Source organism: Pseudomonas sp. MF6396, from assembly GCF_002018915.1.
In the GTDB taxonomy this organism is placed as follows: Bacteria; Pseudomonadota; Gammaproteobacteria; order Pseudomonadales; family Pseudomonadaceae; genus Aquipseudomonas; species Aquipseudomonas palmensis.
The window spans coordinates 1-57,671 of sequence record NZ_MVOK01000005.1 but is presented as its reverse complement, the minus strand read 5'-3'; the positions used below and the strand labels follow the sequence as shown (position 1 = coordinate 57,671).

Sequence of the window (57,671 nt, the reverse complement as noted above, 5' to 3'; positions counted from 1 at the left end):
AAGATGATCATGATCACACCGTGAGCGGTGAAGATCTGGTCATAGTGTTCAGGAGGCAGATAGCCCTCGGCGCCGCCAGTGGCCATGGCCAGCTGGGTACGCATCATGATGGCGTCGGCAAAGCCGCGCAGCAGCATGACCATCGCGACGATGATGTACATCACCCCGATCTTCTTGTGGTCGACCGACGTCAGCCACTCGGTCCACAAGTAGGTCCACTTGCGGAAATAGGTGATTGCAGCAACCAACGCGAGACCGCCGAGCGCGATCATGGCGAGGGTCACCATGACTATCGGCTCGTGATACGGGATCGCGTCCAGACTAAGTTTACCGAACATCTTTTACTCCTCTGCCCCAGCAGCTGAATGCATACTCACGTCCATCGCTTCGGCCGCTTCTTTGTGCTCTTTCTTCTCGTGCACCACCGGCTTGCCACGGTTCATGCCCTCGTACTTGTCGACGATGGACTGGAACATGTTTTCCGGGGCCACGCTGTAGAGCGCAACCGGGTTGTTTTCGCTAGGTTTGGCCAGAGCCTCGTAGGTGGCCTTGTCCAGTTGTTGCGGCGACTGCTTGACCTCGTTGACCCACGCCTCGAAATCTTCCTGGGACGTGGCGATCGCCTTGAACTTCATGCCGGTGAAGCCGGCACCGCTGTAGTTGGCGGAGATCCCGTCGAACTCGGCGTTCTGGTTGGCAATCAGGTGCAGCTTGGTGGTCATGCCCGCCATCGCGTAGATCTGGCCGCCCAGGCCCGGGATGAAGAACGAGTTCATCACGGCGTCGGAGGTCACGCGGAAATTGACCGGGGTGTTGGCCGGGAAGACGATCTTGTTGACCGTGGCAATGCCCTGTTCCGGGTAGATGAACAGCCATTTCCAGTCCAGCGCGACCACGTCGATCTGCACCGGCTTCACGTCGGAATCCAGTGGACGGTACGGGTCCAGCTTATGGGTGGAGAGGTAGGTGACATAACCCAGGGCGATGATGATCAGCACCGGGATGGACCATACGGCCACTTCGATCTTGGTCGAGTGCGACCAGTCAGGGGTGTAGGTGGCAGCCTTGTTGGAGGCGCGATACTTCCACGCGAACGCGATCGTCATGAAAATGACAGGAATCACCACCAGCAACATCAGGCCGGTAGCGATCAGGATCAGGTTCCTTTGCTCAATGCCGACCTGGCCCTTCGGGTCGAGCAGGGTCCAGTTGCACCCACTGAGTAAAAGCATGCCTAAAAAGGGCAGAATGCCAAACAGTCTGGGGTAACGCTTTTTACTCATCTCACGACCTCTAGAGCAGCTTGCTTCAATGCAATTTGTGTTTTGGTCGCCAACACTTCGTCCTGCCAAGCGTCAGCATTTATGGGATCGAATACGGTCACGCCGGAATTCAGCTGCGGCTGCTCGGCAGAACCGGTGTGCAACGGTGCTTATTGTTTTGACTTCGTAGGCAATCAGGCCTGTTTACAGACCAATTCCATTTGGTGCGGAAAATCACGGGAGGGGGGTCAGCCCGGCATCGCCGCAGGCGATGCTCGTCAGAGTCACGAAAGGGGCCGGAGCTCCTTTAATCCTGCAACTCGCAAGCGGTGCCGAACGGAAATTGGGGGCGATTGTAGTGACGTAACATGGCCATGACTATGACTTATTGAGCAACAGTCCTTTACAGAAAACGTAACAATAGCGCAGCAAAAATCAATTTCGCGACAGTTTGTCGCACCCCTGGCTGTAGCCCTGAAATGCCCGTACCGCAAGGGTTGGGACTTGATCCAGGTCAACCTGGAGGCGACTTCTTCGGAAAATTCTCAAGCCCTGCGCACTTGCCTCGACACGGGACTTTTGTCTAACGCTGGCGACGGTTGCGGTAGATGCCCAGCGGCACCAGCACGGCGGTCAGCACGAAGGCCAGCAGCGCCCATTGCGCCAGCGACAGCCCCAGCACCGGCGGGTACGGCGTCGAGCAGAAACCATCCACCTGGAACACCAGCGGCAGCACCGAGGCCAGCGGCAGGCCGTCGACGATCGGCTGCAGTGTGTCGATGCCGCAGCTGACGGCCGGGTTGGCCAGGATGTAGGCGTGGTTGCCCGCTGCAGCAATGCCGCCGATGGCGCTCAGCACCACCAGGGCCTCGAACAGCGTGAGGCTGCGCCGCCCGGGCATGGCCGCACCGATGAAGGCGAACAGGGCGATGAACAGCAATGCATAGCGCTGCAGGATGCACAGTGGGCACGGTGCCTCGCCCAGCACGATCTGCATGTACAGGGCACCGCCGATCAGCGCCAGGCAGATGGCGCCCAGCAGTACCAGAAAGCGCCGTTCCCGATTCAGGCGCTGCGTTAGATCGTTCATTCCCGTTCCCTTCACTAGATAGGTGGCTCAAGCCTGGGCGCAATTCTACACGCCGACCATGACCACAGGGAGTGAAGGTTAAACCGATTAAAAGAAGATTAAGGTCGGCAGCTTAGCCGGCGCCTGCAGCACATACGCGCAGCTGCAGGCGCCGGCATTGTCGGCGAACAGGCCCCGGCCCTTACTCGAGTGCTGCCGCCGGCCCGAAGAACTCGTAGCGGCTCTGCTGCTCCGGCACCCCCAGGGCCTTGAGCTGACGCCTGATCGCCGCCATGAAGCCCTTGGGCCCCAGGAAGTACGCGTCCAGGTCACGCTCGACCGGCAGCCACTGCGCCAGTTGATCCTGGCTCAGCAGCCCCACGGCGTCGGCCGGCAGGCTCACCCCATCATCCTCGGCGTAGCAATAGAAGCGCTTGAGCTGCGGATGACGCGCCGCGCGTTCGTCCACCCAGTCGCGAAACGCATGCACCGCACCGTTGCGCGCGCAATGAATGAAGTGCACCAGGCGACCGCTGGCCAGGGCCGCGTCGAGCATCGCCAGGGTCGGGGTGATCCCTACCCCGCCGCTGATCAGCACCAGCGGCTTGTCGCTGGCGCTCAGGGTGAACTCGCCCGCCGGCGGGAACAGCTCCAGGGTATCGCCCACCTGCAGTTGCTCATGCAGGTAGTTGGACACCTTGCCGCCCGCCTCGCGCTTGACGCTGATGCGGTACTCGCGGCCGTCACCCAGCGCCGACAATGAATAGTTGCGCCGGTGCTCCTGGCCATCGATCTGCACCTTCAGGCCCAGGTACTGGCCGGGCTCGCCCTTGAGGACCGGGCCGCCATCGAGCGGGGCGAAGTGGAACGAGACGATCTCGCTGCTCTCCTGCACCCGCGCCGCCAGCCGGAACGCCCGCGCACCGCGCCAGCCACCCGGCGCCTGGGCCTTCTGCTGGTACAGGCCCTCTTCGGCGCCGATCAGGATATCGGCCAGTTGCTGGTAGGCCGCGCCCCAGGCCGCGATCACCTCGGGGGTGGCGATCTCCTTGCCGAGCACCTCTTCGATGGCACGCAACAGGCAGGCGCCGACGATCGGGTAGTGCTCGGGCAGGATCTGCAGCGCCACGTGCTTGTTGATGATCTGGTTCACCAGGCCGCCCAGTTGCTCGAGCTGGTCGATATGGCGTGCATACATCAGTACGCCATTGGCCAGCGCCCGCGGCTGGTCGCCGCTGGCCTGGTTGGCCTGGTTGAACAACGGACGCACCTCGGGGTATTCGCTGAGCATCAGTTTGTAGAAGTGCGTGGTCAGCGCCTCGCCGCCGCTTTCAAGCAGCGGAACGGTGGCTTTGACGATGGCACGATCTTGGGCATTGAGCATGGGTAACTCCCGGGCTTTATGGCTTCTGGATAATCTGCCCGGGTTGTTTCAGCTTTCGTGCCAACTATTAAATCCATATAAATCAATAGCTTGAATATTTTTGAGTCAAATTGACCACAGCCCTGCTAGAGTCATAAAGACTCGAAGGAGTCATCATGACCGCAAAATCCCTGCTTACCGCACTGCTGCCCCTGGTCAGCGACCTGTCTCGCGAGCTGCCCGAACGCGAACGCTACCGTCGCCTGCTCGAAGCCATGCGCGCCCTGTTGCCATGCGACGCCGCCGCGCTGCTGCGCCTGGATGGCGAATGGCTGGTCCCCCTGGCGGTGGACGGCCTGAGCCCCGACACCCTGGGCCGACGCTTCAAGGTCAGCGAACACCCGCGCTTCGCCGCCCTGCTCAGCCGCAGCGAGCCGACCCGCTTTGCCAGCGACAGCCAACTGCCCGACCCCTACGACGGCCTGGTCGAGGGCCTGCACCAGCACCTGGAGGTACACGACTGCATGGGCTGCCCGCTGTTCGTCGACGAACGGCCCTGGGGCCTGATCACCCTCGATGCGCTGGCCCCGGAGCGCTTCCAGCAGGTCGAGCTGGACGCCCTGCAGGCCTTCGCCAGCCTGGCCGCCGCCACGGTCAACGTGGCGCAACGTATCGAACGCCTGGCCCTGCGCGCCGAAGACGAACACCAGCGCGCCGAGATCTACCGCCAGGCCAGCGGCCAGCAGCACCAGGAACTGATCGGCCAGAGCAAGGCCCACAAGCACCTGCTCGAAGAGATCCGCCTGGTCGCCGGCAGCGACCTGACCGTACTGGTCACCGGTGAAACCGGGGTCGGCAAGGAGCTGGTGGCCCAGGCCATCCACCAGCAGTCGGCGCGTGCCGACAAGCCGATGATCAGCCTCAACTGCGCCGCCTTGCCCGACACCCTGGTCGAGAGCGAGCTGTTCGGCCATGTGCGCGGCGCCTTCACCGGCGCGGTGGGCGAGCGACGCGGCAAGTTCGAGCTGGCCAACGGCGGCACACTGTTTCTCGACGAAGTGGGCGAACTGTCGCTGGCCGTGCAGGCCAAGCTGCTGCGCGTGCTGCAAAGCGGACAGCTGCAGCGCCTGGGCTCGGACCAGGAGCACCAGGTGGATGTGCGCCTGATTGCCGCCACCAACCGCGACCTGGCCGAGGAAGTGCGTGCCGGGCGCTACCGCGCCGACTTCTACCACCGCCTGAGCGTGTACCCGCTGCGGGTGCCGGCGCTGCGCGAGCGCGGGCGCGACGTGCTGCTGCTCAGTGGCTACTTCCTGGAGCAGAACCGCTCGCGCATGGGCCTGAACAGCCTGCGCCTGAGCAGCGATGCCCAGGCCGCGCTGCTGGCGTACGACTGGCCGGGCAATGTGCGCGAACTGGAGCACCTGATCGGCCGCTCGTCGCTCAAGGCGCTGGGCCAGCACCCCGAGCGGCCGAAGATCCTGACCCTGGAGGCCCGCGACTTCGACCTGCCCGGCGCCGGCCCGGGCGCAGCGCCCAGCGTGGCGGCGCCACTGCCACCACCGCCCGGCACCGACCTGCGCCAGGCCCTGGACCTGTACCAGCGCCAGCTGATCGAGGCCTGCCTGGAGCGCCACCAGCACAACTGGGCCAGTGCCGCGCGCGAGCTGGGCCTGGACCGCGCCAACCTCAGCCGCCTGGCCCGCCGACTGGGGCTACGCTGAAGTGCAGTGGCGGATTAAAGCCTGGCGTGCTCGGGTCGATAACCCGGCAGATCCCTTATTCTCTTTGCCCTGAAGGTGCCTATGGCCTCGCAAAATGCCCGCGCCGACTCGCTGTCGCTGCTGCTGTTCACCCTGCGCAGCGGCAAGCTGATGGCAATCAACCTGCTCAAGGTCAGCGAGATCATCCCTTGCCCGCCCCTGACCAAGCTCCCGGAATCGCACCCGCACGTCAAAGGCGTGGCCACCCTGCGGGGCAACTCGCTGTCGGTCATCGACCTGTCGCGCGCCATCGGCGAGCGCCCGCTGGAAGACCCCAACGGCGGCTGCCTGATCGTCACCGACATCAGCCGCTCCAAGCAGGGCCTGCACGTGCAGGCGGTAAGCCGCATCGTGCATTGCCTGAGTACCGACATCAAGCCGCCGCCCTACGGGTCGAGCAGCAAGGCATTCATCACCGGGGTAACCCAGGTGGACGGCACGCTGGTGCAGGTGCTGGACATCGAAAAGGTCATTCACGGCATTGCGCCGCCGCCGCGTGAAGTGAGCAGCAGCGAGCTGAACCCCGAAGACGCCGCCGTTCTGCAGGCCACCAACATACTGGTGGTCGATGACAGCCATGTGGCACTCCACCAGTCGGTGCTGACCCTGCGCGGCCTGGGGCTGGAATGCCACACCGCCAAGAGCGCCAAGGATGCCATCGACACCCTGCTGGAGCTGCAGGGCACCGACCGGGAGATCAACGTAGTGGTCTCGGACATCGAGATGTCCGAGATGGACGGCTACGCCTTCACCCGCACGCTGCGCGAAACGCCTGACTTCCAGCACCTCTATGTACTGCTGCACACCTCGCTGGACAGCGCGATGAACAGCGAGAAAGCCCGGCTGGCAGGGGCGAATGCGGTGCTGACCAAGTTCTCCTCGCCGGAACTCACCGATTGCCTGATCGTGGCCGCGCGGGCGGTGGCTTTCGCCGAGCGCTGAGCCGACCCCCTTCGCCGGCAAGGCCGGCTCCTACAGGGGCCGTGATCCCTTGCCGGCGAAGGGGCCAGGACAAACGCTGAAACGCTCCTGCTCCTGCAAAAACCGATGCTCTGGCATAATCAGCGGCCTCTCCCCTCATGAGCCGCCCATCATGAAAGCCCTCACCTTCGCCCTGCTGGCCCTGTTCAGCCTCGGCGCCCATGCCTCCAGCGACCAGGCCTGGGCCGACCACGAACAAGCCCTGACCAGGGCCTGCCTCGCCGCCAGCCAGTTCAAGGATGCCCGGCCCGCCAGCAAGCCGGCCGAGTTCGACGACCGCGTCGGCTACAGTGCCCTGCTGATCAGCGGCCACTACCCGCAAAAGCACATGAAGAACCAGCAAGGCAGCGAGCTGTGCCTGTTCGACAAGCAGCGCAAGACTGCCTTCATCACCGAATGGACCCCCGCCAAACCGTGACCAGCGCTGCAACCTCACTCCAGTTCGACTGCACCGGCTGTGGCAAATGCTGCAATGGCCACCACGTTCCCCTGACCCTCGACGAAGCGCGCCACTGGGTGGCAGATGGCGGCCAGCTCATCGTGCTGGTGGAAGCCTTTCTGGCCAACGGCCTGGGCCTGCCCGACGCCCAGCGCGAGCACGCCACCCGCCGTGCCTGCGCCGTGCCCTGCGGCAGTACCCAGGCACACGTGGCCATCACCTTCGCCGCGTTCAACCCCGGCGCCTGCCGCAATCTGGATGCCGACAACCTGTGCCGCATCTATGAGCGCCGGCCGCTGGTGTGCCGCATCTACCCGATGGAAATCAACCCGCACATCCCGTTGCGCCCCGACGCCAAGGACTGCCCGACCGAAGCCTGGCAACGCGGCCCGGTACTGATCCACGGCAGCCAGTTGATGGACCGCCAACTGGCCGAGCTGATCGAGCGCTCGCGCCAGGCCGACCGCGACGATATCCACGCCAAAGTGCAGATCTGCCAGCAACTGGGCATCACCACCAGCGCGCTCAAGGGCAACGGCTTCACCGCCTACCTGCCCGACACCGGGGCGCTGCACGCCGCCCTGCACGCCCCGGGCAACGCCGCGCTGGCGCCCTGGACCCTGCACGTGGAAAACCCGGCACTGGTCGAGCAACTGCATCAGGCCGGCGCCCGGGTGTGCAGCACATCGGCTGGCCACTACAGCTTCATCGGTTTCTGAGCGGCGCCTAGCGGCGCTGCCAGAACTCCTCGGCCAGGCGCCGCAGGTCTTCGGCCAGGCCGGCCACGTCGCTGGCGTTGGCATGCCCGTGCTGACCGGCCACCACGCTCTCTTCGCTGGCCTGGCGAATGCTGATGATGTTGCGGTTGATGTCTTCGCTGACCAGGCTCTGCTGCTCCACCGCCGCAGCAATCTGCAGGCTCATCTCGCTGATCTGGTTGACCTGCTGGCTGATGCCGTCCAGCGCCACCGCCGCCTGCTGCGCCTGCTCGACGCTCTGCCCGGCATGCTCGCGGCTCTCGTGCATGGCCTGCACCGCATCGCGGGTGCCGCGCTGCAAGGCGCTGATCATGCGCTGGATTTCGCCGGTGGACTCGGCCGTGCGCTTGGCCAGGCCGCGCACCTCATCGGCGACCACCGCAAAGCCACGCCCCTGATCCCCCGCCCGCGCCGCCTCGATGGCCGCGTTCAGTGCCAGCAGGTTGGTCTGCTCGGCGATGCTGTGGATAACCGACAGCACTCCGGAAATTTCCATGCTGTGGCCTTCCAGGGTGTGGATAACCTCGGTGGCAGCGCTCAGCGCGCTGGCCAGCTCGAGGATGCTGCTGCGGCTGCGGTCCACCAACTGGTGACCATTCTGGGTGGCATCTTCGGCATGCTCGGCGGCCTCCGAAGCCTGCTGGGCATTGCTGGCCACCTCGGCCACGCTGGTGGTCATCTGGTTGATTGCCGCCGCCACCTGATCGGCCTCGCCCTGCTGGCCCAGGGTGGTGGTGTGGCTGTGCTGCAGGTGCTGCGCCAGCTCTGCGGTGTGGCCGGCCAGGCGCTGCGAGGTGTCGCCAATGCGCCCCACCACCGCCCCGATCTGCGCCTCGAGCATCAGCAGGGCGAACTCGATCTGCCCCCCGGCGCCCGCCTTGCCGGTATACAACTGCTGGCTCAACGGGTTGTCGGCAATCGACTGCGCCCGCACACGCAGTTGTTCCAGCGGGCGCAGCAGCACCGACACCAGCAGCGCACTGAGCCCACCGGCGGCCACCAGCTCCAGCAGCCACTGCCACGGCAGCGCCGGCACCAGCAGGCGGCTGGTGCCCAGCACCACTGCCAGCACCAGGCCTGTGCCCAGCCCCAGCTGCAGCGCCAGGCCAGGGCGCGGCAGGCGTTGCCACCAGGGCAACGGGCGCTGCTGGCGCAAGCGTGCATAGCAGCGTTCGGCGGCCTCCACCTGCGCCGGGGTGGGCTTGGTGCGCACCGACTGGTACTCCACCGTCTGGCCCTGGCTGGTGACCGGCGACACGAATGCGCTGACCCAGTAATGGTCGCCATTCTTGCAGCGGTTCTTCACCAGCCCCATCCACGAGCGGCCGGCCTTGAGGGTCTGCCACATCTGCGCAAAGGCCTGGGAAGGCATGTCGGGATGGCGTACCACATGGTGCAACTGGCCAATCAGCTCGTCGCGCTCGAACCCGCTGACCTTGAGAAAATCCTCGTTGGCATAGGTAATGGCGCTGGTCAGATCGGTGGTGGAAAGGATATTCGCGTCACCGGGGTAATCTACATTGCGGCCGGTCACAGGCAGATTGCTCTTCATCGAAAGCGCTCGCGTTTTTATAGGTGGAGGGGCGGCAGGGCGAGAGACTCTACGGGGCAACATTTAGTAAAACCTTGATCCAGCGCAGACTATTGGCACTTGGCCATCTGCCAGCTGACAGCGCTGACAGGTGGGCGTCACACTGCTGACCCCCAGTAGCAGCTATAACCTACTGACAGCCCTCCTTTTTCTGCCCTGGCGCCGTGCACGCATGCGAATTTCCAGCTCTCGAGTGTTTTTTTTCGGCCTGATAGCGTTGCTGCTGGGCCTGGCGCTGTACCTGACTTTCGGTCGCCACACGGCCAGCCAACCGGCCATGCCCGTGGCCACCCCGGTCAGTGTGATCCAGGTGCAGCAGCAGGATGTGCCGCACTACCTCAGCGCCATCGGCGCGGTGCAGTCGCTGCACAGCGTGCAGATCCGCCCCCAGGTGGAGGGCGTGCTGACCCGGATCCTGGTCAAGGAGGGCCAGTCGGTGCAGGCCGGCGACCTGCTGGCCACCCTGGATGACCGCAGCATCCGCGCCAGCCTCGAGCAGGCCCAGGCGCAACTGGGCCAGAGCCAGGCCCAGCAGCAGGTGGCCGAGGTCGACCTCAGGCGCTACCGCCTGCTCAGCGAAGACAACGGCATCTCGCGCCAGACCCTCGACCAGCAGCAGGCACTGGTCAACCAGCTCAAGGCAAGCATCCTCGGCAACCAGGCAGCGATCGCCGCCGCCAAGGTGCAGTTGTCGTACACCCAGATCCGCTCGCCGGTCACCGGACGGGTGGGCATTCGCAACATCGACGAAGGCAACCTGGTGCGCACCAGCGACGCCCAGGGCCTGTTCAGCGTGACCCAGATCGACCCCATTGCGGTGGAGTTCGCCGTGCCGCAGCAATGGCTGCCGACCCTGCAGGGGCTGGTGGCCGCCGAACCCCCGGCGCCGATCCGTGCCTACCTCGAAGGCAACGGCGACAGCGGCGGCCTGCTGCTGGGTGAAGGGCACCTGAGCCTGATCGACAACCAGATCGCCGCCAACACCGGCACCCTGCGCGCCAAGGCCGCGTTCGACAATGCCCAGGCCCGCCTGTGGCCGGGGCAACTGGTGAGCCTGAAGATCCAGACCAGCATCCAGCGCGATGCGCTGGTGGTGCCCCCCGGCGTGGTGCAGCGGGGCATCGACCAGCACTTCGTGTACCGCGTCGAGGGCGACAAGGTCGCGGTGGTGCCGGTCAAGGTGCTGTACCAGGACAGCAATCTCAACGTGATCAGCGGCGTAGCGGTCAACGACACGCTGGTGGCCGACGGGCAGTCGCGGCTTAGGCCCGGCGCCCGGGTCGAGGTACTGACAGCCCCGCCCGCCGCGCCCGTCGGCGACGATGTTGCCGGCAGCGGTGTGCAGCCATGAGCGGGCGCAGCTCGATCAGTGCGTGGTGCATCGACCGCCCGGTGGCCACCCTGCTGCTGACCTTCGCCCTGGTGCTGCTGGGCGTGGTGGCGTTCCCGCAGTTGCCGGTGGCACCGCTGCCCGAGGCGGACTTCCCCACCATTCAGGTCAGCGCGCAGCTGCCCGGCGCCAGCCCCGAGACCATGGCCTCGTCGGTGGCCACCCCGCTGGAGGTGCAGTTCAGCGCCATCCCCGGCATGACCCAGATGACCTCCAGCAGCGCACTGGGCTCCACCAGCCTGATCCTGCAGTTCACCCTCGACAAGAACATCGACACCGCCGCCCAGGAAGTCCAGGCCGCGATCAACACCGCCTCCTCGCGCCTGCCCCAGGACATGCCGAGCCTGCCCACCTGGCGCAAGGTCAACCCGGCCGACAGCCCGGTGCTGATCATGACCGTCAGCTCCGCGCAGATGCCGGCCAACGAACTGAGCGACTACGCCGAAACCCTGCTGGCACGCCAGCTGAGCCAGATCGACGGGGTCGGGCTGGTCAACATCACCGGCCAGCAGCGCCCGGCGATTCGCGTGCAGGCCCAGCCGGAAAAACTCGCCGCCATCGGCCTGACCCTGGCCGACCTGCGCCAGGCCATCCAGCAGACCAGCCTCAACCTGGCCAAGGGCGCGCTGTACGGCGACAGCAGCGTGTCGACCCTGGCCACCAACGACCAGCTGTTCCACCCCGATGAATACGCCCAGCTCATCGTCGCCTACCGCGACGGCGCTCCGGTGCACCTCAAGGACGTGGCCACGGTCATCAACGGCGCCGAAAACGCCTATGTCAAAGCCTGGTCCGGCGATCAGGAAGGCCTCAACCTGGTGGTGTTCCGCCAGCCCGGGGCCAACATCGTCGACACCGTGGACCGGGTCATGCAGGCGCTGCCGCACCTGGAGGAAATGCTCCCGGCATCGGTGCAGGTGTCGGTGCTCAGCGACCGCACCCAGACCATCCGCGCCTCGCTGCACGAGGTGGAGATCACCCTGCTGATCGCCGTGCTGCTGGTGATCGCGGTCATGGCGCTGTTCCTGCGCCAGTGGTCGGCCACGCTGATCGTCTCCAGCGTGCTGGGGGTATCGCTGGTGGCCAGCTTCGCGCTGATGTACCTGTTCGGCTTCAGCCTGAACAACCTGACCCTGGTGGCCATCGTCATCGCCGTGGGGTTTGTGGTGGACGATGCCATCGTGGTGGTGGAAAACATCCACCGGCACCTGGAGGCCGGCGACGACAGCCGCACGGCTGCCCTCAAGGGCGCCGGCGAGATCGGCTTCACCGTGGTCTCGATCAGCTTCTCGCTGGTGGCCGCGTTCATCCCGCTGCTGTTCATGGGGGGCGTGGTGGGGCGGCTGTTCAAGGAGTTCGCCCTCACCGCCACCTCCACCATCCTGATTTCGGTGGTGGTCTCGCTGACCCTGGCGCCGACCCTGTGCGCGCTGTTCATGCGCCGCCCGCAACACCCCGAGCACGCCGCGCCGACCTTCGGCGAACGCCTGGTGGCCGGTTACGATCGGCTGCTGGTCAGGGCCCTGGCGCACCAGCGGCTGATGCTCGGGCTGTTCTTCGTGACCCTGGCCCTGGCCATCGGCGGCTACGTGGCCATTCCCAAGGGCTTCTTTCCGGTGCAGGACACCGGCTTCATCCTCGGCACCACCGAGGCCGCAGCCGACGTGTCGTACCCGGACATGGTGCGCAAGCACCAGGCGCTGGCGAAGATCATCGAGGCCGACCCTGCGGTACGCGCGTTCTCGCACTCGGTGGGGGTTACCGGCAGCAACCAGACCATCGCCAACGGGCGCTTCTGGATCGCCCTCAAGGACCCTGCCCAGCGCGACGTGTCGGCCAGCGAGTTCATCGACCGGCTGCGCCCCAAGGCCGCCCAGGTGCCGGGCCTGGTGCTGTACCTGCGGGCCGGGCAGGACATCAACCTCAGCTCCGGGCCCAGCCGCAGCCAGTACCAGTACGTGCTCAAGAGCAACGACGGCCCGGCGCTCAACCTGTGGACCCAGCGCCTGACCGAACGTCTGCACGCCAACCCGGCGTTCCGCGACCTGTCCAACGACCTGCAACTGGGCGCCAGCGTGACCCGCATCGACATCGACCGCCAGGCCGCCGCGCGTTTCGGCCTGACCACCGCCGACGTCGACCAGGCGCTGTACGACGCCTTCGGCCAGCGTCAGATCAGCGAGTTCCAGACCGAGACCAACCAGTACAAGGTGATCCTGGAAATCGATGCACGCCAGCGTGGCAAGGCCGAGAGCCTGGCCTACTTCTACCTGCGCTCGCCCCTCAGTGGCGAGATGGTGCCGCTGGCGGCGCTGGCCAAGGTCGCGGCGCCCAGCACCGGGCCGCTGTCGATCAGCCACGACGGGCTGTTCCCGGCCGCCAACCTGTCGTTCAACCTGGCACCGGGGGTAGCCCTGGGCGATGCGGTGAGCATCCTCGAACGCACCCAGCGCGAGCTGGGCATGCCGGCCTCGATCATCGGCACCTTCCAGGGCGCGGCCCAGGCCTTCCAGAGTTCGCTGTCGAGCCAGCCGTGGTTGATCCTGGCCGCGCTGGTGGCGGTGTACATCATTCTGGGGGTGCTCTACGAGAGCTTCGTGCACCCGCTGACCATCATTTCCACCCTGCCCTCGGCGGGCCTTGGCGCACTGGCGCTGCTGTGGCTGATGGGCCAGGACTTCACCATCATGGGCCTGATCGGCGTGGTGCTGCTGATCGGCATCGTCAAGAAGAACGGCATCCTGCTCATCGACTTTGCCCTGGAGGCCCAGCGCCAGCGCGGGCTTGCGCCAGAGGCGGCGATCCACGAGGCGTGCCTGACGCGCTTTCGTCCGATCATCATGACCACCCTGGCAGCCCTGCTGGGCGCGGTGCCACTGATGCTCGGCGCCGGGGCCGGGGCCGAGCTGCGCCAGCCGCTGGGCATCGCGGTGGTGGGCGGGCTGCTGGTCAGCCAGGCGCTGACACTGTTCACCACGCCGGTCATATACTTGGCCCTGGAGCGCCTGTTCCACCGCCGCCGCAACGACCTGCCGGCGGCCCGGCCGATCGAGAACTGAGAGCCGACCATGCGTGTGCTGATTATCGAAGACGAACAGAAGACCGCCGACTACCTGCATCGCGGCCTCACCGAACAAGGCTTTACCGTGGACCTCGCCCCGGACGGCATCGAGGGCCTGCACCTGGCCCTCGAGGGCGACTACTCGGTGATCGTGCTCGACGTGATGCTGCCGGGCCTGGATGGCTACGGCGTACTGCGCGCCCTGCGTGCACGCAAGCAGACGCCGGTGATCATGCTCACCGCCCGCGAGCGCGTCGAAGACCGCATCCGCGGCCTGCGCGAAGGCGCCGACGACTACCTGGGCAAGCCGTTCTCGTTCCTCGAACTGGTGGCGCGCCTGCAGGCGCTGACCCGCCGCAGCGGCGGGCACGAGCCGGTGCAGATCCAGGTCGCGGACCTGTGGGTGGACCTGATCAGCCGCAAGGCCAGCCGCGCCGGCCAGCGCCTGGAACTGACCGCCAAGGAGTTCTCGCTGCTCAGCGTGCTGGCGCGCCGCCAGGGCGAGATCCTGTCCAAGACCGCGATTGCCGAGCTGGTGTGGGACATCAACTTCGACAGCGACGCCAACGTGGTGGAGGTCGCCATCAAGCGCCTGCGCGCCAAGCTCGACGGCCCGTTCGAGACCAAGCTGCTGCACACCATCCGAGGCATGGGCTATGTACTGGAAAGCCGTGCGCACTAACTCCATCGCCCTGCGCCTGAGCCTGCTGTTCAGCCTGGTGGCGCTGGGCGTGTTCCTGCTGATCGGCGGTGCCCTGTACAAACAGGTCGACCGCAGCCTCGACCTGCTGCCGGAGGCCGAACTGGACGCCCGCTACAGCGTGCTGGAATCGGCGCTGACCCGCTATGGCACCCGGGAGCACTGGGCCAAGATCACCAACAAGCTCAACCTGCTGAGCGAGGAAGACCGGCGTATCCGCTTCTGGGTGGTGAGTGGCGACGCGCACTACGAGTACGGCCAGCCCGACGCCGCGCTACGCGACTTTGCCGCCGGCCCGCTGGGCATGCGCGACCTGCAGATGGAGGGCCGGCCGTACCCGTACAAGGTGCTGGTGAGCGAGCTGCCGGCGCTGGACCGGCGCCCTGCCCTGCGCTTTCTGCTCGGCATCGATACCGAAACCTTCTGGCACACCCAGCACACCCTGCTGGGGGCATTGATCAGCCTGGCGGTGATCGGCGTGCTGCTGGCCTCGGCCCTGGGCTACTGGGCTGCCCGCATCGGCCTGCGGCCGCTGCGGGCGCTGTCGGCCGAGGCCCAGCAACTGGCGCCACCGCACCTGAGCGCACGCCTGTATGCGGCCGACCTGCCGCCAGAGCTGCAACAGTTCGCCGGCACCTTCAATGCCACCCTGGAGCGGGTCGAGCAGGCCTATTCACGCCTGGAGGGGTTCAATGCCGACGTGGCCCATGAGCTGCGCTCGCCCCTGACCAACCTGATCGGCCAGACCCAGGTGGCGCTGACCCGCGGTCGCAGCGCCGAACATTACTTCGAGGTACTGCAATCGAACCTGGAGGAACTGGAGCGGCTGCGCAGCATCGTCAACGACATGCTGTTCCTGGCCAGTGCCGACCAGGGCAACAAGGCCACAGCGCTGACCAGCAGCTCGCTGGCCGAGGAAGTGGCGACCACCCTGGACTACCTGGACTACATCCTCGAGGACGCCCAGGTACGGGTGCAGGTCAGCGGCGATGCACGGGCGCGCATCGAGAAGGCGCAGTTGCGCCGGGCGCTGATCAACCTGCTCAACAATGCGGTGCAGCACACGGCCCGCCAGCAGGTGATCCAGGTGCATATCGAGCGTCAGGGCGAGCAGGTATGCATTGCCGTGAGCAACCCGGGCCCGGCCATCGAGGCCGTGCACCTGCCTCGCCTGTTCGAGCGCTTCTACCGGGTGGATGCCGCGCGCAGCAACAGCGCCGTGGGCAACCATGGGCTGGGGCTGGCGATCGTCAAGGCGATTGCGCTGATGCATGGCGGCAGCGTGTTTGCCCGCAGCCAGGCGGGGGCCAATACCTTCGGGATTCTGTTGCCGGCCTGAAGCCCCCATCGCGGGTCAAGCCCGCTCCTACAAGGGCCAGCGAACACCCTGTGGGAGCGGGCTTGACCCGCGATGGGCCAACGCTGCGCTCGACTGTTGCCCGAAATGCAACAGTGCATTGCCCAATCCCCTCTGTTTCAACCCCCCACCGAGGACTATCGTACCCACACCAAATAGATAGCTTGCTATGCAAGAAGGTAGCTTCAAATGTCCAACAGTATGGGTATTGCCAGTATTTTCGTCCTGTCGTCCGTATTGCTCTCGCCCCTGGCCATGGCCGAGGAGTCCCCTGCTTTCGTGGCGCAGTACGCCGCCCGCGCCGCTGCCGCGCAGCAAGGCCGCGAAGCCCTCGCCCAGCAGCAGGACCACGCCAAAAACCTGGAGCAGACCGCGTCCAAAGGTTCTGCGAGTGCCGACAAAGACAGCTGATACGCTGCCTCTGCCTCTCTCCTATTCCCTCGACTGCTGCGCTGGCGACGTGTTCGCCTGCGTGGCCGTCTTTCAAAGCCGCTGCTATCAGCGGCTTTTTTTTGGCCTGGACAAAAGGTTCTGCGGCCAGAGATGTGTCCTCACAAGAAAACACCGCTTCGCACAATAAAAAGCTGCATCCCTCACCTCAAGGAGTCCACACCGGTGATCCACGCGTTTCGCTTGACCCCGCTGTTCGTTGCGCTGGCTGCAACGATGCCCCTGCACGCCCAGGCCGACGAGGCCGAAGGCTTCGTCGAAGGTGCGCACCTCGACGTGCTCAGCCGCAACTACTACCTCAACCGCAACCAGCTGCAGCGCGGCAACCACGACAACCGTGAATGGGGCCAGGGCTTCATCGGCAAGTTCGAGTCCGGGTTCACCCAGGGCACCGTGGGCTTTGGTCTGGATGCCCATGCCATGCTCGGCCTCAAGCTCGACGGCGGTGGCGGTACGGCGGGTTCGAGCATCCTGCCCTACCACTACAAGGACGATGGCGAACTGGGCAAGGCCCCGGATTCGTTCTCCAATGCCGGCGCTGCCATCAAGCTCAAGGCCTTCGACACCGTACTGCGTGCCGGCGACCTGTTCCTGACCAACCCGGTGATCGCCGGTGGCGAAACGCGCATGCTGCCGCAGACCTTCCGCGGCGTCAGCCTGACCAACAACAGCATCGACGGGCTGCAACTGGAAGGCGGCCAGGCCAGCTTCACCAAGCTCTACAACCAGAGCGGCCACAAGCGCATCGGCGCTACCTACGGCAACCTGCCAGATGACCGCGAAAGCCGTCACCTGAACTGGGCCGGCGCAGCCTGGGCACCGGTCGAAGGTTTTACCAGCAGCCTGTACGCCGCCGAACTCAAGGACGTGTGGAACCAGTACTACCTGGACCTGGACTACACCTGGCAGCTCGCCGACGGCGTCAGCCTCAACCCCGGCCTGCACTATTACCACACCCAGGACACCGGCGATGCGCTGCTGGGCAGCATCGACAACAACACCTACAGCCTGCATCTGGCGCTCGGCGTGGGTAACCACACCGTCACTGCGGTGTACCAGCGGGTCAACGGCAACACGCCGTTCGACTACATCACCCTGGGCGACAGCGTGTACCTGGACAACTCGCAGATGTACTCGGACTTCAACGGGCCTGGCGAGCGTTCGTGGAAACTCAAGTACGCCTATGACTTCGCCGGCGTCGGCATGCCCGGCCTGACCACCGCCGTGTCGTACTCGCGCGGCAAGCTGGACCTGAGCAAGGTCGACCCGGCCAGCGCCGGCTACAGCAACTGGTACAGCGCCGACGGCGACAATGCGCGCCACTGGGAACGCGACATGGACCTGGCCTACGTCTTCCAGCAAGGCTCCCTCAAGGACCTCAGCGTGCTGCTGCGCTGGGCCTCGCACCGTGGCAGCCAGGGCTACGCCCAGGTCGACAACGATGTGGACGAATACCGCGTGATCGTCGAATACCCGCTCAACGTCTTCTGATCCCACCGCCATGCGCCAAAGAGCTTGCAGGATGCAGGCTCTTTTCCTGCAAATAGCCCCAAGATGCCGTACATCAATCGGCACCAGCAACAGCTTGTCCGACAATCTGCACCCGCCTAGAATACCGCCGCCTCGCACCTGCCCTTTCAACGACAGCGGTACGAATCACCTCCATCATGCCTTCGCGCCTTCCGCCCCAGCGCCCGACCCTGTACAGGACTCATCCGGAGTTGATCCTTAACCTGGGCAGTTGCCTGGCGGTTCTGGCCATCATCACCATCGTGACTTTCCTGCTGGTACGCGAAAAAGCCAACGTGGGCCAGGCGGCCGCACGCTCGGCCAGCAATATCGTGCAGTTGATCGACACCGACATCGTGCGCAACGTCGAGCTCTACGACCTGTCGCTGCACGGACTGATCTGGGCCATCCAGCGCCCTGAGCTGGCCAGCGTGGCCGCGCCGCTGCGCCAGCAACTGCTGTTCAACCAGGCCTTCACCGTGCCGTTACGCGGCGACATCCTGTGGCTGGACCGCAACGGCAACGTGGCGGCCGACTCCACCAGCGTGGTGCCACGCAGCGCCAACTTTGCCGACAGCAGGGTGTTCCAGGCCCATCGCGACAACCCCGGCCTGGGCCTGGTCATCAGCCCGCCATTCAAGGCACGCCTGGGCGAGTTGGACTGGTGCATCAGTTTCAGCCGGCGCATCAACGATGCCGATGGGGCCTTCGCCGGTATCGCGTCAGGCGCCCTGCGCCTGGCCTACTTCAGCGAGCTGTTCCAGCGCCTGGACATCGGCCGCGACAGCAGCGTCAACCTGTTCAACAGCGACGGCGTGATGCTCGCCCGCCACCCTTCGCTGCCCAGCGACCCGCTGATCGGCGCCGACCTGTCCGAGCAACCCAACTTCAAGCGCGCAATGGCCCAGGGCAACGGCAGCTTCACTGCGCGTTCGAGCCTGGACGGCAAGCATCGCCTGTACACCTTTTCACGGGTGGACGACCTGCCGCTGTTGGTGGTGGTGGCCTTGTCCACCGACGAGGTCTATGGCTCGTGGCGGCGTACCGCACTGGTGGTCAGTATCGCTACCGGCCTGTTGTGCATCGGCATCCTCTGGCTGTCGTTGCTGCTGGGGCGCGAATTGCGCAGGCGCCACAGCGCCGAGCAGGGCCTGGCCGAACTGGCAGCCACCGACAGCCTCACGGGGCTGGCCAACCGTCGTCAGCTCGACCAGGTACTGCGCCGCGAATGGGCACGTGCCCAGCGCAGCCAGCGGCCGCTGGCGGTACTGATGGTGGATGTGGACCACTTCAAGGCGTTCAATGAACGCCACGGTCACCAGGGCGGGGACGAAGCGCTACGCCAGGTGGCGACGACGATCGCGCACAGCATCCGCCGCCCGGCGGACCTGGCTGCGCGATATGGCGGGGAGGAGTTTCTGGTCATCGTGCCCGAGACCGACCTCAACGGCGTGCTGACCCTGGCCGAACGTATCCGCAGCAGCGTCGAGGCACTGCCGCCGTTCGGCGACGACCAGCACCCGGTGACCGTCAGCATTGGCGTGGGCCTGCAGACGCCAGAAGCCCAGCAGGATCTTTCGACCTTGCTGGGCTGTGCGGACGATGCGCTGTATTGCGCCAAGCGCAACGGGCGCAACCGGGTAGAGGTGTACGCCGGTTAGGAACGTGCGCGGGCCGCGTCGCGCAGCACCTTGACCTGGTCATGGTTGCGCTGCACGCCATGGTACTGGCGCTCGACCAGGGCATATGCCGGGTCACCTGCCGGTACATTCAGCTTGGCCAGTTTTTCCAGGGCATCCTTGTAGGCTTTGAGGGCGTGGTCTTCACCGCGCTCCACTTCTTCCAGCACCGCCTTGTCGTCGTTGCTGGTCAGCGAAGACTTGAGGTTGACCCAGGCGCGGTGCATGTCACCGCTGAGGCTGGTGGTGGTTTCCGGGTCGCCGCCCAGGGAACGCACGTGCTGCTGCAGATCTGCGGCGGCGCTACGGCATTCGCCTTCACGCTGCAGGAAGAACGCCTTCAGGTCCGGGTTCTTGGCATCCTCGGCAGAAGTCTTGAAGCCCTTCTCGCCATCCTTGCTGTACTCGATGAGGTTGTTCAGAACCGAAATAACGTCTTTGTTCACGTTGGTCATGACAGTGCTCCTTTGCATGAGGGTGGTTGCGTAGTACAGGAGCAGTGTTCATGCCAGCTTTTCTTTAAAAATTAAATCTTTTAAAATCAACAACTTATAAAAATTTTGAACCTTCCCCAAGCAGCGTTTTGCATGAACGGACCTTTGGTCTCGTGCAGATTGCATGTATTGTCGGGCCTTTCCTGCACTGCTGCGCCGAGCCCATGACTCCCGAGACACTCGAACTGCTGGTCACCCGCGAAATGCCCTATGGCAAGTACCAGGGCCGGCTGATCGCCGACCTGCCCGGCCACTACCTCAACTGGTTCGCCCGCCAAGGCTTTCCCAAGGGCGAACTGGGCGGGCTGCTGGCGCTGATGCACGAGGTCGACCACAACGGCCTGGCCGACCTGCTCGAACCGCTGCGCAAGAAGCACCCGCGCCCACGCCCCTGATCAGACCTTGGCCGGCTCCAGTGCCAGCTCGGCCACGTCCCTGCGCTTGAGCACCGCGTACACCACAGCGGTCAGCAGGCTGCCGGCGGCGATGGCCAGCAGGTACAGCAGGGCGTGGTTGATCGCGTTCGGAATCAGCATCACGAACAGCCCGCCGTGGGGCGACATCAGCTTGCAACCGAAATACATCGACAGCGCGCCGGTCAGTGCACCGCCGACCACGCTGGCGGGGATCACCCGCAGCGGGTCCTTGGCCGCGAACGGGATCGCCCCCTCCGAAATGAAGCACATGCCCAGCACCAGCGCCGCCTTGCCGGCCTCGCGCTCGCTCTGGGCGAACTTGCGTCGCGCCAGGAAGGTAGCGATGCCCAGGCCGATCGGCGGCACCATGCCGGCGGCCATGGTCGCGGCCATCGGCGCCATGCTCTGGTTGGCCAGCAGGCCCACCGAGAAGGCATAGGCGGCCTTGTTCACCGGCCCGCCCAGGTCCACGCACATCATGGCGCCGAGCAGTATGCCCAGCAGCACCGCGTTGGCAGTGCCCATGCTGTCGAGAAAATGCGTCAGGCCATCGAGCATGCCGGCCACCGGCTTGCCCACCACGTAGATCATCACCAGGCCGGTGAACAGGCTGGCCAGCAGCGGGATGATCAGGATCGGCTTGAGACTCTCCAGGCTGCTGGGCAGGCGGACCCAGTGGCTGATCGCCTTGGCCGCGTAGCCGGCCACGAAGCCTGCGACGATGCCGCCGATGAAGCCGGCGCCCAGCGAACTGGCGAGCAGCCCGCCGATCATGCCCGGCGCCAGGCCCGGGCGGTCGGCAATCGAATAGGCGATGTAGCCGGCCAGCAGCGGCACCATCAGCTTGAATGCGGCGTCTTCGCCGATCTGGCGCAGGGCGGCGGCCAGGGTGCCCGGCTCCTTGTAGGCATCGAGCCCGAACATGTATGCCAGGGCGATCAGCAACCCGCCTGCCACCACCATCGGCAACATGAACGACACCCCGGTCAGCAGGTGCTTGTACACCCCAGCCCTTTCACTGCGTGCAGGTGCGGTGCCGGCGCTGCCGGCGGCACGCTCTTCGCGACCTTCGGCCAGCGCCCTGTTCAAGGTGGCCTGGGCCTGCTTGAGGGCCACGCCGGTGCCACAGCGGTAGATGCGCTTGCCGGCGAAGCGCTCGGTGGGCACTTCGATATCGGCGGCCAGCAGTACCACGTCGGCTTCGGCGATGGCCGCGGCGCTCAGCGGGGTGCGTGCCCCCACCGAGCCCTGGGTTTCGACGGCCAGTTGATAACCCAGTTGCCGCGCCGCCTGCTGCAAGGCTTCGGCGGCCATGAAGGTGTGCGCCACCCCGGTGGGGCAGGCAGTGACCGCAACGATCTTCTTCACCGCCCCCGCTGCGGCCGGCGCAGGCGCCACGGCTTCGGGGTGGTGCACCTGGGCCTGTTCGGCGGCCAGGCGCAGAAAGCTCTCCACATCCTGCAGGGCCTGGGCCGGAGTGCTCTGGAACAGGCGTTTGCCGGCAAAGCGCTGCAGGTCGAACGGGCCGGTGCTGATCACCAGCACCCAGTCGGCGGCGGCGATCACTGCCGGCGAAAGCTGGCGCTCGGGATGGTCGGGATCGTGCACCTCGACACTGGTGCTCCAGCCCTGGCGCTGCGCGGCCGCATCCAGCAGGCGCGCGCTGAGCAGGCTGGACACCTGGCCGTTGGGGCAGGCGGTGACGATGGCGATCTTCATTGTTCACCCTCTTGTCGAGCGTGGGGAATCTGCACCCGGACGGCATCTTCGAGCTGCGCCAGTTGCACGCGGTCGCCGATGCCGAAGCCGATCTGGGTCACGGCCTGGGCGGCAATCGCGGTGGCGCGGCGCAAGGTCTGCGCGGCAGGCTCGGCATTGAGCAGGCCGTGCAGCATGCCGGCCAGCAACGAATCGCCCGCGCCCACCGTGCTGGCCACCATCACCTGGGGCGGCAGCGCCTGCAGGGCGCCGTCGCGCCGGAACCAGATCACCCCCTGCTCGCCCTGGGACACCACCACATGCTCGACGCCCTGGTCGATCAACTGGCGGGCAGCGGCCTGCTGCTCGGCAATGCTGTGCAGCGGGCGGCCCAGCGCTTCGGCCAGTTCGTCGGTATTGGGCTTGACCAGCCACGGCGCGCTCTTGAGCCCGGCGATCAAGGCCGCACCACTGCTGTCCAGGATCACCTTCAGGCCCAGCGACTTGAACCACGCCAGCAGCATCTGCAGCCACTGCGGGCTCACACCCGGCGGCAGGCTGCCGGCCACCACCACCGCGTCATACCCGCTGGCCAGGTGCTGCAGGCGCGCCAGCAGCTCGCCCTGGGCGTGTTCGTCGACCTGCGGGCCCACGCCGTTGATATCGGTAACCCGGCCATCGCCCTCCACCAGCTTGAGGTTGCTGCGGGTTTCGCCGGGCACCCGCACGAAGCAATCGGCAAAGCCGCGACGGGCCATCAGGGCCTCGAAGGGCTGCAGGTTGTCCTGGCCCAGGAAGCCGCCCACCGTCACCGAATGCCCCAGGTCGGCCAGCACCTGCGCCACGTTCAGGCCCTTGCCCGCCGCGTGGCTGTGCTGCGCGTGGCTGCGGTTGACCGCGCCGGGCTGCAGGGTGGCGAGGCTGACGGTGAGGTCCAGCGCCGGGTTGAGGGTCAGTGTGAGTATCCGTGCCATCAATGCATCTCCACCCGTGCGCGCACATCGGCGGCACTGCCCTGCACCAGCGCATCACGCGCCAGTTGCCGGGCCTGTTCAAAATTCAGTTCGCGCACCACCGCCTTGACCTCGGCAATGCTGCGCGCCGCCACGCTCAGTTCATCCACGCCCAGCCCCACCAGCACCGCCACCGCCTGGGGGTCGGCGGCCAGTTCACCGCAGATGCCCACCCACTTGCCGTGGGCATGTGCGGCGCGCACGGTGATGTCGATCAGCTGCAGCACCGCCGGGTGCAGGCCATCGGCCTGGGCCGACAGGCTCGGGTGGCCGCGGTCGATGGCCAGGGTGTACTGGGTCAGGTCGTTGGTGCCGACACTGAAGAAGTCCACCTCCGGCGCCAGCACCGGTGCCAGCAGCGCGGCCGAAGGCACCTCGATCATGATGCCCACCTGCAGGTCGCCGACCGGTATCTCCTGGCGCAGGCGCTCGACCATTGCTCGGGCCTGGCGCCACTCCTCCACCTGCCCGACCATCGGGAACATGATGCGCAGCGGTCGCTCGCCCGCCGCGCGCAACAGGGCGCGCAACTGGCTTTCCATGACCTGCGGCCGTTGCAGGGTCAGGCGAATGCCGCGTACCCCCAGAAACGGGTTTTCCTCCTTGGCGATGGGCCAGTAGGGCAACGGCTTGTCGCCGCCCACATCCAGGGTGCGCACCACCAGCGGCCGGCCCTGCAGGCCGTCGAGCACACGGCGGTACTCGGCTTCCTGGGTGGCCTCGTCGGGCACCTGTGGATGGGCCATGAAGATCAGCTCGGTGCGCAGCAGGCCGATGCCTTCCGCGCCCAGGTCGATCACCTGTTCGATACCCGCGCTTTCACCGATGTTGGCGAACACTTCCACGGCATGCCCGTCGCGGGTCACGGCAGGTTCCAGGCGACGCGCCCGGGCCGCCTGCAGGCGCTGTTCGCGCTGTTCGCGCTCGGCCAGGGCGCGCTGCAGCTCGTCCGCCGCCGGGGCCACGGTCAGGCGCCCACGCTGGCCGTCCAGCAACAGCTCGGTGCCGGCGGCGATCAGCAGCACCGCCGCGCCGGCCCCCACCACCGCCGGGATGCCCAATGCCCGCGCCACGATCGCGCTGTGCGCGGTGGCGCCACCCCGTGCGGTGAGAATCCCGGCCACCCGCGCCGGATCGAGGCGCGCCACATCGGACGGGCCGACTTCGTCCATCACCAGCACATAGGGCTGTTGCGGCTCCGCCACCTCGGCGGCCCCGCACAGGGTGGCCAGCACACGGCGGCCCACGTCGCGCAGGTCGGCGGCGCGTTCGGCCAGCAGGGCGTCGTGCAAGGCCTCCTGCTGCCGCGCTGCGGCCTCGATCACGGTCATCCAGGCCGCTGGGGCGCTTTCGCCCTGGAGCAGGCGCAGCTCGACTTCATCGCCCAGCCCCGGATCGCTGAGCATTTCCTGGTGAGTGACGAAGATCTCGCGGATGGCCTTGGCCGGGCTGCGCCGGATCAGCGCTTCGAGCTCACTGGCCACGGCGGCCAGGGCACGTTGCAGGCGGTCGCGCTCGATCACCGGCGACTCGCCCCGCAGCGGGTAGTCGAAATGGCGCAGCACCTGCACATGCGCCGGGCCGCAGGCGATGCCCGGCGATGCGGCCACGCCCTGGACCTGCGTGCCCGGCTGCGGCGCGCTCAGCACCGGCTCGAGCACCTGGGGCGCCGCTACCTCGCTCACCGGTGCCAGCGCCTCGACCGCTTCGCCCAGGCCGGCCTGCACCGCCGCCAGCAACGCCGGCAGCGCGCTGTCGGCCACGCTCGGCTCGGCGATGAACTCCAGTACCTGGCCACGGCGTGCGCCCAGGCTCAACAACTTGCTCAGGCTCTTGACCGACACGGCGGCCTCGCCGCTGTCGACCACGCGCACGCGCACCTCGCCCTCGAACGCCTTGGCAAGTTGCGCCAGCTCCTTGGCCGGGCGCGCATGCAGGCCGTGGGCATTGGCCAGGCCGACGCGAACGCTGGGCCAGTCGGCCGGCAGCTCGCCGCCCAGCACCTCCAGCACCGCACGGCTGCTGGTAGCGCGAAACAGCTCCTGCGCCCGACCTTCGATCAGCAGGGTACACAGGCGTTCGAGCAGGGCCTGGTGCGCCGCGCCCAGGCTGGCCAGGCAGAACAGGCCGTTGAGCGGCTGGCCCAGGTAGCGCAGCGGCTGCTGCGGGGTGACGAACGCCAGGCCCGGCTTGCGCACGGTCTGCTCGCTGTGCAGCCACCACAGGCCATCGCCCAGGGGCAGCGCCTCGACCTGCTGCAGCACGGCGGCAAAGCCATTGCCGGCGCAATCGGCGCGGCGCAGCAGGCGGGCGCCACGCCATACCAGCTCTTCGAAATCCTCGGCGGGCACACCCAGGCCGATCATCTGTGCATCCAGTGCCAGCTCCTGCGGCGCACCCTGCAGCAGCTTGAGCAACGCCTCGGCGCTGCCGGCCCGGCGCAGCGCCTGGGCCAGGTCGGTCTCGCCCAGCGCGCGGGTGAGCAATTGCAGCAGGCGCAGGTGCTCGTCGGAGCGCGCGGCGATGCCGATGGCCAGGTACACGATCTGCCCGTCACCCCAGTCCACGCCCTCGGGGAACTGCAACAGGCGCACGCCGGTGGCATGCACCAGCTCGCGGGTCTGCGGGGTACCGTGGGGGATGGCGATGCCCTGGCCGAGAAAGGTCGAGCCCTGCGCTTCACGCGCCTGCAGCCCGGCCAGGTAGCCCTCGGCCACCAGCCCGTCGGCCACCAGGCGCTCGGCCAGCAGCTGCAGCGCGGCGGTCTTGTCCACGGCCGACTGGCCCATGGAAATCTGCTCTATGGTGAGCTCGAGCATGAACCTCTCCTTTGCAGCGCCGGGCCGGCGCCGAGGTATTGTTGTGAATTTAGCAGCACCCGACACGTCGCAGGGCCGGGCGCAGGCGAAGGCCACGGCAGAAAAATCGCCTGCTGAATCGTTTAACCTAGAATAGCGTGCACGTTACTCGATAACCTGCGAACAATGAAAGCCCCATTTTGTCGGACAATTGCGACAATGGTCGTCTGCGCCGATGCTTCGCAATCGGCGACAATACCCGGTCAGGCTCTGCAGCCAACCCCGGTAATAACAAGGAAAATTCGGTGAAACTCAGCGATATCGCCCGTCTGGCCGGTGTGTCCGTTACCACTGCCAGTTATGTCATCAATGGCAAGGCCGAACAGCAACGCATCAGCAGCAGCACGGTAGAGCGTGTGCGTGCGGTGGTCGAGGCCCATGGCTTCACGCCCAACCCGCAAGCGGCCGGGCTGCGCAGCCGTCACACGCGCACCCTTGGCTTCATCCTGCCAGACCTGGAAAACCCCAGCTATGCGCGCATCGCCAAGCAACTGGAGCAAGGCGCAAGGGCCCAGGGCTACCAGCTGCTGATCGCCAGCAGCGACGACCAGCCCGACAGCGAGCGCCAGTTGCAGCAGCTGTTTCGCGCACGGCGCTGCGACGCCCTGTTCGTCGCCAGCTGCCTGCCCGAAGACGACGACAGCTACCGCACGCTGCAGGCCAACGGCCTGCCGATCATCGGTATCGACCGCAGCCTGGACCCGGCGCAGTTCTGCTCGGTGGTCAGCGACGACGAGCATGCCAGCCTGCACCTGACCCGCAGCCTGCTCGACAGCGCCCCGGCGCATATCGCACTGATTGGCGCACGCCCGGAGCTGAGCGTCAGCCGCGCTCGCGCACGTGGTTTCGACCAGGCCCTGCAAGGCTTCGACGGACGGGCCAGCCAGCACCAGGGCGAAGCCTTCAGCCGCGAGTGCGGGCGCCGCCTGATGAGCGAGCTGCTGGCCGACCTGGGGCGCCTGCCCGACGCACTGGTGACCACCTCCTATGTACTGCTGCAAGGCGTGTTCGATGTGCTGCAGACCCGCCCGCCAGCATCGCGCAGCCTGCACCTGGGCACCTTCGGTGACAACCAGTTGCTGGACTTCCTGCCCCTGCCGGTCAACGCCATGGCCCAGCAGCACGGCCTGATGGCCGAAACCGCCCTGCGCCTGGCGCTGGAGGCGGTGGAGAAGCAGCACTACACGCCGGGTGTGCACGCAGTGGCGCGCACCTTCAAGCAACGCCTCTTCAAGGCCTGACCATGCGCCTGGTAGACACCCACACCCACCTGGACTTTCCCGACTTCGATGCCGACCGCAGCGAAGTGCTGGGGCAGGCGCGCCGCGCCGGGGTCGAGCGCATGGTGGTGCTGGGGGTGTACCAGGACAACTGGCAGCGGGTATGGGAGCTGGTCAAGAGCGATCCGCAGCTGTATGCGGCGTTCGGCCTGCACCCGGTGTACCTGGAACAGCATCGCCCGGAACACCTGCTGGCGCTGGGCGACTGGCTGAGCCGCCTGCGTGGGGACCGGCAGCTGTGCGCGGTGGGCGAGTTCGGCCTGGACTACTACGTGGCCGAGCTGGACCGCGAGCGCCAGCAGGCGCTGTTCGAGGCCCAGTTGCAGCTGGCGGTGGACTTCGACCTGCCGGCGCTGCTGCATGTACGGCGCAGCCATGCCGACGTGATCGCCCGGCTCAAGCGCTTCAAGCTGGCGCGTGGCGGCATCGTGCATGCGTTTGCCGGCAGCTACGAGGAGGCCCGCGAGTACCGCCGCCTCGGGTTCAGGCTGGGGCTGGGCGGTGCGGCCACCTGGCCCCAGGCGCTGCGCCTGCGCAAGGTGCTGCCACGCCTGGGGCTGGACGGCGTGGTGCTGGAGACCGACTCGCCGGACATGGCCCCGGCGATGTACGCCGGGGTGCGCAACAGCCCTGTGCACCTGCCGCAGATTGCCGTGGCACTGGCTGAGGTGATGGGGGTTGCGCCCCAGGTGCTGGCCGAGGCCAGCACGCGCAATGCCTGCGAGCTGTTTGGCTGGTAATACCGCCCCTGCGCCTTGCCGGCGAAGGGCCCAGCCCTCGCTCAGACCCTGAACGCCCCGATCAACTGCTTCAACTCCATCACCTGCGCCGACAGCTGCCGGCTCGCATCTTCGGTCTGGTGCGCGCCCTCGGTGGTGTGCTCGGCCGCGCGGTTGATCTGCACGATGTTCAGGTCGATGTCATGCGCCACCGCCGTCTGCTGCTCCACCGCCGCCGCAATCTGCTGGTTCTGCTCCACGATGCTGCCCATCGCCCCCAGAATGTTGACCAGCGCCTGCTGCACCTGCTGCGACTGCCCCACGGTGCCCGCCGCCATCTGGTGACTGCTGTCCATCGCCCGCACCGCCGCCTCCACCCCACCCTGCAGGCGTGAGATCATCTGGTCGATTTCCTCGGTCGACTGCTGCGTGCGCTTGGCCAGCGTGCGTACCTCGTCGGCCACCACCGCGAAGCCACGCCCCTGCTCCCCGGCCCGCGCCGCCTCGATGGCGGCGTTGAGCGCCAGCAGGTTGGTCTGCCCGGCGATGCTCTTGATCACCTCCAGCACCTGGCTGATCTGCTGGCTGTCGCTGACCAGCTGGTTGATCACCCCCACCGACTGGTCGATTTCGGCCGCCAGCCCGGCAATGCTGCCCTGCTGCGACTCCACCAGCCCGCGCCCGCTGACCGTCCCGCGGTTGACCCCGTGGGCGCTGTTCACGGCTGCCGCAGCGCTGCGAGCCACTTCCTGGGCAGTGGCCGACATCTGGTTCATGGCCGTGGCCACCTGCTCGATCTGCCCACGCTGGCCGCTCACCGCCTGGTTGCTGCGCGCCGATACCGCATGCACCTGCTCGGCCTGGTGTTCCACCTCGGCCACCGTCTGCCCGACCCGCTCGATCAGGTCATGGATGCGCCGCACCGTGGTGTTGAACACCTCGCCCAGCTCGCCCAGCTCGTCGCGACTGCGGGCCTGGAAGGTCACCGTCATGTCGCCACCGGCCACCTTGTCCATCACCTTGCCCAGGGTACGCAGGGTGCTGCGGGTGGAGGCATAGAAGCCGCCATACAGGTAGCCGATCAGCATGAACACCGCCGCCAGGGCCAGCACCAGCAACACCATGTGCTGGCGGTAGTCGCCCAGGCGCGCCTGCAACTGCTGTTCGAGTACCTGCAGGGTGGCGCCATTGAGCAGGTAGGTCTGCTCGATCAGGCCGCTGACCTGCTGGTAGAACGCCGGCCACGGCGCATCGAGGGTATCGGCCATCACCACCTGGTCTTCGAGCAGCTCGCTGGCCTGCTTGAGCGACGCCTGGCTGCTGGCGGCCTGGCTGGCCAGCCGCGGCTCGTCGCCCAGGGCGTCCTGCAGGCGAATGGCGTAGTCGGCCGACAGCTTGTCGAGGCTTTTGAGCAGTTCTTCGAAACGGGTACTGGCCGATGAGTTGAGAAACCCCTGGCCCAGCGAGTAAGCCCCGATTGCGCGGCCTTCACCCAGGGTCTGGGTGACCTGGGCGGTGACCGTGGTCAGCAGCTCGCCCATCTGGCGCACGCCGGCATCGCTGTCCTGGCCAAGGCCCGACTGGCTGACCACCAGCTTGCCAAGCAGCTGCGCCTGCGCCAGCAGGGCGTCGTACAGGGCTGCACGGGTCTGCAACGAGGAGTCGGCTCGCGCCGCCTCGAGCCCTGCCAGCAACTCGTCGCGCCGGGCGGTGAAGGCCTGCACCTGGGCCGGGTCCTCGGTCATCGGGGCCAGCGCGGCCACGCGCTTTGCCACCTGCTGTTCCAGCGCATCGATGCGCGCCTCCAGGTCGTCGGCCTTGCCGGACTGCCCCAGCACCGCGTTGATCTGCACCAGATTGCCCAGGCTCTCCAGATCACCGCGCACGGCCAGGCTCTCGCTCAGCAGGCCGAGGCTGTGCAGCTCCACACGGGTGGCGTGGAACTTGGCATAGGCGTCGCGCACCAGATAGAAATTGGTGACCAGCATGGGCAGAAAGAACAGCACGCTGATCAGGCTGAACTTCATGCCGAAGCTCAGCCGGTTCATCAATGCGATTGCCGGATACAAGAGGCGCTTCAAGGGTCGTCTCCTTTCGATTTCTTATTGTTTTCTGCGCAATAGCACTAGGCCACTGGCGATCGTCAGCAGCCTCTGTATAGCGCATATCGAAGGGAAGTTTTGTAACTTAAGGTTAACCACCAGTCGCGGCGGCCTGTAGGAACGAGCCGCCGTTGCGGCAGCCCGTTTACACGTTGTGAGTCAGCCGAGCACGGTCCACAGGGCAAAGCCCGCGTACCAGAGCACTGCGGCACGCAGCAGCAGTTCCCACAGGCTGTCGAGCCCGGTCAGGCCTTGCGGGCCGGCCTCGACGTCGGCGGGAATCTCCGCCGCTGCCGTGCCCGCCTGCTCCACCAGGCGCGGCGCACCGATGTGCCAGTTGAGCAGTTCGTGCAGCATCATGCGGCTGACCGCCACAAAGTTGCCCACCAGTGCAAAACTGGCAGCCAGTACCCGCACCGGCGCCCAGTCGAAGGCGTGGCGCAACTGCCGGGCGCGTTCCTGTACCGCCGGGTTGCCGGCCCGCTCGCCCGTCAGCGCCAGCAGCCGGTAAGCCAGCGCTGCAGCCGGGCCCAGCAGCACATACCAGAAGATCACCGCAAAGAAGCTCTGGTAGGCCTGCCACAGCAGGTGCCCCTGCACCTTCTGGATCAGGCCCTGGCTGTCGTCGGCCGTCACCCCCAGGTCGCGCTCGGCCACGTGCACGGCCGCCTGTTCATCGCCGCGTCGCCAGGCATCGCGAAACGGCCCCAGCGCCGCCTTCACATCGCCCCGGCCCAGGCTGTAGATCAGCACCAGCAGGTGCACCGGCAGGGCCAGCAGACCATAGGCGACCGGGTCGAGCACGTGCAGCAGCAGCGCCAGTACCGCCACCGGCAACAGCACCAGAATGCCAAGCACCCACCAGGGGTCGGCCTTGGGCCTGCGCTCCAGGCGGGCCAGTTCGGTGAGAAAAAAGCCGTCGCGTTGCAGGCGCTGGCGCAGCGCCGAGAACTTCTCGACCCACAGCACCAGCAGTAACACCAGAAAACTCATGATCTGTCCTCGTTGACGTGCAGGCTGGCGCGATAGCGTTCCCAGTCGAACGCCGGCCCCGGGTCGGTCTTGCGCCCCGGCGCAATGTCGCTGTGGCCGCGGATTCGCCCCGCGATGGGCCAGGCAGCCTGCAGTTGCAGGGTCAAGTGTTGCAGGGCAGTGTACTGGGCGTCTGTGAACGGCGTCTGATCGGTGCCTTCGAGTTCGATGCCCACGGAAAAGTCGTTGCAGCCCTCGCGGCCCTCGAAGCGCGATACCCCGGCATGCCAGGCCCGGTCCAGGCACGAGACGAACTGGGTAACCCTGCCGTCACGCTCGATCAGAAAGTGCGCCGATACACGCAGGTCCTTGATCTGCTCGAAAAACGCATGCTCGGCGATGGGCAGGCGGTTCTGGAAGAACGCCTGCACCTTGCCGGTGCCGAACTGCCCGGGCGGCAGGCTGATGTTGTGGATCACCAGCAGGCTGATGGCTTCGCCCTCGGGGCGCGCGTTGAAGTTGGGGGAAGGGCAATGGGTGACGCCAGCGACCCAGCCAGTAGCGTGGTCAAGTTGCATAGAAGATCCTGAAGCATGAAGGCTCTGGCGCAGTATGCCCCGAGGAATCGAAGGTTGTATCGTTAAAAAGTGCGGGCGCTCAGGGTTGACGCTGGCGCAGTTGGCTGACCACCGAACCCAGTGCACGTTCGAACAGCTGGGTGGCATCGAGCAGGCGTACCTGGCCCTGGCTCAACGCCCCGGCAAGCCCCTGCTGCGACCATTCGCGCAGCTTGCGCCCGGTACGGTCGACGAACACATAGGTGTGGGTGCTGTCGATGATCGCGATCAGCTTGCCGCGCACCGGCTCGTCATCCTCGTCGCGCAGCTCGATCCAGGCCCCCGGGCGCAGATCGCGCACCTGGTGCAGCGCCGGGTCGTCGTCGGGCAGGCTGGAGCACAGCCCGCCCGCCGCCACCGACTCCGGCCCCAGCAGCACGATCCGATCACGCACCAGCACCCGCTCGATACGCGCCTGGCCGGGGTGCCCTGCCCCTTCCACAGCCTGCAGGTGCAGCGCTTCGAGCTGGGCGAAGAACTCGCTGGTGGCAAAGGGGTCGTAGGCAACCCGGGTCAACCCCTCGCGCAGGGCCTTGAGCAGGCCCGGCACCTGCTCCAGCAGCCGTGCACGGTCGTCGCCTGTGTGTGACTCGACGCTCCAGAGCAACAGGTCCATGTTGGCCAGCGCGTCCTGCCACTGGGTCGAACCCCGCCCATGCTTGAGGCAGGCCAGCAGCAGCACCTGGCTCCAGGCCTGCTCGATCACCCGTACCACGCCTTGCGGCAGGCACTTGCCGAGCAGGCGCAGGTTGAGTTCGCTTTCAACCTGCTGGCGCGCCAGCACGGTGCGTGCCCGGCCCTCTTCGGCATCGCGGGTGCGCTGTTCGAGCAACTCGGTACGGCGGCGCTCATCGGCACTGAAAGCAAGGAACTCGGCCAGCAGCTCGGCGAAGATCTGCGGGTCGTCGGCAAAATCGGTGAGCAGGCGCTGCACGATGGCCTCGACCCGCATGTACAGCTCGTCGCGCTGCACGTCATCACGCGCGCCCCAGCCCATCGCCACTGCGGCAATCTCGTCGAGCAGGCGGCGCGCCGGGTGGGTGGCGCGGCTGAAGAAGCTCTTGTCGAGCAGCGCCACCTTGAGCATCGGGATCTGCAGGCGTGCGATCAACTGGCGCAGCGAATGCGGCAGGTTGCGATCGCCGAGGATGAAGTCGAAGAGCATGGCGATCAGGTTGATCACATCCTCATCGATCACCTCGACCCTGCGGTACTTGCCGCTTTGCACGCTGGCCCGGGTCAGCAGCTGCTCCAGCTGGTGGCGCAGGTCGAAGTCCTGCACCTCCCCCGCTGCCGGCACGAACTGCTGCAGGTGCGAGAGCAGGCGCAGCAGATCCTGCCTGCTGATCGGCTGCACCCGGTCATAGGGCTCCAGGCGCGGGGCCACCCGACCGCGCACCGGGGACAACAGCACCTGCAGCGAGGCGAAGGCGGCCTGCGCCCCGGCATCGGCCGTCAGCGGGGCTGGCTTGACCTCCGGATCGCCGGCCGGGTGTGCCGGTTCGGCCGCCGGGGTGCGCCAGCCCGGCGCGCTCTTGAGGTCGGGCAGGATCCCGGTGGCGCTCAACAGCTGGTTGGCTTCGCCGTACAACTGGCCGACGTCGCACAGCACGTAACGCTCGAACAGCTTGAGCAGTATCAGCTTGACCTTGATGCCCACGCCCAGGCTGCGCCCGGCCTGCAGAAAGTACTCGCACAGCAGCGCCGGCCCCAGCGGGTTGGCGTGATCGTCCAGGCGCTGGCTGATCAGGCTGTTCATGCGCAGGGTCAGCTGGCCGAGGGCGAAACCGTCACGCGTGGCCACGCGGGCCACCATCGTCTCCACGGCCTGGGCCCGCTCACGCGCATCGTCGGCCATCAGCGCCTGCCTGTCGTAGCCACGGCGCGCCAACGGCGCGGTCGGGTCGTTGCCGGCAATATCGATGAAGGCGTCATAGAACAGGTCGAGGAAGGCACGCTCGATGCTCTTGCGCTTGAGGCGCAGGTCGCGCATCGCTTCGAAGAACAGGCTGCGGTCATGGTTGTCGGCGGCCGTGTCGGCCATTTCGAAGAGCGTGTCGTCGGCGTTGTCGAACAGCCCCTGCAGCGCCTGGCGCAGGTGCTGCGCTGCCTTGTCGCGCACTTGCAGCAGGATGACCGGCAGACGAGCGAACGGCGTGCGTGACGCCTGATCGGTGGCCGCCTTGAACGGCACCACCTTCCCGTCATTGGGCATCCCGGTCTCCTTGCTGGGTTGGCTACGAAGTGGATTGAATGGCTGTCAAAGTCATGACGCCAATTACAAGGCGCGCATTATCTGGCAAAAACGCGCGGCCTGCCAGCGAACTGTGCAGTACGTTTCGGCCAGCCTGTGGATAGACCGCCATGGGGCGCAAATGCTCATTTGCTGCGACCAAAGGCGGATTGCTGCACGCCCGCCCCGGGCTGCCCTATAATCGCGGCCACCTAGCTTGTGGAGCCCACCATGCCGAATCTACGCCTCGCCGACCTGACCGCCGAAATCGAAGCCAACGTGCGCCGTGCGTTGCTCGAGGATGTCGGCAGCGGCGACATCACCGCCCAGCTGATTCCTGCCGAGCGCCTGGCCAAGGCCACCATCATTACCCGCGACGACTGCGTGATCAGCGGCACGGCCTGGGTGGACGCGGTGTTTCGTCAGCTCGACCCGCGGGTGGCGGTGCACTGGCAGGTCAAGGACGGCGACCGGGCCACGGCCAATCAGGCACTGTTCCACCTGGAAGGGCCGGCCCGCTCGCTGCTGACCGGCGAGCGCAGCGCGCTGAACTTTTTGCAGCTGCTGTCGGGGGTGGCCACCCATGCGCGGCACCTGGCCGACCTGGTGACCGATACCCAGGTCAAGCTGCTGGATACGCGCAAGACCCTGCCGGGCCTGCGCCTGGCGCAGAAGTACGCAGTGACCTGCGGCGGCTGCCACAATCATCGCATCGGCCTGTACGACGCGTTTCTGATCAAGGAAAACCACATTGCCGCCAGCGGCGGGATTGCCGAAGCGATCGCTGCGGCGCGCCGCATTGCGCCGGGCAAGCCGGTGGAAATCGAGGTGGAGAGCCTGGATGAACTGCAGCAGGCGCTGGAGGCCGGGGCCGACATCGTCATGCTCGACGAGCTGAACCTGGACGAAATGCGCGAGGCGGTGCGCCTCAATGCCGGCAAGGCCAAGCTGGAAGCCAGCGGCGGGATCAGCGAAAGCACGTTGCGCGCAATTGCCGAGACGGGGGTGGACTACATCTCGATCGGGGCAATGACCAAGGATGTGAAGGCAGTGGACCTGTCGATGCGCCTGAGCCTTTGAAAGCATCGCGGGTCAAGCCCGCTCCCACAAGGACAGCAGTGATCCCTGTGGGAGCGGGCTTGACCCGCGAAGGGCTGCGAAGCAGCCCCAACAGTCCTCAGAACGAAGCGTTCTGCAGGCCGTCCAGGTAACGCTCGACATCCAGTGCCGCCATGCAGCCGGCACCGGCCGAGGTGATTGCCTGGCGATACACGTGGTCGGCCACGTCGCCGGCGGCGAATACGCCCTCGATGCTGGTGGCGGTGGCATTGCCGTCACGCCCGCCGTTGACCACCATGTAGCCATCCTTGAGCGCCAGCTGGCCTTCGAACAGCGAGGTGTTGGGGGTGTGACCGATGGCGATGAACACGCCGTCGACCTTCACTTCATCGAAGCTGCCGTCGTTGTTCTTCAGGCGCGCACCGGTCACACCCATGTTGTCGCCCAGCACTTCGTCCAGGGTGGCGTTGAGCTTGAGCTCGATCTTGCCTTCGGCCACGCGGGCGTGCAGCTTGTCGATCAGGATCTTCTCGGCGCGGAAGGTCTCGCGGCGGTGCACCAGGGTCACCTTGCTGGCGATGTTGGCCAGGTACAGGGCTTCCTCGACGGCAGTGTTGCCACCACCGACCACGGCCACCGGCTTGTTGCGGTAGAAGAACCCGTCACAGGTCGCGCAGGCCGAAACGCCCTTGCCCATGAACGCCTCTTCCGACGGCAGGCCCAGGTAGCGCGCGCTGGCGCCGGTGGCGATGATCAGTGCGTCGCAGGTGTAGGTGGCGCTGTCGCCCTTGAGGGTGAACGGCTTGTTGGCCAGGTCCACGGCGTTGATGTGGTCGAACACCACTTCGGTCTCGAAACGCTCGGCATGCTCCTGCATACGCTGCATCAGCGCAGGGCCGGTCAGGCCATGTGCATCGCCCGGCCAGTTGTCGACTTCGGTGGTGGTGGTCAGCTGGCCGCCAGCCTGCATGCCGGTGATCAGCAGCGGCTTGAGGTTGGCACGGGCCGCGTACACGGCGGCGCTGTAACCGGCAGGGCCGGAACCGAGAATGATCACTCGCGAATGACGAACTTCAGACATGAAACGCTCCTGTCGAGCTGGCGAGCCAGCCACATGACGCCGGGGGCACCGGCTGGAATAAAAAAGAACCCGCGAAGCACTTGGGGAAGGCTATTGGCCGCAGGTTCTGGAAACCGTGAAATTGGTGCGACTGTAACGAGGAGGCAGAGATTAAGGAAATATCCTTAGACAATCCACCTTATAGACGACCTCTATTCACCTGCCGAGCACCGGCCGCTTTGCCTATTAAATGATCGACAGGGTTTTGTTACCGGGGGTTGCGCGCATTTCGCCGCGCTTTCGCCCAGGCGTCAAACTCGGTAAGGTCGGCGCGTTTACCACCGCTCGGAGCCTTTTATGCAAGCCCCTGTCCTGTCCGGCCCCCAATACCTGCGCGAGGGCCTGAAACTGGTCCTGAGCCCGGGCCTGCGCCTGTTCGTACTGCTGCCGCTGGCGGTCAACCTGCTGCTGTTCGTGGGCCTGATCTATTTTGCCGGTCACCAGTTCAGCCTGTGGGTGGACTCGCTGATTCCGACCCTGCCGGGCTGGCTGAGCTTTCTCAACTATGTGCTGTGGCCGCTGTTCGTGGTGCTGGTGGTGCTGATGGTGTTCTTCACCTTCACCATGCTGGCCAACATCATCGCGGCACCGTTCAACGGTTTTCTGGCCGAAAAGGTCGAGGTGGTGGTACGTGGCACCGACCCGTTCCCGGCCTTCAGCTGGGGCGAACTGGCCGCCATGGTGCCGCGCACCCTGAGCCGCGAACTGCGCAAGCTGGGCTACTTCGTGCCGCGCGCCCTGGCGCTGTTCATCCTGTCGTGGATCCCGGTGGTCAACATCGTGGCCGCGCCGCTGTGGCTGCTGTTCGGTGTCTGGATGATGGCCATCCAGTACATCGACTACCCGGCAGACAACAACAAGATGAGCTGGCAGGACATGCTCGCCTGGCTGCGCGCCAAGCGCTGGCAGAGCCTGGGCTTTGGCGGCTCGGTGTACCTGGTGCTGCTGATCCCGTTCGTGAACATCGTGATGATGCCTGCCGCCATCGCCGGTGCCACGCTGTTCTGGGTACGCGAACGCGGCTGACGGTTGCCGGGGCGACGGTGGCGACGGTGCAAGGCCGCCGCCACCGCGCCGTCAGGGCGCCAGCTGGTTGGAGAACTGGCCGACCGCGTCCACCACCTTCTGCGCCCCGTCCTGAATCTCGACGATCACCGTACCGGTCTGCCCGGCCAGCGACAGGCCCTCTTCGGCCTGGCGCTTGCTGTTGTCGATGATGTCGACCGCCGCCTTGGCCAACTGGGCGTTCTGCTGCACCACCCGGGCGATTTCCTCGGTGGCGGTGCTGGTGCGCGAGGCCAGTTGCCGCACCTCGTCGGCCACCACCGCAAAACCCCGGCCCTGCTCGCCGGCACGCGCGGCTTCGATGGCCGCATTGAGCGCCAGCAGGTTGGTCTGCCCGGCAATGTCGCTGATGGTCTTGATGATCGAACCGATCACCTGGGACTGCTTGTCCAGCGCCTCGATGCCGTCGGCGGCCTGCTGCATGTACGTCTCCAGGCCGCGCATGACCTCGACCGTCTGAGTCACCACCTCGGTGGCGCGACGTGCACTGGAGTCGGTGTCCAGGGACGTGGTGTAGGCGATGTCGGCGGCGTGGGCCACCGCCGCTTCCTGGTTGACCTGGTCGGTGATCACGGTGGCGAACTTGACCACCTTGTACAGCACGTCATGGGCGTCGATGATCGGGTTGTACGACGCCTCCAGCCAGACCACGCGGCCATGGGCATCGATGCGCTTGAAGCGCTCGGCCACGAACTCGCCACGGCGCAGTTTTTCCCAGAACTGCTGGTAATGCGCCGAGTTGTACTCTTCCGGCTCGCAGAACATGCGGTGGTGCTTGCCGCGCACCTGCTCCAGGGAATAGCCCATGGTCTTGAGGAAGCGGTCGTTGGCAGCCAGCACCTCGCCGTTGAGGTTGAACTCGATCACTGCCGTGGAGCGCATCAGGGCCTTGATCAGGCTCTCGTGCTCGCGTGACGTCTCGATGGTGCGGGTCAGGTCGCTGGAGTGCAGGGTGAAGTAGCGCAGGCGCCCGTCACTGCCCTTGACCGGCTGCAGGATCGAGCGCAGCCAGGCTTCCTCGCCGTTGCCGCGCAGCAGGCGAAACGCGCCGTTGAGGTGCTCGCCGCGGTTGATCGCCTGTTTCATGCGCTGGTAGAAATCCAGCGGCTTTACATGCGCCGGCACGATCTCTTCGATGTTGCGGCCCAGCAACTGCTGGCTGCTGTAGCGCATCTCTTTCTCGAAGTTGCCGTTGACCGCTTCGATGCGGCCCTGGGGGTCCAGTTGCAGCACCAGCATCTCGCTGTCCAGGCTGCACTTGACCTGCTCCATGGTCATCAGCTCTTCGCGCAGCCTGGCATTTTCTTGTTTCAGTTTGCTGTTGAACATCACCGCTCCTGGAGCGAAAGTCTCATTTGAATGCAACTTCATCGGCTGGCGATGCGGCATTCTTGAGGCGCTGGCCAAGCTTATTTTCACAGCGCAAAAGCGCCAATGATCGGGCGTCATGTATCCGTCATTTTGCTGTCATCCGGGCGCAATCGGCACCTCGGAAAATCCTCCCATGACCAGTCCCGCCGCCCTGCACATAACCCTTGTCAGCGAAACCTTCCCACCCGAAATCAATGGCGTGGCCAACACCCTTGGCCGCCTGCACGAAGGCCTGCGCCTGCGCGGCCACCGGGTGGAGCTGGTGCGCCCGCGCCAGGCCGGCGATGCCGCCGGCCCTGCGCAGGCCGACCTGCTGTTGTGCCGTGGCTGGCCCCTGCCCGGCTACCCCGGCCTGCAGTGGGGGCAGGTGTCGATGCACAAGCTGCTGCGCCGCTGGCGCCGCGACCGCCCGGACGTGCTGTACATCGCCACCGAGGGGCCACTGGGCCTGAGTGCACTGCGGGCGGCGCGGCGCCTGGGCATCGCGGTGGTCAGCGGCTTTCACACCAACTTCCAGCAGTACTCCGGCCAGTACGGCTTCGGCCTGCTCACGCGGCTGGTCACCCGTTACCTGCGCGGCTTCCACCATCGCTGCCACAGCACCCTGGTGCCCAGCGTCAGCCAGCGCCTGGAGCTGCAGCGGCGCGGCTTCGAACGCCTGACCCTGCTGTCGCGCGGGGTCGACAGCAGCCTGTTCAACCCGGCCCGGCGCCGCCAGAGCTTGCGCGACCAGTGGGGCCTTGGGCCCGACGACATCGCCCTGCTGCATGTGGGGCGGCTGGCCACCGAGAAGAACCTGGGCCTGCTCGGCCAGTGCCTGGACGCCCTGCGCAAGGCCTACCCCCTGCGCAACCTGCGCCTGATCGTGGTGGGGGACGGCCCGCAGCGCGGCGCACTCGAGCAGCAGTTGCCAGGTGCAGTGTTCTGCGGGGTACAGCGCGGCGAATGCCTGGCCGAACACTACGCCTCGGGGGATATCTTCCTGTTCCCGAGCCTGACCGAAACCTTCGGCAACGTAGTGCTGGAGGCGCTGGCCTCCGGCCTTGGGGTGGTGGCCTACGACGAGGCCGCAGCAGCCCAGCACATTCGTCATGGGCACAGTGGCGCACTGGCCATGCCGGGGGATGCAGAGGCCTTCATCGATGCCGCCAGCTGGCTGCTGGAAGACAGCGAGACCTTGCGCCGGGTGCGCCTCAATGCCCGCCAGCATGCCAGCCGCCAGGGCTGGCCGGCCATCGTCGAACAGTTCGAGGCGCACCTGCGCGGCGCCTGCGAACAGGCACCGGCACCGTCTCAGCGCCGCGTCGATGCGGCGCTGCTGGTCAAGCGAGGCTCGTCAGCGCCTCGCGGCTGAACGGCAGGATGTCCTGCTCGCGCCCCTCACGCACCTTGGCCGCCCACTGGGCATCCACCAGCAAGGCACGCCCTACGGCCACCAGGTCGAACTCCTGGTCGCCCAGGCGCTGCAGCAGTTTCTCCAGGCTGGCCGGTTGCGCCACCTTGTCGGTGTCGACCATGAACTGCAGAAACTCCCCATCCAGGCCCACGCTGCCCACGGTGATGGTGGGCTTGCCGGTGAGCAGGCGGGTCCAGCCAGCCAGGTTCAGGTCCGAGCCTTCGAACTCAGGCTCCCAGAAGCGGCGCGTGGAGCAGTGGAAGATATCCACGCCGGCGTCGGCCAGCGGGCGCAGGAACTCGCCCAGCGCCTCGGCGTTGTCGACCAGGCGGGCGCTGTAGTCCTGCTGCTTCCATTGCGAGAAGCGCAGGATGATCGGAAAGTCCGGGCCTACGGCGGCGCGTACCGCCTGCACCAGCTCGATGGCAAAGCGCGAGCGGCCGGCCAGGTCGCCGCCGTACTCATCGCTGCGCTGGTTGCTCGTGGCCCAGAAGAACTGGTCGATCAGGTAGCCGTGTGCGCCATGTATCTCGACGCCATCCATGCCGATGGCCTTGGCATCGCGGGCAGCCTGGGCGAACGCCTCGATCACGTCGCGGATGTCGGCATGACTCATGCCGTGCACCACCACCTGGCCATCCTTGAGTTTTTCGCTGGGGCCGTAACCCGGCACGCTGGCGTCCGGCTCGGTACCCAGGCGGCGCACGCTGCCCACGTGCCACAGTTGCGGCACGATCCTGCCGCCTTCGGCGTGTACGGCATCGACGACCTTCTTCCAGCCCGCCAGGGCATCTTCACCATGAAAGCGCGGCACGTTGGGGTAACCGTTGGCGGCCGGGTGGTCGACGGTAGTGCCTTCGGTGATGATCAGGCCGACATCGGCAGCGGCGCGGCGGCGGTAATACTCGACCACCTGCGCATGAGGCACACCGCCTGGGCAGAAGGTTCGGGTCATCGGTGCCATGACCACACGGGTCGGCAGCTCGAGGGCGCCCAGCTTGAAGGGGGTGAACAGGGCTTGAGCAGGCATTCGGCGCTCCTGGGAAAGGGATGGCGCCTGAGCATAGGGCGGGATTGTCGCTGACCCCAGTACTATTGATAGCGGTGATCGGGGTGGATTTTTCGCCGGCAAGGCCGGCTCCTGCATACGACGGTGCATCCATTGCAGGAGCCGGCCTTGCCGGCGAAGGGGCACGTCAGGCCAAGGCTTTCTCGATAGCCTGCACCACCGTGGCATCATCCGGCGCAGTACGCGGCGCAAAGCGCGCCAGCACGCGGCCGTCCTTGCCTACCAGAAACTTCTCGAAGTTCCAGGTGATATCCCCCGGGAACTCGGCGCCTTCACCGGCCAGCAGGCGGTACAGCTGATGCCGCTCCGGGCCGTTGACCTCCAGCTTGCTGCCCAGCGGGAAACTCACCCCGTAGTTCAGGCTGCAGAACTGGGCGATCTCCTGCTCGCTGCCCGGCTCCTGCCCGGCAAACTGGTTGCACGGCAGGCCCAGCACGCTGAAGCCCTTGTCCTTGTAATGCTGGTAGAGATTCTCCAGCGCCGCATATTGCGGGGTCAGGCCACATTTGGAGGCGACATTGACCACCAGCACCACCTGCCCCTTGAACGGCGCCAATGGCAACTCCTGGCCATCCAGCGCCTGCAATTTCAGGTCGTGAAATGCACTCATGACGTACTCCCCTTTCCAGTTCCCGGCCAGTTACCGGCATCGGTCCCGGCTGGCGCAACAAATGCTGCCCACTAAAAAAGCGCCCGGCCAAGCCGTCTGCCTCCTGGGAGAACACGACAGACTTGCCCGGGCGCCTTAGCGACCTTCTGAGCTTAGCGCAGAAATCAGTGCTGATGGCCACCTTCGCCATGCACGTGACCATGGGCGATTTCTTCTTCGCTGGCATCACGCACGGCAACGACCTTGACCTTGAAGTTCAGGCGCTGGCCAGCCAGTGGGTGGTTGCCGTCGACGGTCACGTCGTCGCCGTCCAGGTCACGGATGGTCACGATCTGCATCTGGCCATCAGGCGCGGACGCGTGGAACTGCATGCCCACTTCCAGCTCGTCGACACCTTCGAACATGCTGCGGTTCAGGGTGCTGACCAGTTCGGCCAGGTATTCGCCGTAGGCGTCTTCCGGCTCGATGGCAACGTCCAGCTCGGCGCCGGTATCCTTGCCTTCCAGGGCTTTTTCCAGGCCCGGAATGATGTTGCCTGCACCGTGCAGGTAAACCAGCGGCGCGCCGCCGTTGGAGCTATCGATGACCTCACCAGCGTCGTTGGTCAGGGTATAGTCGATGGAGACAGCCTTGTTGGCGGCGATCGGCATGGGGCGAGACCTTTTGCATAAGAATGTAGAACGAACAAGTGTAACCAACGCATCGCCTGAAAGCGAACGCAACCCGGACAAACGGGAAGCCGCTTTTCCCAGCCGGGTGCTGGGTTTTCATCAGGACGAGCATGGCCACTGGGTGGTCGAACTGTCGTGCGGGCATACCCAGCACCTGCGCCACGAACCGCCGTGGCAGTCACGTGGCTGGGTGCTGGACGCAGGCCTGCGCCAGCAACGAATCGGCCAGCCATTTGCCTGCGGCTGGTGCGCTCAGGGGGTCGATAGCGCTACCCTTGGCAATTGATTCTTTTGCAACAGCTCACTTCGAGAAGCTCGCATGCAGACATTTTTCAGCGCGCCGACCGACTTTGGTGTCGGCCTGACCTCCATCAGCCTGGGCCTGGTGCGCACCCTGGAACGCGCCGGTCTCAAGGTCGGCTTCTTCAAGCCGATCGCCCAGCCCCACCCCGGCGACACCGGCCCGGAACGCTCCACCGAACTGGTCGCCCGCACCCACGGCCTCAAGCCGCCGCAACCGCTGAGCCTGGCGCATGTGGAACGCATGCTCGGCGATGGCCAGCTGGACGAACTGCTCGAAGAAATCATCACCCTGTACCAGCAGGCCTGCATCGGCAAGGACGTGCTGGTGGTCGAGGGCATGGTGCCCACCCGCCATGCCAGCTACGCGGCACGGGTCAACCTGCACCTGGCCAAGAGCCTGGACGCCGAGGTGATCCTGGTGTCGGCGCCGGAAAACGACGTGCTGGCCGAGCTGTCGGGCCGTGTCGAGCTGCAGGCCCAGCTGTTCGGCGGCCCGCGCGACCCCAAGGTGCTGGGCGTGATCCTCAACAAGGTGCGCAGCGACGAACCGATGGACACCTTCGCCAGCCGCCTGCAGGAGCATTCGCCCCTGCTGCGCAGCGGCGAGTTCCGCCTGCTGGGCTGCATCCCGTTCCAGGCCGGGCTCAACGACCCGCGCACCCGCGACGTGGCCGAGCTGCTCGGTGCCCAGGTACTCAACGCCGGCGACTACGAAACCCGGCGCATGAACAAGATCATCATCTGCGCCCGCACCGTGGCCAACACCGTGCCGCTGCTCAAGCCCGGCACGCTGGTGGTGACCCCGGGTGATCGCGACGACATCATCCTGGCCGTCAGCCTGGCGGCGATCAACGGTGTGCCACTGGCCGGCCTGCTGCTGACCAGCGACAGCAAGCCCGACCCGCGCATCCTCGAACTGTGCCAGGGCGCCCTGCTGGCCGGCCTGCCGGTGCTGTCGGTGAGTACCGGCTCCTACGACACCGCCAACCAGCTGAACCAGTTGAACAAGGAAATCCCGGTGGACGACCGCGAGCGCGCGGAGATCATCACCGACTTCGTGGCCAGCCACCTGGACGCCGACTGGCTCAACCAGCGCTGCGGCACCCCGCGCGAGATGCGCCTGTCGCCTGCGGTGTTCCGCTACCAGCTGATCCAGCGAGCCCAGCAGGCCAACAAGCGCATCGTGCTGCCCGAAGGCGCCGAGCCGATGACCGTGCAGGCCGCCGCCATCTGCCAGGCCCGTGGCATCGCCCGCTGCGTGCTGCTGGCCAGGCCCGAGGACGTACAGGCAGTGGCCCGCGCCCAGGGCATCAGCCTGCCCGAGGGGCTGGAGATTCTGGACCCGGACCTGATCCGCGAGCGCTACGTCGAGCCTATGGTCAGCCTGCGCAAGAGCAAGAGCCTGAACGCGCCGATGGCCGAGCAGCAGCTCGAAGACCCGGTGGTGATCGGCACCATGATGCTGGCCCTGGACGAGGTCGACGGCCTGGTCTCGGGCCTGGTGCACTCCACCGCCAACACCATCCGCCCGGCCCTGCAACTGATCAAGACCGCCCCCGGCTGCAGCCTGGTGTCGTCGGTGTTCTTCATGCTGTTCCCCGAGCAGGTGCTGGTGTATGGCGACTGCGTGATGAACCCGCACCCCACTGCTGGCGAACTGGCCGAAATTGCCCTGCAAAGCGCCGATTCGGCCGAAGCCTTCGGCATAACCCCGCGGGTGGCGATGATCAGCTATTCCAGTGGCGATTCGGCCAGCGGCGAAGAGGTCGAGAAGGTGCGCGAGGCCACCCTGCTGGCCCAGGAAACCCAGCGTGGCCTGCAGATCGATGGGCCGTTGCAGTACGACGCCGCCGCCAACCAGGACATCGCCCGCCAGCTGGCGCCCAACAGCAAGGTGGCCGGACGCGCAACGGTGTTCGTGTTCCCCGACCTGAACACCGGCAACACCACCCACAAGGCCGTGCAGCGCAGCGCCGATTGCGTGAGCCTGGGGCCGATGCTGCAGGGCCTGCGCAAGCCGGTCAACGACCTGCCGCGTGGCGCCCAGGTCGACGACATCGTCTACACCATTGCCCTGACCGCGATTCAGGCCAACCGCTCGCTGGATAACTGACCATGCTCGCTTTTCTGCCCGCGCCCGTGCGCGGAGTCATCGGCTCGCTGCTGCTGGCCGCCAACACCATCCTGTGCTGCACACCGCTGTTCATCGTCAGCCTGTTCAAGCTGTGCCTGCCCTTTGCCGCCGCGCAGCGCGTCACCGACGAACTGATGCGGCACATCCACGAAGCCTGGATCAGCAACAACAAGGGCTGGATGAACCTGGTCGGGCGCACCCGCTGGGACATCGAGGGGCTGGCCGGGCTGGACTACCAGCACAGCTACCTGGTGACCAGCAACCACCAGAGCTGGGTGGACATCATGGTGCTGCAATACGTGCTCAACCGGCGCATCCGACCGCTCAAGTTCTTCCTCAAGCAGGTGCTGATCTGGGTGCCGGTGATCGGCCTGGCCTGGTGGGCGCTGGGCTTCCCCTTCATGAAGCGCTACAGCAAGGCCTACCTGGCCAAGCACCCAGAAAAACAGGGCAAGGACCTGCAGACCACACGCCGTACCTGCGCCAGGTTCCGTGGCAAGCCCACGGCGATCTTCAACTTTGCCGAAGGCACGCGTTTCACCCCCGCCAAGCATGCCGAACAGGGTTCGCCGTTCCGGCACCTGCTCAAACCCAAGGCGGGCGGCATTGCCTTCGTGCTGGATGCGATGGGCGAGCAACTGGAGTCGATCATCAACGTGACGATCCATTACCCGCAGGGCACACCGGGATTCTGGGACCTGCTGTGCGGGCGGGTGGCGCGGGTGGAGGTGACGTTCGAGGCGCTGGCGATTCCCAAGGAATTCCTGGGACGCAGCTACGACCAGGATGAAGCCTACAGGCTGGCGTTCCAGCAGTGGATCAACCGGTTGTGGGAAGAGAAGGATGAACGGCTGGAGCGGATGCGCCAGCAGTGAGCCCTTCGCCGGCAAGGCCGGCTCCTACAACGGCGTGAGCCCCTTGTAGGAGCCAGCATTGCTGGCGAAAAGATTTACTGGTACTGCTGCCCAGGAATCGGCTTGAGGTTCACCTCCACCCGACGGTTCTGCGCACGCCCGTTGGCATCGGCGTTGCTCGCGATCGGCTGGTCCGGGCCCAGGCCACGCGCACTCACGCGCGAAGGGTCGACGCCCTGGGAGGTCAGGTAGGTGCTCACGGCCTGTGCACGACGCTGCGACAGGTCCATGTTGTGCTGGCGACTGCCGGTGCTGTCGGTGAAACCGACCACTTCGATGGTGTTCTGGTTGAACTGCTTGAACGAGTTGGCCAGGTTGTTCAGCGGCGCGTAGAAGCTTGGTGCAATGCTCGCCGAGTCGGTGGCGAAGGTGATGTTGCCCGGCATGATCAGCTTGATCTGGTCGCCTTGACGCTGCACTTCGACACCGGTGTTGGCCATGCTCTCGCGCAGTGCCGCTTCCTGGCGGTCGGCGTAGTAGCCGTAGCCGGCGGCGGCGGCGCCCACCGCGGCGGCGCCGATCAACGCACCCTTGCCACGGTTGTTGTGGTCGATGGCGGCACCGGCAACGGCACCGGCCAATGCGCCCAGGCCGCCGTACTTGGCGGTCTTGCTCATCCCGGTGGAGCCTTGCGCCTGGCCCTGGTTGTCATAGGGGTTCTGACTGGCGCAGCCAGTCATCAGGGCAGCAGCAGTAGCGACGATAATCAGACGACGCATGGTGAACATGGACAAGCTCCTACAGAATTCGTGTATGCAGCGGACCGACGGCGGTTCCCTGCCAGGCTTGGAACGCGAGCTGCGATAAAAATTCCCTCGGGACAAACTGTAGTCTACTGGCTGCCACGGTAAACCCGAAAAGTGCGAAGCCGGCGGCCCCCCAAACAAACAGGATGTTCATCACGCGCACCGGTCCGAACCGAGTGCACGTCTGCGCCCTGCAAACTCGACGCTGTTCACCCCATGTGCGGCAACCGGAAACCTCCTACACCCGTTACAAAAATGACGTCAATTAGCCATCACCTCGACGCTTTTTTGCAGTATCCTGCGCCGCGTTTGTAGGAAACAGACGTTCTTTTTGCATAACGAGTGATGGATCACCCTCATGCTCTACCTCTTCCGTCGCCTGGCTTTCGGCCTGGCGCTGCTGCCGTTTTTCGCCTCGGCCGACCCGCTGCAAACCCCAGGCGACCGCGACCTGATCCGCGACCGCCAGGAGCGGCTGCTGCAAGAACAGCGCAAACGCCTGCAGGAGCTGCAAAGCCTCCCAGGCAGGGCTGCGCCCCAGGTGCCAGCCAGCACACCTGAAGACACCCGTTGCTTTACCATCCGTCACATAGTGCTCGAGGGCGCCGAGCACCTGGGCGAGCGCGAGCAGCGCCGTCTGCTCGAACCCTACGAAGGCCAGTGCCTGGGTGTCGGCCAGCTCAATGCGCTGCTCAAGGTGGTCACCGATCACTACCTCAACCGTGGCTACATCACTACCCGCGCCTACCTGCCCCAGCAGGACCTGTCCTCCGGCACCCTGCAGATCACTGTCGTCGAAGGGCGCCTGGACGGCCTGGACAGCTCCAGCCTGGCCAGCCCGCGCGAGCTGGCCATGGCCTTCCCCGGCACCACCGGCGAGGTACTGAACCTGCGCGAACTGGAGCAACTGGTCGACCAGCTGACCCGCCTGCCCTCGCGCCAGGCGCAACTGGAACTGGTGCCGGGCGACGAGGTGGGCAGCAGCCGGGTGCAGTTGCAGGGGCAGCGCGACAAGCCCTGGCGCGTGTCGGCCACGCGCAACAATGACGGCGACCGCAGCAGCGGTGAACAGCAAATGGGCCTGGGCCTGGACTGGGACAGCCCACTGGGCCTGGCCGATCAGTTCAGCCTGAGGGCCAATCAGGACGCGGTCAGCGACCACTGGCGCCACTCCGACAGCCAGTACCTGAACTACAGCGTGCCATGGGGCTGGTGGACCTTCACCTACAGCTACAACCAGAGCTACTACCGTACCCGCGACGATTCCAGCGGCTTTCCCTTCAAGCTCGATGGCGACAGCCAGATGCACCAACTGCGCGTCGAGCGCGTGATACACCGCGATGCCCTGAGCAAGACGGCGGTCAACCTCGGCATCAGCCACCTGCGTACCAACAACTACCTGGACGACAGCCTGATCGACGTGTCGAGCACGCGCCTGAGCGAAAGCCAGCTGGGCGTGAACCATGGGCGGCGCATCGGCACCGCCTTCCTCAACCTCGACGCCGGCTGGCAGCAAGGCATCGGCGCCTTCGACGCCCAGGGCGCGGGCGACCCGCACGGCACCGAACCGGTTGCCCGCTACAACAAATACAGCCTGACCCTGAGCTACCTGCAGCCGTTCACCCTGTGGGGCGAAGCCTTCAGCTTCGACAGCCTGGCCACCGGCCAGCGCAGCGAAGACCCGCTCTACAGCCCGCAGCGCATCAGCGTGGGCGGGCTCAACTCGGTACGCGGGTTCAAGCAGCAGACCCTCACCGGCAACAGCGGCGGCTACTGGCGCAACCAGTTGCGCTGGCGTCGCCCGGTGAGCTGGGCGCCCTTGCAGCCCTTCGTGCAGGAGTACGGCGCGGCACTGGCCTACGACGTGGGCGTGATAAAGGGCGACCACAACAACCCCGACACCCATGGCCGCCTGAGCGGCAACGCCGTGGAACTGAACCTGCGCGGGCAGTACTTCGCCGCCAGCGTCAGTTTTGCCCGCTCGTTGCAGCGGCCCGACAGCCTCGAACGTCGTGAACACCCGATCTACGTGCGCATGGACGCGTTCTTCTGACCGGCCCCCCAGCCGATTAACGTGCCCTGATGGAGGGGCACCGATTTTCCGGAGTTTTGACATGGACGCCCGCAGCCCGTTGAACCAGTACCTGGCCCTGATCGTTGCCGGGGTCATGTTCCTCAACCCGATCGTCGCCACCGCCGCGCAGGTTACCGTGGATGCGGCGGCCAAGGCCGGCACCACCGTGGGCGCAGCCGGCAACGGGGTGCCCATCGTCAACATCGCCCGCCCCAACGGCAGCGGGCTGTCGAGCAACACCTTTCGCGACTACAACGTCGGCAAGCAGGGGCTGATCCTCAACAATGCCACCAACAAGACCCAGAGCACCCAGCTGGGCGGCATCATCGTGGGCAACCCCAACCTCAAGGGCCAGGCGGCCAAGGTCATCCTCAACCAGGTGACCGGGGGCAACCGCAGCACCCTGGCGGGCTACACCGAAGTGGCCGGCTCCGCTGCGCGGGTGATCGTGGCCAACCCCCACGGCATCACCTGCAACGGTTGCGGCTTCATCAATACCCCGCGCGCCACGCTGACCACCGGCAAACCGATCATGGACGGCGAACGCCTGGACCGCTTTCAGGTCGATGGCGGCGACATCGCGCTCGAAGGCGCCGGGCTCAATGCCAGCAATGTCGAACAGTTCGACCTGATCACCCGCAGCGCCAAGCTCAACGCCACGTTGCACGCCCAGCAACTGAACATCGTTACCGGACGCAACGACGTCAAGGCCGACAGCCTGCAGGTCACGCCACGGGCGGACGACGGCAGCGGCAAACCCTTGCTGGCCATTGACAGTTCCGCACTGGGTGGCATGTACGCCGGCGCCATCCGCCTGGTGGGCACCGAAAAGGGCGTGGGGGTGAAACTGGCCGGCAACATGGCCTCCACCGCCAGTGACGTGCAGATCGACGTGAACGGCAAGCTGAGCCTGGGCAATGTCACCGCCGAGCGCGACCTGAAAATCGCCGCCCACCAGGTGGAGCTCGAAGGCAAGACCTACGCAACGCGCAACGCCGAGATTCGCAGCGCCGAGCAATTGGTCAACCGGCAAAGCCTGGCTGCTCGCGAACGCATCGACGTGGCAGCCAGGCAGATCGACAACCGCGGCGTGATCGAAGCCGGTGTCGAAGCCAACAACACCCGCAACAACCGCGGCGACCTGCACCTGGCCAGCCAGGACCTGCGCAACAGCGCCAGCGTGGTTGCCAGCCGCCAACTCGAAGTGACCGCCCGCGCCAACCTGGACAACCAGGGTGGCAGCCTGAAGGGCGCTACCACCACGGTGACCGCCGGCAAGCTGGACAACCGCCAGGGCCAGGTACTGGCCAGCCACACCCTCACGCTCAAGGCCGACACGCTGGACAACCGCGACAAGGGCCTGCTGCATAGCCAGCGCAGCACCGTGGTGCAGGCCAACTCCGGCCTGAACAACCAGGGTGGTCGAGTGATCGGCCTCGACAGCCTGGCCATTGACGCGCCGCAGTTGGACAACAGCAACGCAGGATTGCTGGCCAGCAACCGGCAGGTGGTGATTCAAAGCCACGCGCTGAACAACCAGGCCGGCGAGGTTTCCGGCGCACGCAACGAAGTGCGCAGCGCCAGCGTGAACAACCAGGGCGGCAAACTGCTTGGAGGCGACGTGCTGCTGATCGCCAGCGCTGCCATCGACAACCGCCTGGGCCTGATCTCGGCCAGTCAGCACCTGGACATCCAGGGCCTTGGCCTGAACAACAGCAACAAGGGCGCCCTGCTCAGTCAGGGCACGCTGAACACCCGCATCAGCGGCCTGCTGGACAACCGCAACCAGGGCAACGTGGTGAGCGAAGGCGCGCTGCAGGTCACGGCCGGCCAACTGAACAACAGTGGCAGCGGCCTGCTGTCGAGCAAGGCCACACTGACGCTTTCGGGTGAGCGGCTGGACAATCGAGGCGGTGTACTGGTTGCCGATCAGGGACTGACGGTGGTCGGCGACACCCTCGACAACAGTGGCGGCGGCAAAGCCAGCACCCAGGCCGACCTGGTCGTTGACGTGGGCACGCTGCGCAACCATGACGCCGGCAAGCTGCTCGGCCAGGGCCGCGTGACCCTCGACGCCAAGCACATCGACAACCAGCGCGCCGGGCAGATCGTCGGCAACGATGCGGTGACTATCACCACCCACGACCTGCTCAACCAGCAAGGTGTGGTGTCGAGCATCGGCACGGTGGGCATCACAGCTACCGGGCAACTGGACAACACCAGCGGCAAGGTCATCGGCGACAGCGGCCTGACCCTCACCGTGCAGCGTCTGCTCAACCAGAGCAAGGGCCTGCTGGCTGGACGCGATGGGGTAGTACTGCGCGGCGCCGAGTTGCTCAACAGCGATGCCGGCCGGGTCAGCAGCCTGGCTTCGGTCGATATCGAACTCAGCGGCACGCTGGACAACAGCGTGGGCGGCGAGCTGGTCAGCGAGGGCCGCCTGAGCCTGAGTGCAGCTCAGTTGGACAACCACAACAAGGGCCTGGTATCGGCCATCGATACCTTGAATGTGGTCAGCCACGGCGCCCTGAACAACCAGGGCGGGACCCTGGTGACCGACGCCGCGTTGTCGATCCGCAGCGCGAACCTGGACAACCGTCATGGCGGCGCAATCAGCGCGGTGGGCGCACTCGAGCTGCGCAGTGGCGGGCTCGACAACCGCGACAAGGGCCGCATCGGCAGCGACACCGGCATCACCCTGCATGGCGCCCAGTTGTACAACGGCGAACAGGGCCGCATCACTTCCAGGGGCAAGATCGAGGCCACCCTCAGCGGGCTGGACCAGCGCGATGGCGGCTACCTGTTCAGCGCAACCGGCATCAGCCTGGACCTGCAGGGCGGCACACTGATCAACCGCGACAAGGGCGTGATCGCCAGCCCCGGCCAACTACTGCTGCGCCAGATCGGCGCGCTGGACAACAGCGCCGGTGGCGAGATATCCAGTGACCTCGGCTACAGCCTGCACACCGATCGCCTGGACAACCAGGGCGGGCGCCTGATCAGCGCCGACAGCCTCATCCTGCGCATCGCCAACGCCCTGGACAACAGCCGCAACGGCGTACTGTCGGCGGGCGCCGGGCTGGATATCGAAGCCGGCAGCCTGAGCAACACCCATGGCGGCACCCTGGCCAGCCGTGGCGACATCGGGCTGACCCTCGAAGGCCTGCTGGCCAACCAGCATCAGGGCACCCTGTCGGCAGGCGGCAATCTGCGCCTGAACAGCGGCGTTTTCGACAACAGCGACCAGGGGCTGGTATCCGCCAACCTGGGCTTGCACATCGACACCGGCACCCTGGACAACAGCCAGGGCGGCCAGTTGATCAGCCAGGGCGATGCACGCATCGACAGCACTACGCTGGATAACCGCAGCGGCGCCATCACCAGCGCCAAAGCCTTGCTGTTGAACAGCACCGACCTGCGCAACGGCGCCTACGCCAACGCCCTGCCCGGTGGCCGCATCAGCAGTGACGCCAACCTCACGATCACTGCCCGCCACCTGGACAATGGCCCGCGCGGCGAACTCTCGGCCAAGGGCGACCTGCGCCTGAGCGTACAGCGACTGATCCAGCAGCAAGGCCGCCTGATCGGCGAACAGGCCGTGCACCTGAACCTGCAAGGCGGCACGCTGGACAACCAGGGCGGGCTGATTCACGCCCGCGGCCCGCTGACCTTCGAGCACCTGGGGCTGGTCGACAACAGCAATGGCGGTGAGATATCCAGCGAGCAGGCATTCAGCCTGCTCGCCACGCAACTCGACAACCAGCACAAGGGCCGCCTCATCAGCGCCGGCACATTGCAGGTCGAGGCCACCAGCATCGACAACAGCAACGCGGGGCTTGTCTCGGGCCTGCAGGGCCTTGAGGTCAGGGGCACTACGCTGGACAACCGCGGCGCCGGCACCCTCTCCAGCCAACATGGCCGCCTCGACGTGCACCTTGAAGACACCCTGGACAACCGCGACCAGGGCGCACTGGTCAGCCTTGGCAGGCAGCAGATCACTGCCACGCGCCTGGATAACCGACACGGCATCATCGCCGGCGAAGCCGATGTGACCCTGAGCATCGACGGCCGGCTCGACAACAGCCAGGGTGGCCTGATCGCGGCCACCCAAACCCTGAGCCTGAACCGTACCAGCAGCGTGATCGACAACAGCGGCGGCCAGCTCAATGGCCAGCGCCTGGAAATCGACGGCAAGCAGCTGAACAACCAGAACGGCCAGGTGACCAGCCAGGGCGCACTGCGCGTCACCCTGCTCGGCGCGCTGCTCAACACCCAGGGCGCACGCCTGGCCAGTGGCGGCGACCTGCTGCTAAACAGCGCCAACCTCGACAATCGCGGCGGCAGGCTGGTCAGCCAGGCCTTGCTGCGCATCGACGCCGACAGCCTGAACAACAGCGCTGGCGGCACACTGGCCAGCCAGCAGAACCTGGTATTACGTCTGAAGGGCGACCTGCTCAACCAGCAGGACGGCCTGGTATTCAGCGAACGCGGCAGCCTCGACATCCAGGCCCAGGCCCTCGACAACCAGGCGGCGAGCCTCAAGGCCCAGAGCAATATCCTGCTGCGCCTGGGCGACGACCTGCGCAATCAGGGCGGGCGCGTGGACAGCGTGGCCGGCAACCTCGATATCCACAGCACCCACCTGAACAACAGCGCCGGCGGCATGCTCAATAGCAGCCAGGGCCGGCTCACGCTGGTCAGCGGCCTGCTCGACAACAATGCTGGCACCCTCCAGGCCCAGACGCTGGACCTCGAGGCCCGCGACGGCCTGCAAAACCGCAAGGGTTTCATCTCTGCCTTGTCCGGCGACAACCGCATCGCCACCGCCACATTCGACAACCAGGGCGGCGGGCTGTATGCCGCAGGATGGCTGGGTGTGAACGCCGGGCAGTTCCTCAACCAGGCCGGCAAGGTGGGTGCCGGGCGCATCGACTTCGACCTGTCGGGCCTGCTCGACAACCAACTGGGCCAGCTCGAGAGCGAGGCTGACCTGGCCCTGCGCAGCCAGACGCTGAACAACGCCAATGGCAGCCTGCGCGCGCTGGGGCGCAGCGGCACCACCCTGATCAGCACCCGCGAGACGTTCAACAACAACGCTGGCCTGCTGGAAACCGCCAACCAGCACCTGGACCTGCAAGTCGCCGGCCTGAGCAACAACAGCGGGCAGTTGCTGCACACCGGTAGCGGCAACTTCGGCCTGGCCGCCGACAAGGTGATGCGTGCGGGCGGCCTGCTGTACACCAACGGCCTGCTCGACATCAAGGCCGCCAACTGGACCAACAGCAGCGTATTGCAGGCCGCGCGCCTGAACCTGGACATCGGCCAGTTCACCCAGACCGCGAGCGGCAAGCTGCTGGCGGCGCAGAGTTTCACCGGCAAGGGGGTCAATTGGCGCAACGACGGCCTGCTGGCCAGCGACGGCAGTTTGCGGCTCGACCTCACCGGCACCTACAACGGCACCGGGCGCACCACCAGCCTGGGCAACCTGACCCTGAACGCGGCCAGCATCGACCTTGCCAGCACCAGCACCCTTACCGGGGGCGCCACCAGCGTGGTGAGCGCCACCAACACCTTGACCAACCGCGGGCGGATCACCTCGGCGGGCAATCTGACCGCCACGGCCGGCACGCTCGACAACTACGCCACCCTGGGCGGCGCCACGGCCTTGCGCATCAATGCCGACACCCTGCGCAACGACCGCGGGCTGATCTTCAGCGGCAACGATATGACGCTGCGGGTAGGCACCTTCACCAACACCTATGCCGACCTGTACAGCCTAGGCGGGCTGAGCATCGCCCGTAATGACCGAGGTACCCGTGCCACGCACGTGGAGAACATTTCCGGCAGCCTGGAAAGCGCCGGCAACATGAGCCTGCTGGCCGACACCCTGATCAATCGCAAGGACAAGCTCACGGTCCGGACCGAACGGGTATCGGGGAGCATCAACACCTATGCCGACGACCATTGCAAGGGCAAGGGCTGCGAGTTCCAGTTCACCGCCGTCGAGATCTCCCACGATGTCATCGACCAGGACAGCCAGGCGGCATCGATCACCACAGGTGGCAGCCTGACGTTCAGCGGCAACGAGTTCAGCAACCGTTACAGCAGCGTCTCTGCCGCCCGCAACATCAGCATCGACACTGCCGTACTCAACAACATTGGCGTGAGCGGTGGCGAGCAGCGCAACTTGAACGGCAGTTTCTACAGCCGTAACCGGTCGCACTATTCCGGCTTCATGCAAAAGAAGAACGCGTTCAACCAGTCCGGCGTACCCGGCATGGAAACCCTGGACCAATTCCTGGCCGCCGGCGGCTACCCCGGCAAAGGCGTATACAGGTTGAGCGACAACCGCACGCCCATCGCTGGCGCCGTGGTCTCCCCTGCCGTCATCCAGGCTGCGGGCGCTGTCACCATCAACGCCACCGAGCGCATCGACAACAGTGTGGTGCGCGCCAATGCCAGCGGGGTCGGCAGCATAGGCCAACGCGGTGCCAATGCCGACAAGGCCACCGCGCAAACCTCGGTACGTGCCATTACCTCGCAGTTGCCGCCCGACCTGGCACAGCGCCAGGTCAACCCGGTCACGCTGCCAAGCTTCAGCCTGCCGCAGGGCGAGCATGGCCTGTTCCGCCTTAGCGGGCAGACCGGCCAGACAGCCCAGGCCAGCGGTGCACTGGCCGCAGGTGCCGACCTGACTCAGCACGGGCAAGCCGGCACGCTGGGCAGCCTGGCCAACACTGCCACCGGCAACGCCGGCCAGGGTCACTGGGCAGGCCCTGACGCACAGGCTGCCAGCGTTGCCGGGCAAACCGGTACGGGCCTGGACGGCCTGCCGGCAGGCGTGAAGCTGGTACAGGGCGTGCCAACCCCGGCAACTGCCAGCCAGCCGCACAAGTACCTGGTGGAAACCAACCCGGTGCTCACCGACCTGAAGAAATTCCTCAGTTCCGACTACCTGCTGGGCAGCCTCGACATCGACCCCGACGCCACCAAGAAGCGCCTGGGCGACGGCCTGTACGAACAGCGCCTGATCCGCGAAGCGGTAGTGGAGCGCACCGGGCAGCGCTTGATCGCCGGGCTGGACAGCGACGAGGCGATGTTCCGCTACCTGATGGACAACGCCATTGCCAGCAAGGATGCGCTGAGCCTGAGCGTAGGCGTGTCGCTGAGTGCCGAGCAGGTGGCCGCCCTCACCCACGACATCGTGTGGATGGAAACCATCGAGGTCAACGGCGAGCAGGTGCTGGCCCCGGTGCTCTACCTGGCCCAGTCCGAAGGACGCCTGGCGCCCAACGGCGCGTTGATCCAAGGGCGCGATGTCAGCCTGATCAGCGGCGGCGAGCTGAACAACGTCGGCACCCTGCGCGCCAGCAACAACCTTTCCGTCACCGCCGGCAACATCGACAACAGCGGCCTGATGGAAGCCGGCCAGCGCCTCGACCTGCTGGCCACCGATTCCATCCGCAACAGCGCCGGCGGCATCCTCAAGGGCCGCGACGTGAGCCTGTTGGCCCTGACCGGCGATGTCATCAACGAGCGCAGCGTCACCCGCCTGGACGATCGTGTCGGCGGCGAGCATGTGGTGCAGAACATCGTCAACAATGCGGCGCGCATCGAGGCTGCCAACGACCTGACCCTCTCGGCCGGTCGCGACATCGGCTTTGTCGGTGGCGTGGCCACCGCCGGCGGCAACATTGCGCTGAGCGCCGAGCGCGACCTCTACATCGCCAGCCAGCAAGTCACCGACAGCCACGAGTACCAGCGTCGCCGCGTCAGCGGCTACGACAGCACCACCACCCAGTACGTCAGCCAAGTGCAGGCTGGCGGCAGCTTCAGTGCCTCGGCCGGGCAAGACCTGTCGGTCATCGCCAGCGAGATCGAGGCACGTCGCGACATCGCCCTGGAGGCTGGGCGCGACGTGTTCATCGCTGCTGCGGCAGACGAAGACCATGCCTATTCCAAAGGCAGAAAAGGCAACACCAAAACCGAGAAACAGCACGACAGCGTGCGCCAGCAGGCGGCCGAACTGACTGCCGGCGGCTCGCTCAGCATCGAGGCCGGCGACAACCTGCTGATGGTTGCCAGCAAGGCCACGGCGGGCGGCGAGGCCTACATCTCCGCCGGCAATACCCTGCAGCTACTGGCCGCCAACGACAGCGAGTACTCGCTGTACGACATGAACAAGAAAGGCAGCTGGGGCAGCAAGAAGACCCAGCGTGACGAAGTCACCGATGTAAAGGCGGTGGGCAGCGTGGTCACCAGCGGGGGTGACCTGACCCTGGTGAGCGGCGGTGACCAGTTGTACCAGGGCGCCGCCCTGGAGTCAGGCCGCGACCTCACAATAGAAAGCGGCGGTGCGGTGACGTTCGAAGCCGTCAAGGACATGCATCAGGAGAGTCACGAAAAGAGTAAGGGCGACCTGGCGTGGACCAGTGCCAAGGGCAAGGGGCAGACGGATGAGACGCTGCGCCAGACGCAGATGGTGGCCAACGGAAACCTGATAATCAATGCGGTAGACGGCATCAAGGTCGATATAAAAAAGATCGACCAGAGGACTGTCAGTCAGTCCATCGACGCCATGGTGAAGGCTGATCCGAAACTGGCATGGTTGAAAGAAGTGGAAGCCAGGGGTGGTATCGACTGGCGCCAGGTGGAGGAAATTCACTCTAGCTTCAAGTACGAAAATTCCGGTTTGGGTGTTGGAGCACAACTGGCTGTAGCTATCCTGATGGCCGCCGCAATGGGCCCGGCAGGATTCGGTCTCACGGGCTTTCAGCTAGGCGCAGCAACAAGCCTGGCAACAACCGGTGCGGTCAGTACGATCAACAACCAAGGTGATCTCGCAGCAGCGCTCAAGGAAACACTAAGCAAAGACAGTCTGAAGAATGCAGCAGTCTCCTCACTGACGGCAGGTTCATTTGAATACGTAGACACTCACTGGTTCGGCGTAGAACAAAGCGGTCAAGCGGGCGGATTCGTGAAGGCTGCCGATGGCACCCTCATTCCGGTTTCCAGCAACCCGCGCAACGTACTCACATGGGCGAACGCCTCAGATACGCTCATTCGGGCTGGTGCGCACTCGCTTGTTTCGAGCGCAATATCTACGGCCATCAATGGCGGCAGCTTCAGCGACAACCTGGGCAATGCTCTAGTCGGCCAGGCAGGCAGCATCGCCATGGCCACGGGCTTCAAGTTTGCCGGTGACCAGACCATTCGATTTGAGAACGGCAGCCTGCCAAAAATTGTGGTGCATGCCGTCATGGGTGGTTTGCTGGCAGAGGCCACGGGCAGCGATTTCAAAACTGGCGCCATGGCTGCGGGCTTGAACGAGGCCATGGCAGATACGCTGTCAACGTTATCCGGTG

Annotated in this window: 41 protein-coding genes and 1 pseudogene (1 of these 42 running past the window's edge); 22 read left to right on the top strand and 20 right to left on the bottom strand. The window is 65.9% G+C overall.

What is annotated here, in order from left to right; genetic code table 11:
- The 4 genes from cyoB to hmpA all read right to left on the bottom strand — a co-directional run.
- A protein-coding gene (gene cyoB / locus MF6396_RS06405) for a cytochrome o ubiquinol oxidase subunit I (protein WP_043864405.1) crosses the window boundary here: on the bottom strand, positions 1-338 show its start. 1,681 nt of this gene lie to the left of the window's left edge; only the first 338 of its 2,019 coding nucleotides appear in the window; its start codon is at positions 336-338; the stop codon falls past the left edge of the window.
- Positions 339-341: 3 nt separating this feature from the next.
- Complete coding sequence (gene cyoA / locus MF6396_RS06400) at positions 342-1,283, bottom strand: ubiquinol oxidase subunit II (protein WP_043864404.1); 942 nt, start codon at positions 1,281-1,283, stop codon at positions 342-344.
- A 562-nt stretch (positions 1,284-1,845) separates the two neighbouring features.
- Entirely contained in the window at positions 1,846-2,352 is a 507-nt protein-coding gene (locus MF6396_RS06395; RefSeq protein ID WP_043864403.1) for a disulfide bond formation protein B, read from the bottom strand.
- 181 nt (positions 2,353-2,533) lie between these two features.
- A complete protein-coding gene (hmpA, locus tag MF6396_RS06390) occupies positions 2,534-3,715 on the bottom strand; it encodes an NO-inducible flavohemoprotein (RefSeq protein ID WP_054916293.1) in 1,182 nt (393 codons plus the stop codon).
- Between the two features lie 155 nt (positions 3,716-3,870).
- On the opposite strand from hmpA, the gene norR reads away from it, so the two are divergent.
- From norR to MF6396_RS06370, 4 genes are all read left to right on the top strand, one after another.
- Positions 3,871-5,418 carry a nitric oxide reductase transcriptional regulator NorR gene (gene norR / locus MF6396_RS06385; RefSeq protein ID WP_043864401.1) on the top strand — a complete coding sequence of 516 codons (1,548 nt, stop codon included), beginning with the start codon at positions 3,871-3,873 and terminating at the stop codon, positions 5,416-5,418.
- Positions 5,419-5,499: 81 nt separating this feature from the next.
- Positions 5,500-6,399, top strand: a complete 900-nt coding sequence (locus tag MF6396_RS06380; RefSeq protein WP_043864400.1) for a chemotaxis protein — start codon at positions 5,500-5,502, stop codon at positions 6,397-6,399.
- Positions 6,400-6,550: 151 nt separating this feature from the next.
- Positions 6,551-6,856: a hypothetical protein gene (locus MF6396_RS06375; RefSeq protein ID WP_078479912.1), complete on the top strand. Its 306-nt coding sequence runs from the start codon at positions 6,551-6,553 to the stop codon at positions 6,854-6,856.
- Positions 6,835-7,596 (top strand): YkgJ family cysteine cluster protein, encoded by a 762-nt coding sequence (locus MF6396_RS06370; protein ID WP_078479911.1) that lies wholly within the window; start codon positions 6,835-6,837, stop codon positions 7,594-7,596. The genes MF6396_RS06375 and MF6396_RS06370 overlap by 22 nt, the downstream gene beginning before the upstream one ends.
- 7 nt (positions 7,597-7,603) lie before the next feature.
- On the opposite strand, the gene MF6396_RS06365 is transcribed toward MF6396_RS06370, so the two are convergent.
- Positions 7,604-9,187: a methyl-accepting chemotaxis protein gene (locus MF6396_RS06365; RefSeq protein WP_078479910.1), complete on the bottom strand. Its 1,584-nt coding sequence runs from the start codon at positions 9,185-9,187 to the stop codon at positions 7,604-7,606.
- A 211-nt stretch (positions 9,188-9,398) separates the two neighbouring features.
- Between MF6396_RS06365 and MF6396_RS06360 the strand changes: the two genes are divergently transcribed.
- The 7 genes from MF6396_RS06360 to MF6396_RS06330 all read left to right on the top strand — a co-directional run bounded on the left by MF6396_RS06360 (position 9,399) and on the right by MF6396_RS06330 (position 19,354).
- Complete coding sequence (locus MF6396_RS06360) at positions 9,399-10,577, top strand: efflux RND transporter periplasmic adaptor subunit (RefSeq protein ID WP_058541382.1); 1,179 nt, start codon at positions 9,399-9,401, stop codon at positions 10,575-10,577.
- On the top strand, positions 10,574-13,675 hold the full coding sequence (locus tag MF6396_RS06355) for a multidrug efflux RND transporter permease subunit (RefSeq protein ID WP_043864395.1): 3,102 nt from the start codon (positions 10,574-10,576) through the stop codon (positions 13,673-13,675). The genes MF6396_RS06360 and MF6396_RS06355 overlap by 4 nt, the downstream gene beginning before the upstream one ends.
- 9 nt (positions 13,676-13,684) lie before the next feature.
- Positions 13,685-14,359 (top strand): heavy metal response regulator transcription factor, encoded by a 675-nt coding sequence (locus MF6396_RS06350; RefSeq protein ID WP_043864394.1) that lies wholly within the window; start codon positions 13,685-13,687, stop codon positions 14,357-14,359.
- Positions 14,334-15,716, top strand: coding sequence for a heavy metal sensor histidine kinase (locus tag MF6396_RS06345; protein ID WP_078479909.1), 1,383 nt, complete (start codon positions 14,334-14,336; stop codon positions 15,714-15,716). Before MF6396_RS06350 ends, MF6396_RS06345 begins: the two co-directional genes overlap by 26 nt.
- Before the next feature lie 207 nt (positions 15,717-15,923).
- A complete protein-coding gene (locus MF6396_RS06340; RefSeq protein WP_043864392.1) occupies positions 15,924-16,145 on the top strand; it encodes a hypothetical protein in 222 nt (73 codons plus the stop codon).
- 255 nt (positions 16,146-16,400) lie between these two features.
- Positions 16,401-17,675, top strand: a complete 1,275-nt coding sequence (locus MF6396_RS06335) for an OprD family porin (RefSeq protein ID WP_231390716.1) — start codon at positions 16,401-16,403, stop codon at positions 17,673-17,675.
- 176 nt (positions 17,676-17,851) lie between these two features.
- Positions 17,852-19,354, top strand: a complete 1,503-nt coding sequence (locus MF6396_RS06330; RefSeq protein ID WP_043864390.1) for a GGDEF domain-containing protein — start codon at positions 17,852-17,854, stop codon at positions 19,352-19,354.
- Here the strand turns inward: MF6396_RS06330 and MF6396_RS06325 are convergent.
- Entirely contained in the window at positions 19,351-19,827 is a 477-nt protein-coding gene (locus tag MF6396_RS06325; protein WP_078479907.1) for a PA2169 family four-helix-bundle protein, read from the bottom strand. The genes MF6396_RS06330 and MF6396_RS06325 overlap by 4 nt on opposite strands.
- A 203-nt stretch (positions 19,828-20,030) precedes the next feature.
- Between MF6396_RS06325 and MF6396_RS06320 the strand changes: the two genes are divergently transcribed.
- The gene (locus MF6396_RS06320; protein WP_043864478.1) at positions 20,031-20,261 is read left to right on the top strand and encodes a DUF3820 family protein; all 231 of its coding nucleotides are present in this window, start codon (positions 20,031-20,033) and stop codon (positions 20,259-20,261) included.
- Here MF6396_RS06320 and MF6396_RS06315 read toward each other — a convergent pair whose 3' ends face one another.
- Genes MF6396_RS06315 through ptsP form a run of 3 tightly spaced genes read right to left on the bottom strand, consistent with a single transcriptional unit; the run spans position 20,262 to position 25,812 of the window.
- Positions 20,262-22,001: a PTS fructose-like transporter subunit IIB gene (locus MF6396_RS06315; RefSeq protein WP_078479906.1), complete on the bottom strand. Its 1,740-nt coding sequence runs from the start codon at positions 21,999-22,001 to the stop codon at positions 20,262-20,264.
- Positions 21,998-22,954, bottom strand: coding sequence for a 1-phosphofructokinase (gene pfkB / locus MF6396_RS06310; protein ID WP_078479905.1), 957 nt, complete (start codon positions 22,952-22,954; stop codon positions 21,998-22,000). Before pfkB ends, MF6396_RS06315 begins: the two co-directional genes overlap by 4 nt.
- Positions 22,954-25,812: a phosphoenolpyruvate--protein phosphotransferase gene (gene ptsP, locus MF6396_RS06305; RefSeq protein ID WP_078479904.1), complete on the bottom strand. Its 2,859-nt coding sequence runs from the start codon at positions 25,810-25,812 to the stop codon at positions 22,954-22,956. Before ptsP ends, pfkB begins: the two co-directional genes overlap by 1 nt.
- Before the next feature lie 284 nt (positions 25,813-26,096).
- Here ptsP and cra point away from each other — a divergent pair, with 284 nt between their 5' ends.
- Complete coding sequence (gene cra, locus MF6396_RS06300) at positions 26,097-27,092, top strand: catabolite repressor/activator (protein ID WP_054916282.1); 996 nt, start codon at positions 26,097-26,099, stop codon at positions 27,090-27,092.
- 2 nt (positions 27,093-27,094) lie between these two features.
- Positions 27,095-27,871, top strand: coding sequence for a TatD family hydrolase (locus MF6396_RS06295; RefSeq protein ID WP_054916281.1), 777 nt, complete (start codon positions 27,095-27,097; stop codon positions 27,869-27,871).
- A 41-nt stretch (positions 27,872-27,912) separates the two neighbouring features.
- Here the strand turns inward: MF6396_RS06295 and MF6396_RS06290 are convergent, their stop codons facing one another.
- The 4 genes from MF6396_RS06290 to MF6396_RS06275 all read right to left on the bottom strand — a co-directional run bounded on the left by MF6396_RS06290 (position 27,913) and on the right by MF6396_RS06275 (position 33,756).
- Entirely contained in the window at positions 27,913-29,931 is a 2,019-nt protein-coding gene (locus MF6396_RS06290) for a methyl-accepting chemotaxis protein (protein WP_078479903.1), read from the bottom strand.
- 180 nt (positions 29,932-30,111) lie between these two features.
- Positions 30,112-30,945, bottom strand: a complete 834-nt coding sequence (gene ampE / locus MF6396_RS06285; RefSeq protein ID WP_078479902.1) for a regulatory signaling modulator protein AmpE — start codon at positions 30,943-30,945, stop codon at positions 30,112-30,114.
- On the bottom strand, positions 30,942-31,502 hold the full coding sequence (ampD, locus tag MF6396_RS06280) for a 1,6-anhydro-N-acetylmuramyl-L-alanine amidase AmpD (RefSeq protein ID WP_043864381.1): 561 nt from the start codon (positions 31,500-31,502) through the stop codon (positions 30,942-30,944). Before ampD ends, ampE begins: the two co-directional genes overlap by 4 nt.
- Before the next feature lie 79 nt (positions 31,503-31,581).
- Positions 31,582-33,756, bottom strand: coding sequence for a DUF1631 domain-containing protein (locus MF6396_RS06275; RefSeq protein WP_078479901.1), 2,175 nt, complete (start codon positions 33,754-33,756; stop codon positions 31,582-31,584).
- Positions 33,757-34,005: 249 nt separating this feature from the next.
- Between MF6396_RS06275 and nadC the strand changes: the two genes are divergently transcribed.
- Entirely contained in the window at positions 34,006-34,854 is an 849-nt protein-coding gene (gene nadC, locus MF6396_RS06270) for a carboxylating nicotinate-nucleotide diphosphorylase (RefSeq protein WP_054916277.1), read from the top strand.
- A 97-nt stretch (positions 34,855-34,951) separates the two neighbouring features.
- Here the strand turns inward: nadC and trxB are convergent, their stop codons facing one another.
- Positions 34,952-35,914 (bottom strand): thioredoxin-disulfide reductase, encoded by a 963-nt coding sequence (trxB, locus tag MF6396_RS06265; protein WP_043864378.1) that lies wholly within the window; start codon positions 35,912-35,914, stop codon positions 34,952-34,954.
- 336 nt (positions 35,915-36,250) lie between these two features.
- Here trxB and cysZ point away from each other — a divergent pair, with 336 nt between their 5' ends.
- Complete coding sequence (gene cysZ, locus MF6396_RS06260) at positions 36,251-36,979, top strand: sulfate transporter CysZ (protein WP_054916276.1); 729 nt, start codon at positions 36,251-36,253, stop codon at positions 36,977-36,979.
- Positions 36,980-37,030: 51 nt separating this feature from the next.
- On the opposite strand, the gene MF6396_RS29430 is transcribed toward cysZ, so the two are convergent.
- Both MF6396_RS29430 and MF6396_RS29425 read right to left on the bottom strand, forming a co-directional pair.
- Positions 37,031-37,441, bottom strand: a complete 411-nt coding sequence (locus tag MF6396_RS29430) for a methyl-accepting chemotaxis protein (protein WP_411269357.1) — start codon at positions 37,439-37,441, stop codon at positions 37,031-37,033.
- Positions 37,442-37,573: 132 nt separating this feature from the next.
- Positions 37,574-38,257: pseudogene (locus tag MF6396_RS29425) on the bottom strand (PAS domain-containing protein); the annotation flags it as partial.
- Positions 38,258-38,522: 265 nt separating this feature from the next.
- On the opposite strand from MF6396_RS29425, the gene MF6396_RS06250 reads away from it, so the two are divergent.
- Positions 38,523-39,743, top strand: coding sequence for a glycosyltransferase family 4 protein (locus MF6396_RS06250; protein WP_078479900.1), 1,221 nt, complete (start codon positions 38,523-38,525; stop codon positions 39,741-39,743).
- On the opposite strand, the gene MF6396_RS06245 is transcribed toward MF6396_RS06250, so the two are convergent.
- The 3 genes from MF6396_RS06245 to MF6396_RS06235 form a co-directional block, all read right to left on the bottom strand.
- Positions 39,712-40,815: an NADH:flavin oxidoreductase gene (locus tag MF6396_RS06245; RefSeq protein WP_054916275.1), complete on the bottom strand. Its 1,104-nt coding sequence runs from the start codon at positions 40,813-40,815 to the stop codon at positions 39,712-39,714. The genes MF6396_RS06250 and MF6396_RS06245 overlap by 32 nt on opposite strands.
- Positions 40,816-40,981: 166 nt before the next feature.
- The gene (locus MF6396_RS06240) at positions 40,982-41,464 is read right to left on the bottom strand and encodes a glutathione peroxidase (RefSeq protein ID WP_043864373.1); all 483 of its coding nucleotides are present in this window, start codon (positions 41,462-41,464) and stop codon (positions 40,982-40,984) included.
- Between the two features lie 164 nt (positions 41,465-41,628).
- On the bottom strand, positions 41,629-42,114 hold the full coding sequence (locus MF6396_RS06235; protein ID WP_043864372.1) for an FKBP-type peptidyl-prolyl cis-trans isomerase: 486 nt from the start codon (positions 42,112-42,114) through the stop codon (positions 41,629-41,631).
- On the opposite strand from MF6396_RS06235, the gene MF6396_RS06230 reads away from it, so the two are divergent.
- From MF6396_RS06230 to MF6396_RS06220, 3 genes are read left to right on the top strand one after another with little or no spacing between them, the layout of a single operon-like run.
- Complete coding sequence (locus tag MF6396_RS06230) at positions 42,083-42,421, top strand: DUF3565 domain-containing protein (protein ID WP_078479899.1); 339 nt, start codon at positions 42,083-42,085, stop codon at positions 42,419-42,421. The two genes, MF6396_RS06235 and MF6396_RS06230, sit on opposite strands and share 32 nt — an antisense overlap.
- Positions 42,422-42,454: 33 nt before the next feature.
- Entirely contained in the window at positions 42,455-44,551 is a 2,097-nt protein-coding gene (gene pta, locus MF6396_RS06225) for a phosphate acetyltransferase (RefSeq protein ID WP_078479898.1), read from the top strand.
- A 2-nt stretch (positions 44,552-44,553) separates the two neighbouring features.
- Positions 44,554-45,447 carry an acyltransferase gene (locus MF6396_RS06220; RefSeq protein ID WP_054916274.1) on the top strand — a complete coding sequence of 298 codons (894 nt, stop codon included), beginning with the start codon at positions 44,554-44,556 and terminating at the stop codon, positions 45,445-45,447.
- Between the two features lie 74 nt (positions 45,448-45,521).
- On the opposite strand, the gene MF6396_RS06215 is transcribed toward MF6396_RS06220, so the two are convergent.
- Positions 45,522-46,214 (bottom strand): OmpA family protein, encoded by a 693-nt coding sequence (locus tag MF6396_RS06215; protein WP_043864368.1) that lies wholly within the window; start codon positions 46,212-46,214, stop codon positions 45,522-45,524.
- A 376-nt stretch (positions 46,215-46,590) separates the two neighbouring features.
- Between MF6396_RS06215 and MF6396_RS06210 the strand changes: the two genes are divergently transcribed.
- Positions 46,591-48,285: a ShlB/FhaC/HecB family hemolysin secretion/activation protein gene (locus MF6396_RS06210; protein WP_078479897.1), complete on the top strand. Its 1,695-nt coding sequence runs from the start codon at positions 46,591-46,593 to the stop codon at positions 48,283-48,285.
- A gap of 61 nt (positions 48,286-48,346) precedes the next feature.
- On the top strand, positions 48,347-57,671 hold a 9,325-nt coding region (locus MF6396_RS06205), incomplete at its 3' end, for a two-partner secretion domain-containing protein (RefSeq protein ID WP_102063787.1).

What these genes read in the sequence shown, in the direction of transcription:
- cyoA (WP_043864404.1), bottom strand. Translation starts at nt 1,283, where the DNA reads ATGAGTAAAAAGCGTTACCCCAGACTGTTTGGCATTCTGCCCTTTTTA.
- MF6396_RS06395 (WP_043864403.1), bottom strand. Translation starts at nt 2,352, where the DNA reads ATGAACGATCTAACGCAGCGCCTGAATCGGGAACGGCGCTTTCTGGTA.
- hmpA (WP_054916293.1), bottom strand. Translation starts at nt 3,715, where the DNA reads ATGCTCAATGCCCAAGATCGTGCCATCGTCAAAGCCACCGTTCCGCTG.
- norR (WP_043864401.1), top strand. Translation starts at nt 3,871, where the DNA reads ATGACCGCAAAATCCCTGCTTACCGCACTGCTGCCCCTGGTCAGCGAC.
- MF6396_RS06380 (WP_043864400.1), top strand. Translation starts at nt 5,500, where the DNA reads ATGGCCTCGCAAAATGCCCGCGCCGACTCGCTGTCGCTGCTGCTGTTC.
- MF6396_RS06375 (WP_078479912.1), top strand. Translation starts at nt 6,551, where the DNA reads ATGAAAGCCCTCACCTTCGCCCTGCTGGCCCTGTTCAGCCTCGGCGCC.
- MF6396_RS06370 (WP_078479911.1), top strand. Translation starts at nt 6,835, where the DNA reads ATGGACCCCCGCCAAACCGTGACCAGCGCTGCAACCTCACTCCAGTTC.
- MF6396_RS06365 (WP_078479910.1), bottom strand. Translation starts at nt 9,187, where the DNA reads ATGAAGAGCAATCTGCCTGTGACCGGCCGCAATGTAGATTACCCCGGT.
- MF6396_RS06360 (WP_058541382.1), top strand. Translation starts at nt 9,399, where the DNA reads ATGCGAATTTCCAGCTCTCGAGTGTTTTTTTTCGGCCTGATAGCGTTG.
- MF6396_RS06355 (WP_043864395.1), top strand. Translation starts at nt 10,574, where the DNA reads ATGAGCGGGCGCAGCTCGATCAGTGCGTGGTGCATCGACCGCCCGGTG.
- MF6396_RS06350 (WP_043864394.1), top strand. Translation starts at nt 13,685, where the DNA reads ATGCGTGTGCTGATTATCGAAGACGAACAGAAGACCGCCGACTACCTG.
- MF6396_RS06345 (WP_078479909.1), top strand. Translation starts at nt 14,334, where the DNA reads ATGTACTGGAAAGCCGTGCGCACTAACTCCATCGCCCTGCGCCTGAGC.
- MF6396_RS06340 (WP_043864392.1), top strand. Translation starts at nt 15,924, where the DNA reads ATGTCCAACAGTATGGGTATTGCCAGTATTTTCGTCCTGTCGTCCGTA.
- MF6396_RS06335 (WP_231390716.1), top strand. Translation starts at nt 16,401, where the DNA reads ATGCCCCTGCACGCCCAGGCCGACGAGGCCGAAGGCTTCGTCGAAGGT.
- MF6396_RS06330 (WP_043864390.1), top strand. Translation starts at nt 17,852, where the DNA reads ATGCCTTCGCGCCTTCCGCCCCAGCGCCCGACCCTGTACAGGACTCAT.
- MF6396_RS06325 (WP_078479907.1), bottom strand. Translation starts at nt 19,827, where the DNA reads ATGACCAACGTGAACAAAGACGTTATTTCGGTTCTGAACAACCTCATC.
- MF6396_RS06320 (WP_043864478.1), top strand. Translation starts at nt 20,031, where the DNA reads ATGACTCCCGAGACACTCGAACTGCTGGTCACCCGCGAAATGCCCTAT.
- MF6396_RS06315 (WP_078479906.1), bottom strand. Translation starts at nt 22,001, where the DNA reads ATGAAGATCGCCATCGTCACCGCCTGCCCCAACGGCCAGGTGTCCAGC.
- pfkB (WP_078479905.1), bottom strand. Translation starts at nt 22,954, where the DNA reads ATGGCACGGATACTCACACTGACCCTCAACCCGGCGCTGGACCTCACC.
- ptsP (WP_078479904.1), bottom strand. Translation starts at nt 25,812, where the DNA reads ATGCTCGAGCTCACCATAGAGCAGATTTCCATGGGCCAGTCGGCCGTG.
- MF6396_RS06295 (WP_054916281.1), top strand. Translation starts at nt 27,095, where the DNA reads ATGCGCCTGGTAGACACCCACACCCACCTGGACTTTCCCGACTTCGAT.
- ampE (WP_078479902.1), bottom strand. Translation starts at nt 30,945, where the DNA reads ATGAGTTTTCTGGTGTTACTGCTGGTGCTGTGGGTCGAGAAGTTCTCG.
- ampD (WP_043864381.1), bottom strand. Translation starts at nt 31,502, where the DNA reads ATGCAACTTGACCACGCTACTGGCTGGGTCGCTGGCGTCACCCATTGC.
- MF6396_RS06275 (WP_078479901.1), bottom strand. Translation starts at nt 33,756, where the DNA reads ATGCCCAATGACGGGAAGGTGGTGCCGTTCAAGGCGGCCACCGATCAG.
- nadC (WP_054916277.1), top strand. Translation starts at nt 34,006, where the DNA reads ATGCCGAATCTACGCCTCGCCGACCTGACCGCCGAAATCGAAGCCAAC.
- trxB (WP_043864378.1), bottom strand. Translation starts at nt 35,914, where the DNA reads ATGTCTGAAGTTCGTCATTCGCGAGTGATCATTCTCGGTTCCGGCCCT.
- cysZ (WP_054916276.1), top strand. Translation starts at nt 36,251, where the DNA reads ATGCAAGCCCCTGTCCTGTCCGGCCCCCAATACCTGCGCGAGGGCCTG.
- MF6396_RS29430 (WP_411269357.1), bottom strand. Translation starts at nt 37,441, where the DNA reads ATGCAGCAGGCCGCCGACGGCATCGAGGCGCTGGACAAGCAGTCCCAG.
- MF6396_RS06250 (WP_078479900.1), top strand. Translation starts at nt 38,523, where the DNA reads ATGACCAGTCCCGCCGCCCTGCACATAACCCTTGTCAGCGAAACCTTC.
- MF6396_RS06245 (WP_054916275.1), bottom strand. Translation starts at nt 40,815, where the DNA reads ATGCCTGCTCAAGCCCTGTTCACCCCCTTCAAGCTGGGCGCCCTCGAG.
- MF6396_RS06240 (WP_043864373.1), bottom strand. Translation starts at nt 41,464, where the DNA reads ATGAGTGCATTTCACGACCTGAAATTGCAGGCGCTGGATGGCCAGGAG.
- MF6396_RS06230 (WP_078479899.1), top strand. Translation starts at nt 42,083, where the DNA reads ATGGAGACAGCCTTGTTGGCGGCGATCGGCATGGGGCGAGACCTTTTG.
- MF6396_RS06235 (WP_043864372.1), bottom strand. Translation starts at nt 42,114, where the DNA reads ATGCCGATCGCCGCCAACAAGGCTGTCTCCATCGACTATACCCTGACC.
- pta (WP_078479898.1), top strand. Translation starts at nt 42,455, where the DNA reads ATGCAGACATTTTTCAGCGCGCCGACCGACTTTGGTGTCGGCCTGACC.
- MF6396_RS06220 (WP_054916274.1), top strand. Translation starts at nt 44,554, where the DNA reads ATGCTCGCTTTTCTGCCCGCGCCCGTGCGCGGAGTCATCGGCTCGCTG.
- MF6396_RS06215 (WP_043864368.1), bottom strand. Translation starts at nt 46,214, where the DNA reads ATGTTCACCATGCGTCGTCTGATTATCGTCGCTACTGCTGCTGCCCTG.
- MF6396_RS06210 (WP_078479897.1), top strand. Translation starts at nt 46,591, where the DNA reads ATGCTCTACCTCTTCCGTCGCCTGGCTTTCGGCCTGGCGCTGCTGCCG.